Below are 54,244 nucleotides of genomic sequence, written 5' to 3'. Positions count from 1 at the left end.
CCTTCCGGTTGCCCGGCTTGAGGCGGTCTTCCCAGAACTTTCCGATCGCTTGCTGCCCGTTGACCGGCTGGGCCCCCGGCGGCAGCACAACCGCGTCATTCGTGTACATCGCGGGAAACGCAGCGGGGGTGTTGGTATTGTACGCGGCAAGCCAGCGGGCATTGTCCGCCTCCATGACGGCACGCAGATCCTCGGCCCTCGCGCTTCCGACCGCGGCGAGCGCAACCAGCAGCACTGCACAGAGCGCATACTTCGCTTTCATGGCTAGACCCTCCCCAAGAAAACGGAGTCCGATATAACGAGCCTCCGACAAATCCCAGGTTAGACGAACGAGCGAGACGCGAAATCCCGCGAATACGGAAACGTATCCCCCAAACATGGGATGCGCTCTCTTGTGACGGTTTAGGAAACCGGTAGCAGGAGGTTGAGGGTCGTGCCGGCGGCGGATGGCTGGATGTCGAGCCGGCCGCCAATGACTTTCGCGCGGTGCCTCATGCTGGCGATGCCCCGGCCGGTGCGCTCGCCACAGAAACCTGTGCCGTTGTCACGCACGCAGATATAGACGTGCTCGCCCGCGGCGTCCAATCCGGTTTCCACGCGTATGCTGGTCGCGTGAGCGTGCTTCACGATATTGGTGAAGGCCTCCTGCAGGATACGTAGAATGTGCAGCACGTTCTGTGGCGTCAGGCAAGGGAGCCCGGGCACCTCACTCACCTGCCAATCGAGTTCGATGCCTTGTTTGCGCAGCCGTCCGTCGAGCCGGTAGCGTAGATTCCCCATCACCGGCAGGAGATCGTTTTCGGTCGGCTCCAGCGAATCGATGGTGAGTCTCAGGTCGTCCAGGCATTCGCGCAATGCGGCGGCGACCTCCATTGCGGACAACTCGCCATGCTCGACCAGGCTCAAGGCAGAGATCAACTGCGCGCCGATGCCGTCGTGCATGTCGCGCATGATGCGGCTGCGTTCTTCGACAATCGCCTGCTGGCGTTCCATCATCTGCATGCGCTGGTAGTTGCGTGCCAGCTCGGCGTGCTTTTCGGCGACGCGCTGTTCCAGTTCCGCGTTAAGTTTTTCGGTGTCGTTGAGCGATCTTACGAAGCGGTCGATAAGGATCCACCCTATCATGATGAACATCGGCACGTAGGCAAACGGTTGGTATCGCGGCAGGTCTATCGGATAGGACAAGAGGCGCTCGTTGGCGGAGATCACAAGCTTGATTGACCCCGCAATGGCAAGGCCAAGCGTCTCCAGTGTCCTTCGTTGCCAGGCAAGCGTCCAAAAGACCGCGACATAGACGATGGTCAGTACGAAGGTCATAAGCCACCATTGTTGGGTGACCCATCCCCCGAAGCCGACAAAGGACGCGTAGTCGAGAAACGGCGAGGCGACCAGATAAGCCCACAACCAACGTTCCAGGCGCGGCCAGCGCCACCCGCCGTAGCGCAGTGCAAAAAGGCACATGAGGACGATGTAGGCTTCCAATCCAGCCCAGACCAGTACGCCCCAGTACGGGAATGGAATGGGTGGCTCGGCTATCACAAATCGACCGGCAACAAAGAGAGCGAACGCGAGAGCCGTTAGCGCAGCGTAGCCGTACATGGTCTCGTGGCGGCGACGCAGCCACATGAGCAGAATGAACAGTCCGAAACCGGCTGAAAAGACAACAATCATCTGCGGGCCGGTGACCGAGACCCAAACACGCCGCTCGTACACCGCGCGCACCAAGGGCTCTGGCCCGATCGTCATGCCGGACAAAGCTCCGCGCGTACCGCTCTTGACCCATAACCTCAGATGGACCGTGTTGGGGCCCGCATGCAGAAGGTCGTGACGGATGGAAAACAGCTGAGGGGGATGCCCAAGCAGAACCGGCGGAGCGCCGGGCACAAAGGGCGGAGGTGGTTGCTCAGTGCGTGAGGTTCGCTCAAAGGGCCCCGTCTGGCCCACGTGAACGCCGTTCACGTACAAGGCCCCAAAGGTCTGGAGCAAAGGCACGTAGGCTGCGTAGAGTTTATCCGGCTCGACGGGCAAGACGATGTGCAGTCGGTACCAGCCGTAGCCCCAGACACCGGGGCGCGAAACGAGCCAGTTGTCGGGCAAAATCTGCCGCCGCCAAGCCGCCGAATCCGATGGCGGCTCAGACGAGTCGCTGAAGATGAACTCGGCTTGACCGAGTCGCAGCAGTGGCTCGCCGGTAGCTCCGATGGACGGAATCGGCGCGAGCATCGGCGCGAGAACGAGCGCGAGTACACCGAGAAGCAGTAGCCCGAGCGAATTTTGTGGCGACCGCAGGACCGTTGCGGCGACATACCTAGATAAGCCCCATCTTTCCGGCTTCATAGACGGCCTCCCCGCGGGAATGCACGGCGAGCTTCTGATAGATTTTCTTCACATGCGAAACGACGGTATGATGCGACAGGCCGAGCAATCGGGATATCTCGCCGAAACTGAAGCCCTTGGCGATGAAAGCCAGCACCTCCGACTCCCGCACCGACAGCGCCGTCTCCGGTTTCGCCTCCGCCGCAACGGCCGCAGGCTTCAGCCGCCTCAGCAACTGCCGGGCGATCACCGGGCTGATGGGAGAGCCCCCGGCGCGCAGTTGTTTGATCAGATGGACGAACTCCTGGGGCAAGCTGTCCTTGAGGATGTACCCTGTCGCCCCTGCCTCTATGCTGGCGAGCACATGGTCTTCGTCGCCGAAAACCGTGATGACCATGATGTCCGTGTCGGGGTGGCGGTGCGCTGTTTCCCGGATCAGGTCGATGCCGCTGCCGTCGGGTAGTCCGAGATCCGTCAGCAAGACGTCAGGTGCCGCCTTGCTCATCGCCTGCCGGGCGGAGGCGACGTCAGCCACCGCGGCGAAGAGTTCGAGTTCCGCGTCAGAGGCCACAATCTTGCAGAATCGAGTCAGAAACGCCGGGTCGTCCTCGACTACCATTACGGTCGTCATGATGCCCTCCTCGGGCAGGGGCCGCTACTTACGAGGATAGGGGATAATTGCCATTTTGGGCATACCGCGAACACGGGATAACGGCCGTGCTGGCAAGTCGGCAAAGTTGGTCGACGACGGCGCGATAACCGCTAAGCGGCCCAGCGCGGACTTGGTCTCAGATTTGACAACCTACCGTGCCGCTGAAGTAGACCAAGAGACCGAGATTGACTCAACGGGATCGTCACGAACAGACACCACCTACCGCCCCCAATGAGCGAGCCCTGTCCTTGCATACGCGGTAACAACGCCAACGCTATCAACATGATAAATCGCCCGGTCCATTGTCCACAACCACCCCTCAAGCGATCCCTCGCCCTCGCAGGCCGACATCCAGATGACGAAAGCGATCATCGACATCGCAAAGCCGCTCGGCATCGCCGTGCACGACCACATCATCGTGGACCGAGGCGGCCATGCCAGCCTGCGTGGGCTGCGGTTGATCTAGGCTGTCGAATCACATGACAAGGACAGCATGAGCGACTGGCTGCACAATCTGCCGCTGCCCTGGATGGCGCTGGTGGTCTTCGGTTTCACCTATCTGGTGGCGATGGCCATCTTCGCGGCCGTCGCGCTTGTCGCAACGGGGGAGCGCGCCAAATCGCTGAAGGCGATCTCACCGGGCATGCTGCCGGTGCTCGGCATCATCTTCGGCCTGTTCGTCGCCTTTACCGCGGCGCAGGTCTGGGGCGACAGCGACCGCGCCGGCGCCGCGGTGAGCCGTGAGGCCAGCGCGCTGCGAAGCGCTGTGCTGCTCGCCGCCGGCCTGCCGGCAGAGCAGGAGACAAGGCTGCGCGGCCTGGTGCGCGACTATGTCGAGCAGGCCGTCACGGTGGAATGGCCGATGATGGCGCATCAGGAGGTGTCGCTGAAGGTGACGCCGCCCGCGCTCGCCGAAGCCTTGCAGCTCGTCGTCGCGATGGCGCCGCAGGGCCGGAATCAGGAGACCGTGCAGCACGAGATCATCAACGCGCTCCAGCAGGCGCTGGATGCGCGGCGGCAGCGGATCATCGTCAGCCTCGCCGCGGTGAATTCGGTCAAATGGTGGTGCCTGTATCTCCAGGCGGCCTGCGCGCTGCTGGTGATCGGCCTCGTCCATTGCGACAACCGGCTGGGATCGGCGATCGCGATGGGCCTGTTCGCGACCGGCGTCGCGACCTCGGTTCTCTTGATCGCCGCGCACGACCGGCCGTTCGCCGGCCAGGTCTCGATCCGGCCGGAGCCGCTGCTCCAGATCATGCCGGAGTCAGCGGCGAAAAGTTGAGGCGCGACAGCTCGTCTCGATCTCAGTAGCAGTATCGGGGATCGACCGGGACGTAGGAGCCGTCCCGGCGCTGCATGTAGCAACCGCGCTGATAGGCGTAGTAGCCGGAGCGGCGGCGTTCGCCCTCGGAGGCGATCGCAGCGCCCGTGCCGGCACCGACGACGGCGCCGATGGCGGCTCCACGGCCCCCGCCGAGCGCGCCACCCACGATCGCTCCACCGACGCCGCCGAGGATGGCACCGCCGATTGCGTCCTGCGCCGCCGCCTCGTGGACCGGCATCGCCATCGCGACCGTCAGACATGTCGCGATTGCGAAACTTCCAATACGAAGACCTCGAAGCATGCTCGCCCTCCCCTGTGGCCAGGCGAGTCATAGCGCCGGAAGCGGATTCGGGCCAGACAAATTGCCGACGCCGCGCCTCCTCACGTCATGCGGTGGCGCCGGAGGCGTAGCGCGACGGCGGCTTTAATGATGCCGCCTGCGATGCACGGGCTTGCCGATTCATCTCAAGCATCGACCCAGCGCTGCACGGCCTCGGCGGTGTCGGCGGGCGTGGTGTTGAAACAGATCGCGGCGTCAGGCGCCAGGCGGTGGACGAGGTTGAGCACCTTCTCGAACAGCAGCAGACGCTCCTTCGGCTCGCGCAGGCCCGCGCCGATCACGATGCAGTCGAAGCTCTCGTCGCGCAACGCTGCCGTGACGGCGGCTTCCGCCGCGGCATCGAGATCGATCAGGCAACTCGTGACCTCGTAACCGAGATCGCGCAGGCGCAGCAGCTGCGCATCGATGTAGTCGCGCACGAGTTCCGGTGTGAGCAGCGGGAATGCGCTGTAGTCCGCATTGCCGGGTTCGATGCCGATCGCGAGGACGCGCTTGGTCATGCAGGAATCCTTGCGGGACTGCCTCGCGTCGCTAACGGAGGAGGGTCCCTGCCGGTTCCCTCGGCGGCGACCGCCTCGATCCCGGTCCCGCCGCTCATTTTCCCGGCGAGGCTGTAACCCATTTCACACGCGCCGCGCCGGCGGCCTGCCAGATTTGGGAGATCACGCTGGCGTCACGCCTGATCACGGCACCTGGTTCACTTGGACTGACACGGAGTTGCGATAATTCATTCATTGCAGGAGCGGAAAATGGTCTCATTCGAGAGTTTGAAAAGCGAATACGAGCGGAATTGGGCCAATCTCGAGATCCGGCCTCCACGCCTCTCCGACGCGAACGGGGTCGCACGCAAGGCCATTAACGGCAAGGCGACCTATCAGCAGGTCGAGCGGCTGACCGGCGTCCCCTGGTATTTCGCTGCCCTCTGTCATTACCGCGAGTCCAATTTCGATTTCGACACCTATCTCGGCAACGGCGAAACGCTTCATCGCGCCACGACCGTCGTTCCGAAAGGGCGCGGTCCGTTTGCCACGTTCGTGGACGGCGCCGTGGATGCATTCAGAATCGAAAATTTCGTCGGCGCTCACGACTGGGGTATCGCGCGGATTCTGTTCCGGCTCGAGGCGTTCAACGGCTTCGGCTATCACGCCAAGGGCTGCAATTCGCCCTATCTTTATGGTGGTTCGACATTGTATGGCCCGCCCGAGGCAAGGGCCGGCAAGTTCGTCCGCGACCATGTGTTCGATTCGAACCACGTCGATTCCCAACTCGGCACCGCCGTGATCCTGCATGCGATGATGTCGCTCGATTCCTCGATCACGCTCGACGGCAACCCGCAATTCGCGAGCCGCGTGGAACCGGAGGACGACTCGGCATCGACGATCGTTCTCATGCAGCAGGCGCTCAACAAGCTCGGCGCCAATCCGCCGCTCGACGAGGACGGCATCAGTGGACCGAAGACGAAGACCGCGGTCTCGCAGTTTCAGCAGCGGAACGGGCTGAGGGATACCGGACTTCTCGACGGCGCCACGGTCGCCGCCCTCACGCGCACGGCGCAGTCGGGCCCCACCGTACCGACCGGCGATGTGTCCCAGATCATGAAGCGGCTTGAGGACCTCGCACAATTGCTGCGGCCACCGGCCGGCGGTGTGACGCCGGGAACGACGACATCGGGCAACACGCTGCCCGCCACCAACGATCCGATCAGCCTGTTCGAACGGCTCCTTTCCCTCGTCAACAAGACAGCTCCCATGCCAGGACCAGTCACCCCGACCAGCCCCGCCCCCGTCAATCAGTTGAAGCAGGTCGTCGACCTGCTCAGTACCTTGCTCAACAAGGACGGCAAGCCCGTCCTCGGCCAGGTCAACGGCGCGCTCGGCGACACCATCGGCAAGATGCTCGACGGCAAGAAGACTGCGCTCGGCATCGGCGGCTCGCTGATCACGGCGCTGCTCTCTTCGGTGACGGCGAGCCCCAACGCGGGCGGTATTGCCGGGCTGCTCGGGACGATCGTGTCCGCCGTGCCTGGCCTCGGCCAGTTCGCGATGCCGATCTCCCTGGCACTCACGGCCTGGGGCGTGCTCGGCAAGCTGGAGAAGTGGGCCCAAGGCACCGCGCCGCCGCCGAAGGCGACGACGTAACCTGCGGCCATCCTTCGAGACGCCCGCCTATGGCGGGCCCTCAGGATGAGGTCGCATTTCGCGTTGCCTACTGACGCAGCATGAGCAGGGGATCGGCGGTATCGGGAACGCGCCGCCATTGCGCGTTGTCGTCGGCCTCGAACTGCCAGGCGTCGCCGGCCTTCGACATCAAAATGATCTGACCGCGCTCGAGCCGCCATTGCGTGGGGTTGAACTGCGCGATGGCCGCGTCGCATTTCGGCTTGAGGAAGACCTGGAAATTGTCGGGCCCGGCTTCCGTGTTGGTCAGCGTCAGCGCGCAGACCGGCTGGCCGTTGCTCCGCACCATCGACCAGTCGCCGATCATCTGGTCCATCGACTTCGCCATCGAGCGGGCGGCGGCGAGGTCTTGCAGGATGTAAACGCCCTCGCCTTGCCGCAGGCCCTCGAAGATACCGGCCTCGACCTCGGTGAAGTCGATCACGGCTTCACCGCTCGCATCCTGCATACGGACGATGTCGAGACCCCTGACGCTCCAGGCGACGATGCCCTTGGTGAAGGGCAGCGCGGCCTTGCAGGCCGGCTCCAGCTCGAGCTTGAAACCCTGCCCGGCTGCGTCGCCCTTCATCGTGATCACGCAGGTCTTGCTGCGCTCGGTGGTCGAGAGCTCCCACTGCCCGACCATTTCCTTCTTCAGGGTCGTCGTATCCTGCGCCTGCGCGAGGGTCGAGGCGGCGACAAGCGCCGCCACGACCCACGTATTGAGGCGGAGCGCGTTCATTAGCGCCCCTTGAACGGCGTTTCCGCAACCGGCGTCAACGGCGCGTTGCCGGCGAACCAGGATTTGAGGTTGTCGACCACGAGCTGGTCCATCGCGTTGCGCGTCACCACAGAGGCCGAGCCGATATGCGGCAACAGCACGACGTTCTGCATGGTCTTGAGCTCGTCCGGCACGGTGGGTTCGGCCGCGAACACGTCGAGACCGGCCGCCAGAATGGTGCCGGACTTGAGCGCCTGGACCAGCGCCGGTTCGTCGATCACGGAGCCGCGCGCGACGTTGACCAGCACACCGCGCGGGCCGAGCGCCTTCAATACCTCGGCGTTGATCATCTTGTTGGTGCTGGCGCCACCGGGCACGATCACCATCAGCGTGTCCACCGCCTTCGCCATCTCGATCAGGTCAGGGTAGTGCTTGTAGGAGACCTCCTTGGACGGATTGCGGGTGTGATAGACCACCGGCACCAGCGAGGCATCGAGCCGGCGCGCGATCGCCTGTCCGATCCGGCCCATGCCGACGATGCCGACCTTGCGGTCGCGCAGCGAGCCGACGCTGAGCGGATAGTTCTGGGTCTGCCAGAGGCCGGAGCGCACATAACGGTCGGCCTTGATGAACTCACGCACGGTGGAGATCAGAAGGCCCATGGCGACGTCGGCGACCTCCTCGGTCAGCACGTCGGGCGTGTTGGTGACGATGATGTTGTGCTCGGCGGCGTATTTGGAGTCGATGTGGTCGTAGCCGACGCCGAAGCTCGCCACCATCTCGATCTTGGGCAATTGCGACAGCGAATCCTTGTCGGCGCGCACGGTGTGATAGGTCACCGCCACGCCGCGGATCTTTTCGCGGATCGCCGGCGTCAGCCGCTCGAGATCGCCCCGCGTCTCCGCCTTGTGCACGACGAAATGATCGGAAAACCCGTTCTCGAGGATCGGCCGGACCGGCCCATAAATCAGAAGGTCGATCTTTTCGGACGAAATCGAACCGGTGGTCATCAGTTGTCCTTTCCAAGCGCGCTCTCATGCCAGCGCCGTAAAACGAGGTGCGAAACTAGCGCCAGCACCCCATAGATGACAATCCCGGCCAGCGACAGCAACAGCAGCGCTGCGAACATGCGGGGTATGTTCAACCGGTAGCCGGATTCGGCGATCCTGTAGGCGAGCCCGGAGCCGGCGCCGGCCGTTCCCGCCGCGATCTCGGCCACGACCGCGCCGATCAGCGACAGGCCGCCGGCAATGCGCAGGCCGCCGAGAATATAGGGCAGCGCCGCCGGCAGCTTGAGAAAGCGCAGGGTCTGCTGTGGCGAGGCGCCATAGAGCTGGAACAGGCCTGCGAGGTTGCGATCGACCGAATTGAGCCCGAGCGTGGTGTTCGACAGCACCGGGAAAAAGGCGACGATGAAGGCGCAGACCACGACCGCGGTCTGCTGCTCCAGATAGATCAACAGCAGTGGCGCAATCGCGATGACAGGTGTGACCTGAAGCACCACGGCATAGGGAAATAACGAGGCTTCCACCCATTTCGACTGGTTGAACAGCAGCGCCATCGCGATGCCGCCGATGCTGGCCGCCACAAAACCTTCAAGCGTGGTCAGCAACGTCGCGGCTAGCGATTGTGACAGCACCGCCCAGTCCTTGATCAGCGTCAAAAAAATGACCGAGGGCGCCGGCAGCACGTAAGGCGGGATGTCCTTGATGCGGACCACGAGTTCCCAGGCGAGGAGTCCCGCCGCGAATACGATGACGGGCAGCACGAAACGCAACGCGCGTTTTGCGCCGGACGGCTTTGCCGCGACGGTCGCTTGCGCATTCATAGCGTCGACTGCCCTGAATAGGATGGCGCCAGCGCGGCCGACACGGTCCGGCAATAATCGGAATAGGCAGCCGAGGTGCGAAACCCCTCGCCGCGCGGCTCGACCGTCTCGATGCGGATGTCGGCCTGGATGCGGCCCGGCCGCGCCGACATGACCACCACGCGCTGCGACAGATAGACGGATTCGAACACTGAATGGGTCACGAAGATGACGGTCTTGCCAAGCCTGCGCCACAGCGCAAGCAAATCGTTGTTGAGGCGGAAGCGCGTGATTTCGTCGAGCGCCGCGAACGGCTCATCCATCAGGAGGATATCAGGGTCGGTGACGAGCGCACGCGCCAGCGACACCCGCATCTTCATGCCGCCGGAGAGTTCGCGCGGAAAGGCTTCGGCGAAATCAACAAGCCCGACGCTCGCCAGCGCCTCGTCGGCGCGCGCGCGCGCGTCCGCCTTCGGCACGCCTGCGAGCCTCAGCGGCAGCCGCACGTTCTCGCGCACGCTGGTCCAGGGCATCAGGGTCGGCTCCTGAAACACGAAGCCGATGCCGTGACCTGGCTGAAAATGACCTGGCTGAACATGGCCCGGCTGCGCCTTGCCCTCCTGACGCGCCAACCGCACGACCCCGGACGACGGCGCGCTGAGCTCCGCGATCAGCCGCAGCGCGGTGGATTTGCCGCAACCGGACGGTCCCAGCAGCGAGATGAACTCGCCCTTGCGTACCGCAAGATCGAGCGGGCCGAGCGCCATCACGCCGTTGTCATAGGCCTTCGTCACGCCGCGCAGGCTGACGGCGAGGGCCGTCAGGCCGGTCTCGACCCCCGCCGTAGTTTTGACTGACGACATCGACCTTGCGCTACGGCTTGCTGGGGCGCAGCTCGACGCCGACGCCCTTGTTGACGAAGCGCAGCGTATAGGATTTGCGGAAGTCGAGGTCCGGCTTCACGACACCTGCCTTCACCATCTTGTTGAAGAAGGAGGTGTAGCGATCGTCGCTCATCGCGCCGATGCCGTTCTTCAGCGACTCGCCGGAATCGACGATGCCGTATTCCTTCATCTTGGCGACTGAATAGGCGAGCAATTCGTCGGTCATCTCCGGATTGAGCTTCTTGATCATGGCGTTGCCCGCGGAATTGTCGCGGTAGATGTAATTGTACCAGCCGACCATGGAGGCGTCGACGAAGCGCTGCACCAGGTCGGGCTTCTTCTCGACCACGTCGCGGCGGGTCTCGATCAGGGTCGAATAGGTGTTGAAGCCGTAATCGGCGAGCAGCAGCACGTTGGGCTTGAAGCCGGCCGCTTTCTCGACCGCGAAGGGCTCGGAGGTGACGTAACCCTGCATCGCGCTCTTGGGATTGGCGATGAAGGGCTGCGGATTGAAATTATAGGGACGAACGTTCTTCTCGCTGAAACCGTATTCGGACTTCAGCCACTGGAAATAGCTGGTCATGCCTTCCTTGGAGACGAACAGCGTCAGCGGCTTGAGGTCCTCGATCTTGGCGACCTTGGCGTCGGGCTGCGTCAGCATCACCTGCGGATCCTTCTGGAACACCGCGGCGATGGTGACGACCGGGACGTTGTTGGCGACCGCGTCGAACGACATCAGCGTGTTCGCGGCCATGAAGAAATCAATCTTGCCGGCGATCAGCAGCATCCGGTTGTTCTCGTTGGGCCCGCCGGGGACGATGGTGACGTCGAGGCCGTATTTCTCGTAGGTGCCGTCGGCGACGGCCTGGAAAAAGCCGCCATGCTCGGCCTCGGCAACCCAATTGGTGCCGAAGGTGACCTTGTCCAGCGTTTCGGCACGCACGGGCAGGGCCGCGAGAGATGCGGCCACCAAGGCCCCCGTTAACGCTCGCCAGAGATGGATGAGACGCATGATTGGACTCCGTCGATCGTTCCGGCCCATGATAACAGGGCAATCGGGGACGCGAGCCGGCCGAGTCCGCGTCCCCTCCATAACCCCAAACTACGTGACAAATTTGGGCAAAGAAACCTCCAAAGAAACCTTGATGACGCCCTCCCGCGACTGGACCGATATCCGCTGGTCCGAAGCTGGCCTTACCGACGTATCGCGCTGGATCGCAGTGCTGCCGCTGGCGGCGACCGAGCAGCACGGCCCGCACCTGCCGCTCACAACCGACGTGCTGATTGCGGACGCCTATCTCGCGCGCATGCGCGAGCTGTTGCCCGCGAACGTTCCGGCGATTTTCCTACCTGTTGAGCCGGTCGGGATTTCCACCGAGCATATCGACTATCCGGGCACGCAGACGCTGCCGACCGAAATCGCGCTGAAGAGATGGACAGGAATCGGCGAGGACGTCGCGCGGCGCGGATTGAAGAAGCTCGTCATCATCACCAGCCACGGCGGCAACAGCGCTGCAATGATGCTGATTGCTCAGGATCTTCGCGCGCATCACAAGCTGCTGGTGGTGACGACGTCGTGGTCGCGGCTGTCAGGCGCGGACAAGCTGTTCCCGGCCGACGAAGTGCGCCACGGCATTCATGGCGGCGCGGTGGAGACCTCGATCATGCTGGCGCGCTATCCCGATCAGGTGCGCGCCGATGCAATCGCGGATTTCCCCGCGAGCAGCATCGCATTGGAGAAGCAATATCGCTGGCTGTCGACGCAGCGGCCCGCGCCCTTCGCCTGGCAGGCGCAGGATCTCCACCCGAGCGGCGCCGTCGGTAATGCGACGCTGGCCGTGGCCGCGAAGGGCGAGCAGCTGATCGACCAGGGCGCCCGCGCCTTTTGCGAACTGCTTGCCGAGGTCGATAACTTCGACGTGACCAGGCTCGCCAAAGGCCCCCTCGGATAGCTGCCATCTTCTTGAAATTATTCAATAAAATGCCGAACTCCACGCCGGCTTCTGGCGGATTCGAACCGGATTCGAGCAGCCTCCGTCCAACTGGGCACGCGGGCCACAACGGACCGCCTCAACCCGGATGGAGCTTCAAATGTCGATCAAGACCAAGATTTTCGCAGTTGCCTTCGCCGCACTCACCCTGACCGGCAGCGTCGTGGCCACCACCTCGCAGGCGCAAGCCAAGCCGCTCGGCTGGGGCGTCGGTGTCGGCCTGGGCATCGCTACCGCCGCCGTCGTCGGCACCGCGATCGCCGCCAGCAACGATCCCTATTACGGCTATCACCGCTGCGGCTGGGTCGCCCAGTACAACGCCTTCGGCCAGTACGTTGGCCGCGTTCGTAGCTGCTACTGATTTGAGTACCTGAGGCCGATCTCACGTGGATCCTGCGTCCGACACGGGCGCCTCATCCACCCCGTGTCGTGCCCCCGACCCCGCCCGGATGTCCCCCCGGGCGGGGTCATCCGTTTTCAGGCCTCGGGAATTTGTTGCAGTCCCGTCACACCGAGGTGCGAACCATCCTCTGCGGCAATCCGCACCAGTTGCTATTGCGAATTAATTGCAATAAGGTTCGCAACGAGCTCAGGGGCTTGGGAAGAAACTGCGCCGGATCGAGATCATCTCGCCCGATCGCGGGAGCACCCAAGACCTGATGACAGGGTCGCCGCGAATCGGCAGGGATATCGCGGCGGGTGGGACACATTCGCGTTTGGGGGCGTGCGTTTTGACGTTGAGGGGTCACCGACAGCTGTACTTGCGGACGGCCGCGGCGATTGCCTCGGGCGTATTGGCTTTTCCCGCCACCGGCAACGCGGCCGACCTGCCGCTGAAGGTGCCGGCGCTGAAGGCGGTCTACGACTGGACGGGCCTGTATATCGGTGCACACGCCGGCTATAGCCTGGGCTCGTCGCGCTTTGCGCTGAACGACGGCACAGGGATCAACGACAGCGGCGTCTTCAGCGGCATGATCGGCGGCGTGCAGGCCGGCTACAATTATGGGCTCAACTCCGGCTGGCTGGTGGGCGCCGAAGGCGATTTTTCGTTTCCCAATTACATCACGTCCAACTCGATCGTCTCCTTCCTGGCGACACCCGCCAACACCGTCACGCAGCATTGGGACTACACCGCGAGCCTGCGCGGCCGCCTCGGCTACACCAGTGGTCCGTGGCTGGTCTATGCCACCGGCGGCTTTGCTTGGATGGGAGAGCGCTATTTCGACACGCCGGCCGCAGGTGACGTCCCGAAAATCCTGAACACGCGGCCCGGCTGGATCGCGGGTGGCGGCATCGAATACGGCTTCGCGCCGCATTGGAGCGCGCGGATCGAATATCTCTACAGCCGCTTCGACGGCGCCAATGTCGCCTTCTCCACGGGCGCGCAATACACCTCCTCGTCGCTCGATTTCCAGTCGATCCGGCTCGGCCTCAACCGCAAGGTCGATTGGCCGGGCATGCCGAGCTACAATCCCAAAAGTTCGCTGTTCGACACTGAATCGGATCGCTGGGAGATCCACGGCCAGAGCACCTATCTGCCGCAGGGCTATCCGTCGTTCCCCGCCCTCTACACCGGGCCGAACTCGCTCTCGCCGTCGGCGCAGGCCAAGGCGACCTGGAGCAACAGCCTGTTCCTGAACGCGCGGCTGTGGGACGGCGGCGAGGTCTATTACAATCCCGAACTGCTGCAGGGATTTGGACTGAACGACACCGTTGGCGCCGCGGGCTTCCCGAATGGCGAAGCGCAGAAGTCGAACTTCCCCTATCCGCATTACAACACCTCGCGCCTGTTCGTGCGCCAGACGTTCGGCTTTGGCGGCGAGCAGGAAGAGCTCGCGAGCGGCCAGCTGCAGCTTGGGCAGAAGGTCGACGTTTCCAGGCTCACGGTGCAGGCCGGCAAATTCGCGGTGGTCGACGTGTTCGACGGCAATGCCTACGCCAAGGACACCCGCAAGGACTTCATGAACTGGTCGCTGTGGGCGCCGGGCGCCTTCGACTATTCCGCCGACAAGGTCGGCCTCACCTACGGCGTCACCGCCGAGCTCAACCAGAAGCAATGGGCGCTGCGCGGCGGCTATTTCCTGATGGTGGTGGAGCCCAATTCAAATCATTTCGACACCAAGGTCGGGGAGCGCGGCCAGTACGTGGTCGAGCTCGAGACGCGCTTCTCACTGTTCGGCCAATCGGGCAAGCTCAGGACCATGGGCTGGCTCGACAGCGCCAATATGGGCAGCTTCCGCGAAACGCTGGACAATCCCGCGCTCAATCTCGACATCGCCCAGACCCGGCGCGGCCGCATCAAGGTCGGCTATGTCGTCAATCTCGAACAGGCGATCACGGACGATGTCGGGCTGTTCGGCCGCTGGAGCTGGAATGACGGCAAGAGCGAAACGCTCGCCTTCACCGATATCAACCGCAGCCTGTCCGGTGGTCTTTCGATCAAGGGCACGAAATGGGGCCGGCCCGATGACGTGATCGGCGTCGGCGGCGCCGTCAATGCCATCTCGCAGGATTATCGCGACTTCCTGGCCGCCGGCGGCCTCGGTGTTCTCATCGGCGACGGCGCGCTCAACTACCGCAAGGAACGAATCCTCGAAACCTACTACGCCTACGCGCTGAACAAGAATCTCACCCTCACTGCCGACTATCAGCTCATCGTCAACCCCGCCTACAACGCCGATCGCGGGCCGGTGTCAGTGTTCTCGGGCCGGCTGCACGGCGAATTCTGATCGCTTCCCGCGATACGTGCCTTACGCGGCCCGGATCTCGTCCAGAAATTTCCCGACCTCGACCTTGAGGCGGCTGCTCTCGCCGGACAGTGACCTCGCGGACGCGAGCACGTTGGAGGAGGCCGATCCAGTCTGGCTCGCGCCGCGCTGCACGTCGACGATGCTGGCGGAGACCTGCTGGGTGCCGCGTGCCGCCTCGATGGTCGCGTTGAGTCCCAGTAGATTGGTCTGGCCCGCGATCTGGCTGACGATCTCGACCACGTCGCCGATCCGGCCGGCAGCCTTGGCGAGCTCGCCGACATGGTCGTTGGTCGTAGTTGCGCGGGGTGCCAGCGTCGCTAGCGTTCAGTGACGCGAGAGGTTCCCTCGGCCCGGATGCGACAGAATCGTCGGCATTTCTTCCCCGAATACCTATATCAATGCTTGCGCCGCCGTCTGGCCACACTCCATTACCTCGGAACGTCAATGCTCTCCGTCGAACTCGCCATCGTCGTCGTCCTGATCGTCATCAACGGTTTGCTCTCCATGTCCGAGCTGGCGGTGGTCTCCTCGCGCCCGGCACGGCTGTCCATACTTGCCGCCAAGGGCGTACGCGGCGCCGAGCGGGCGCTGACGCTCGCGGCCGATCCCGGCAAATTCCTCTCGACGGTGCAGATCGGCATCACGCTGGTCGGCGTGCTCTCCGGCGCGTTCTCGGGCGCGACGCTCGGGCAGCGGCTGACGCAATGGCTGCTCGAACTCGGCTTGTCCGCAGGGATTGCCGACATCGTCGGCGTCGGCATCGTGGTCACGCTCATCACCTACGCTACCCTGATCGTCGGCGAGCTGGTGCCGAAGCAGGTGGCGCTGCGCGACCCCGAGAGCATCGCGGTCAAGGTCGCCCCCGCGATGCACGTTCTGGCGCGGGTCTCGCTGCCGCTGGTTTTCCTGCTCGATCTCTCCGGCAAGCTGATCCTCTCGCTACTCGGCCGCGGCGGCAAGGCCGAGGAGAAGGTCTCGGAGGACGAGATCCATCATCTGGTCAGCGAGGCCGAAAGCGCGGGCGTGCTGGAATCGGGCGAAAAGGAAATGATCGCAGGCGTGATGCGGCTTGGCGACCGGCCGGTCGGCGCAATCATGACGCCGCGCACAGAGGTCAACGAGATCGACCTGCGCGATGCACCGGAGAACATTCAAGCGACCATCGCGAAGAGTCCGCATTCGCGCTTCCCCGTGTCCGACGGTGACCGCGACAAGCCGATTGGCGTGCTCCAGGCCAAGGACCTGCTGGTCGCCTACATGAACGAGCGCACGCCGGATTTGCGCGCGCTGGTTCGCGAGGCGCCGGGCATTCCCGCGTCGGCGGATGCCCGCGACGTGCTGGCGATCCTGAAGGCTGCGCCGGTGCATGTTGGCCTCGTCTACGACGAATACGGCGCCTTCGAAGGCATCGTGACGACGGCTGACATTCTGGAATCGATCGTCGGCGCCTTCCATTCCGAGGAAGGCCCGCCGGAACCGGCCTACGTCAAGCGCGCGGACGATTCACTGCTGATCTCAGGCTGGATGCCGGTCGACGAGTTCGGCGAGCTGCTCGGCATCGAACTGCCGCCGCACCGCTACAACACGGTCGCCGGCTTCGTGCTGCAGCAGTTCAACCTGCTGCCTGATGTCGGCGACGCCTTCGACCTCGGCGGCTGGCACATCGAGGTGATCGATCTCGACGGGCGGCGGATCGACAAGATTTTGGCGAGCCGGATCGGCGAAGTCGAGACAGGATAAGATGCTGCCTGTCTCCGCGAAACTCGATTACAAGAGAAGCGCTCGCGGAGAGAACCCCTCACCCGAACCTCACGCCGATCCGCTTTTCCTTGCGCCAGACCACGGTGCAGGCGAGATGCGTGCCGTCGACCTGGACGAACAGGGTGAAATGGTCGGGGATGCCGACGGGGCTGGAGGCGTCGAGCGCGGCGCCGGTACCGGACAGGTTGCGGACGGTGCAGTCGATCGCGCCGCCGCCGAACTCGATCGTCCCGGCCTTCAGCACGCGATGCCTTGCCTTGTCGCGTCGTTCGTCCATGGAGCCAGTTTACACCCGAAGCTGACACGGACGTTAAGCTGCAACCTCGCTCCCGGGAAATTTACGCGCGGTCAGACGTGGGGCGGTATCATGCGGTGGACCGGCGCCTACTGCGCCGGCTGGAACGTCTCCGTCCGCGCCATCTGCCAGGCGTCCCGGAAGCGCGGGTCTTCGGTGCCTTCGAGCAACTCACCCGGGCGCAGCGACGGGTAGAGCTGTGCGAAGGATTTCACCTGGGTCGTCGAGGTCCGCTGGCTGAAGTGGATCGGGCGCAATTGCTGCGGATGTTCAAGGCCGGCCGCGGCAATCAGCTCGCTCAGCGAGTGCAGCGTCGCATGGTGGTAGTTGTGCACGCGGTCGATCTTGAGCGGCACATAGAGCGCGCGGGCACGCGTCGGATCCTGGGTTGCGACACCAGTCGGGCAGCGGTCGGTGTGGCAGCTCAGCGACTGGATGCAGCCGAGCGAGAACATGAATCCGCGCGCCGAATTGCACCAGTCGGCACCGATCGCCATGGCGCGCGCCATGTCGAACGCAGTGGCGATCTTGCCGGAGGCGCCGAGCTTGATGCGGTCGCGCGCATTGATGCCGATCAGCGCATTGTGGACGAAATTGATCCCTTCGCGCATCGGCATGCCCAGATGATCCATGAACTCCAGCGGCGCCGCGCCGGTGCCGCCCTCGTTGCCGTCGACGACGATGAAATCAGGATAGATGCCGGTCTCGATCATGGCCTTGCAGATCGCCAGAAATTCCCAGGGATGGCCGATGCAGAGCTTGAATCCGGTCGGCTTACCGCCGGAGAGGCGGCGCATCTCGGCGATGAACTGCATCATGCCTATTGGCGTCGAGAAGGCGCGGTGCGAAGCCGGCGAGATGCAATCCTCGCCCATCGCGACGCCGCGGATCTTGGAAATCTCCTCCGAAACCTTCGCCGCCGGCAGCACGCCGCCATGGCCCGGCTTGGCGCCCTGGCTGATCTTGAGCTCGACCATCTTGATCTGGTCCTGGGTCGCGACGCGCGCGAACGCCTCGGGATCGAAGCTGCCGTCGAGATGGCGACAGCCGAAATAACCCGAGCCGATCTCCCAGATGATGTCGCCGCCCATCTCGCGATGATAGGGACTGACGCCGCCCTCGCCGGTGTCATGCGCGAAGGCGCCCTTCCTGGCGCCGGCATTCAGCGCGCGCACGGCGTTCGGGCTGAGCGCGCCAAAACTCATCGCCGAGATGTTGAACACCGAAGCGGAATAGGGCTTCGCGCAATCCGGCCCGCCGATGGTGACGCGGAATTTCTCATCGGCATGCGTCTTCGGCGAGACCGAGTGATGCATCCACTCGTAGCCCTCGCGGTAGACGTCCTCCTGGGTGCCGAACGGACGCTTGTCGAGCTGCATCTTGGCGCGCTGATAGACCACCGCACGGATGTCGCGCGAGAACGGCATGCCGTCCTTCTCGCTCTCGAAGAAATACTGCCGCATCTCCGGACGAATCTCTTCGAGCAGGAAGCGGATATGCGCCGAGATCGGGTAATTACGCAGAACCGCATGGCCCTTCTGCATCAGGTCGCGGACGCCAAGCGCCGTCAACGCGCCGAAGATCAGGATCGGGATCAGCAGGATGTCGAAGATCTTGCGGTCGGCGATGCCGATGCCGATCAGCAACGCGGTGACCACCGCGCAGATCGTCAGGATGATGAAGCGTGGGGAGAATGGCAGCAGCAGGGTTTCCATGATCCCCTCTTCCGCCAGCGCCAGACGTTTGGGCGATAAGTGCTTGGACGATTCCTGCGTTGTGTTGTCGTCGGCCACGATTCCCATCCTCTCGCCAGCATGAGGCGATACGATACGCCCGCGCCCGTCATACGGATATGACGCGGCCCTTGTTTCAGGCTAGCGAATTCGGGGGAGACAAATCAATCAGCCCGATGGGCGGACTTTTGCAGTGCAGCAGAAGTGCTGGGGAGGACGGACCATTAACCGGTCAAGGCGCTTTACCCATAGCCTTCGTCCTGACGAAAGCCAGGACGACACCGAAAGGGCCTACCGCTCGACGAACGCCTTTTCGATCACGAAATGGCCGGGCTTGTTGCCGGAGCCCTCGACGAAGTCGCGGCCCTCGAACATCACTTTCAGCTCTTCGAGCATCCCCGGGCTGCCGCACATCATCACGCGGTCGGTCGCGATGTCGAGCGGGCCCTGGCCGATGTCGTTGAAGATCTGCTCGGAGCTGATGAGATCGGTGATGCGGCCGCGGTTCTTGAAGGGCTCGCGGGTCACGGTCGGGTAGTAGATGAGCTTGTCCGCGAGCAACTCCCCGAACAGTTCGTCCTCGCGAAGGCTGGCGACGAGCTTCTCGCCATAGGCGAGCTCGGAGACCTGACGGCAGCCATGCACCAGCACGATGCTGTCGAACTGGTCGTAGACCTCGGGGTCCTTGATCAGGCTGGCGAAGGGCGCCAGGCCCGTGCCGGTCGAGAGCAGCATCAGCCGCTTGCCGGGGATGAGGTTGTCGGTGATCAGCGTGCCGGTCGCCTTGCGGCCGACTAGGATGGTGTCGCCTTCCCTGATCTTCTGGAGACGCGACGTCAGCGGGCCGTCCTGGACCTTGATCGAGAAGAACTCGAGCTCCTCCTCGTGATTGGCGCTCGCCATGCTGTAGGCGCGCAGCAGCGGGCGGCCCTCAATTTCGAGGCCGATCATCGCGAACTGGCCGTTCTGGAAGCGGAAGCCGGAATCGCGGGTGGCGCGAAAGCTGAACAGGGTGTCGGTCCAATGCTGGACGGAAAGAACTTTCTCTCGGTAAAACGCGCTCATGATTTTCGATATTCCGAATAATTGCGGTTTTAGGGCAAAAGCATTGCCCGGCCCCTGAAAGCGGAGCGGACACCATTGCCATGGCGGAGGATTTGTCGTGTGTGATCTACGCCATTGAGACCAATAATCAACCTCGTTCCGGATGCAATTGATGCCGGTCAAACCGGCATTTGCAGCGGAAATGGTCGCATCATTAATGAATCTGCTGCCGGACACGCGCGAAGGGCAATTTCTTTTCCTTCCAAGGCCTGATTGCAGCACTTAATTTCCGTCGCGCTCGCGATAATTTCATTGAGAATAGCTCTGACTTTCACCCTGGTTTGGCGCCGTTTCCCGCATTTTGCGGCTTTTGGCGACAGGAACGACGGAAGTGGCGACCGACACATGGCGGCGAGCGGAGAGCGGATCTTCGTCCAGGCGATTAGGCGCTATTGCGCGAACCATGGCATCGCGCTCGATGTCCGCGCCGGTGGCTGGCTGCTCGCGATGCGCCGGGGCGCGCAGCACCACTTCGCCTTCGGCTACGACGCTGGCCTCAACAGCGCGATTGCGCATCGCATCGCCAACGACAAATCGGCGACCGCCGAGGCGCTGACGCTTGTGGGCGTGCCCTGCATTCCGCATCACCTCTTCCTCAATCCGAAGCTGGGCATGAATGTTGTTGGCGCCGGCTGGCAGGAGGCAATGCTTGGGCTGCTTCGCGACAATTCGCAGGGCATCGTAGTGAAGCCGAACGAGGGGACGTCGGGACGATCGGTCTTCAGGGTAGCGACGGAGGCGGAGCTCGACCACGCGGTTGCCGAGATTTTTTCGATGAGCGCCGGGCTCGTGATCTCACCCTATGTCGCGATCGAGGAGGAGGTCCGTGTGGTGCTGCTGGATGATGTGCCCCGTGTGATCTACAGCAAGCAGCGTGGCTCGGATTGGCGGCACAATCTCGATGCCGGCGCAAAGCCCGTGCTGGTGCAGGATGGCGAGGTCAGCGCGGCCTGCGGAAAACTTGCCATCGACGCAGCCAACGCGATCGGCATCCGCTTCGCGTCGATCGACGTGGTCCGTGTCGATGGCGCGTGGGTCGTGCTCGAGATCAATTCCGGCGTGATGATGGAGGCGCTGGCGAAGCTGCATCCGGAGTTGGTGCAGGCGACGTATGATGCGGCGCTGGATCGGGTGTTTGGGGAAGCTCATTCCGAACGCTGATCGATCCCCCGTCACCCCGAGATGGCCGCTTCTTCAGCGGCCCTCGAAGGGCGACGGCCCGCAGCAGCGCGGCCATTCATCCTTCGGGGCTCGACCCGCGATGCATTCGCATCGCAGGCCTCGCACCTCAGGATGACGGAATTTACACCGCCAACCCTTCGACGAAGAGCGACTAATTATTCGCGCTCGCGGAATCGTCCATCGCCTTGAAGGCTTCCTCCAGTTGCAGCGAGATCGGCACGTTCAGCCGTTCGCCGGTCGGAAGCCTGGCGGTGAACCATTTGTTGTAGAGCGGGACGAGGTCGTGGTTGGACCCCAGCTTGCGGAAGGTGCGATCGACCACGGCCGTCAGTTGCGGTTCGCCCTTGCGGAACATGATGCCGTAGGGGTCGTAGGACAAATAATCGCCGGTGACGCGGAACTTGTCCTGCGCCTTGTGGCGCACGATCAGGCCGGACAGCAGGATATCGTCGGTCGCGAAGGCATCGGCCTTGCCGTCGACGAGCATCTGGTACGACTGTTCGTGATCGGCGCCGACAACGATGGTCAGTCCCAACGCGGACTTCTTGTCGGCCGCCTGGATCGCCTGCTCGTTGGTGGTGCCCTTCGTCACCACGATGGTCTTGCCCTTCAGATCGGTCAACGACTGGACGCTTGATGCCTTCGGCACCATCAGCTTGGTACCGGCGACGAACATCAGCGGCGAGAAGGCGACGCGCTTGCCGCGCTCCGCATTGGCCGTGGTCGAGCCGCATTCCAGGTCGATCTTGTTCTGGAGCACGGCGTCGATGCGGTCGTCCGAGGTGACCTTGACGTAGCCGATCTTCAGATTGGGATCGTCGACCTCGACGCCGATCTCCTCGACGATAGCTTCGCAGAGTTCGAGGCTGTAGCCGATCGGCCGGTTGGCCTGGTCGAGGAAGGAGAACGGCGGCGAGCTTTCGCGATAGCCGAGCCGCACGGTGTGACTGCTCTTGATGGCTGACAGCGTCGGGCTAAGCCCTTCGCTGCCGCCGGTCTGGGCGGAGGCACCCGTTGCCAGCAGGCACGCTGCCAGCAACAGGCCGCCCGAAATCACCGTTGAAGGGCGCATGATGCACCTCCCGTCAATGGCCGGCCATAGCAGGCACTTCGCCGGGGATCATGTCCCCCGGCACGGCGTCGCCCGCTCCAAGCTCGTGCTCGGGGCCGAGCTCGCCTTCCCACTTCGCCACGACCGAGGTCGCGAGCGTGTTGCCGATCACATTGGTGGCGCTGCGGCCCATGTCGAGGAAGGTGTCGATGCCCATGATCATCAGCAGACCCGCCTCGGGAATGCCGAACTGCGACAGCGTCGAGGCGATCACCACGAGAGAGGCGCGCGGCACACCGGCGACGCCTTTGGAGGTGATCATCAGCGTCGCCAGCATCGCAAGCTGCGTCGAGAGCGACATCTCGATATGATAGGTCTGCGCGATGAAGATACTGGCGAAGGTGCAGTACATCATCGTGCCGTCAAGATTGAAGGAATAGCCGAGCGGCAGCACGAAGCTCGATATTCGCGAGGAGGCGCCGAACTTGTTCAGCCCCTCCAGCGTCTTCGGGTACGCCGCTTCCGAGCTCGCGGTGGAGAACGCGATCATCAGCGGCTCGCGGATCAGCTTCAGCAGATGGCTGTAGCGCGGCCCGATCACGATGAAGCCGACCACCACGAGGATGCCCCACAGGATCATGAGCGAGAGATAGAAGCCGCCCATGAAGACGATGAGCTTCCAGAGCACCAGCAGGCCGTTCTTGGCCACGGTCGCGGTGATGGCGGCCCACACCGCGATCGGCGCGAACAGCATCACATAGCTCGTCACCTTGAGCATGATGTGGCCGATATCGTCGATCAGCGCCAGGATCGGCTTGGAGCGCTCGGGCATCGAGCCCATCGCCACCGAGAAGAATACGGCGAAGATCACGATCTGGAGGATCTCGTTCTGCGCCATCGCGTCCGCGATCGAAGTCGGGATCAGATGGGTCAGGAATTTCTCGATCGAGAACGCCGAGATCGGCAAGCCCGTAGACTGTCCCTTGTCCGGCAGCGTGCCGGGGAAATTGGCGCCGGGCTGAAGCAGATTGACCATCACGAGGCCGAGCATCAGCGAGATGAAGGACGCGCTGACGAACCAGCCCATCGTCTTGGCGAAGATGCGGCCGAGCTTGGAGCCGGAGCCCATATGGGCGATGCCGCCGACCAGGGTCGCGAACACCAGCGGCGCGATGATCATCTTGATCAGGCGCAGGAAGATCACTGCGATCAGATTGATGGAGGAGGCCCAGTCCCCGCGCGTATCCGGCATGAAATTGTAGATCGCCGAGCCCATGATGATGCCCAGAGCCATCGCCGCCAGAATGTATTGCGTGAACCTGTTCGACATTGGTTACCCCCACGACACCGGCCGCTTCATGATGTCGCAGATATGACAACGAAGCAACACGCTTTGCGTGTGCTCGCAATGACGGGATCTTCCCGTTGCGGAACAGGCGCCGGCGATCTAGCTTTCATGCAGCGCACAACGAATGCGGCCTGCACGTTTTCTTTGCGGCGGCTGCATCAATAATCGTCAAACAAACGAAGAGGAAACACCATGAGCGGCAGCGTCAATCGCCAGATTCTTCTGGTGGAAAAGCCCAGCGGCAAGCTCGGTCCCGAACATTTCAAGATGGTCGAGGGTGCAATGCCGGAGCGGAAGGACGGCGAGGCTTTGCTGCGCGTGCGTTATATCTCGCTCGATGCCGCCAACCGCGCCTGGATGCACGGCGCGACCTATCGATCCGCCGTCGAGGCCAACAGCGTGATGGCCGGCGGCGGCATCGCCGAGGTCGTCAGCTCGAAGGCGCCCGGGCTCGCGCCGGGCGACATCGTGTTCGGCGACACCGGCTGGCAGGAGTTTGCGGCCGTGCCGGCGAAGCACCTCACCAAGATGCCGAAGCTCGAACCTATGACGCATCTGCTCAGCGTGTTCGGCATCGCCGGGCTCACCGCCTATTTCGGCCTGCTGGAGATCGGCAAGCCGAGGCAAGGCGAGACGGTCGTCGTGTCCGCGGCGGCAGGCTCGGTGGGCTCGATCGTCGGACAGATCGCGAAGATCAGGGGATGCCGCGTGGTCGGCATCGCCGGCGGCGCCGACAAGTGCAGCTGGCTGACCTCCGAACTCGGCTTCGATGCCGCCGTGGATTACAAGGACGGCGCGGTGTTCAAGGCGTTGCGCGCGGCGGCGCCCAAGGGGATCGACGTCTATTTCGACAATGTCGGCGGCGACATTCTCGAAGCCTGCCTGCCGCAGATGAACAATTACGGCCGCATCGCCTGTTGCGGCGCGATCTCGCAATATGACGGCGCGCCCTCGGCACACGGCCCGCGCGGTGTGCCCGGCTTGATCGTGGTGAAGCGGCTCGTCATGCAGGGCTTCATCGTGATGGACTACATGAAGGAGAGCCAGCGTGCGCTCGCCGAACTGCAGGTCTGGGTCGCATCCGGCAAGCTAAAGGTGCAGGAAGACATCATCGACGGATTGGAGAACACGCCGAAGGCGCTGATCGGATTGCTTGCGGGCGAGAACCGCGGCAAGCGCATGGTCAGGCTCTGACGACGTAGTCAGGTCGCAATTGCGCAGGTAATATCTACTTGCGGTAGTGGCCAAAGCGGCCAAAGATACTGTCGCGAGGCATCACTCGCGGCGATTGCGTTTGCATCACATTTTAGAATCGTGGGCGTTACCGACAGGGCAAGAATTCACCCAAATGTTCAACATTTTGAAACATGTCTCAACGCGTAGCGCGATGTTGGCGGCAGCGCTCTTCGCAACTGCAACAGGCGCATTCGCGCAGGCGCCGACCGACGCCCAGAAGAGCGCCATCCGGTCCGCGTGCCGCTCGGACTTCATGGCGCACTGCGCGAGCGTCACGCCCGGCGGTGTGGAGGCGTATCAATGCCTCCAGAAGAACATGTCCGGCCTGTCATCGGGATGCCAGACTGCGGTGCGCGCGGTCGAGCCCGCTGCGGCGCCCAAGGCGGAAGCGGCGCCCAAGGCGGAAACTGCGCCTTCCGCGGCGAAGGCTGAATCCGCCCCTGCTGAAAAGCCTGCCGCCGCTGCCGCGCCGAAGGCTGCTGCGGCCAAGCAGCCGAGCAGCGCTCAGGTTGCGGCGGTCAAGAGCGCATGCCGCGCCGATTACCCCAAGGTGTGCGCCAGCGTGCCGCCGGGCGGCGCGCCCGCGCTCGAATGCCTGGAGAAGAACAAGGCAAAGGTTTCGCCGGCCTGCGAGAAGGCCGTGACCGCTGCGGCCGGTGGCGGCGCAGCGGCAACGGCGGCGCCTGCCGGCGCAGCTCCTGCGGCGGCAGCAGCACCGGCAGCCGCGCCAGCCGTGATCGTGCTGCGCCCGCTGCGGCCGCGCGAAGAGCTGTTCATCGTTCGCTCCGCCTGCGGCGCCGACATCCGCACGCTCTGCGCCGGCGTCGCGCCCGGCGGCGGTCGCATCGTACAGTGCATCGCCAGCAACGCCGCGTCGCTGTCGCCCGGATGCAAGGATGTGCTGGCGCCGTTCGCTGCACGCTAGAAGCGTGCCATCAACATCTGACGGCGTGCACCGTTCTCGCACGCCTGCAACGACAATCGCCGACCTTTGCCGATATCCGATTTCAATGACGACAACACCGGGAGGAAGACATGCGTTCATTCCTGCTCACCGCCTCGGCACTCCTCGCCATCGCTGCGACCATGACCTTTGAAGCCACCGATGCCAATGCAGTGGTGTGCGCTCGCGGCGTCTATCGCGCCGGCTGCGCCGGGCCGAATGCGGCCGTCGTGGTCCGCAAGCCGGTTCCGGTGGTCCGCTGCACCAGGGTGCTGGTCAACGGGGTCTACGTAAAGCGCTGCATCTGACGGTGCGGATGGCCAAGCCGGCGCGGTTTGGCTATGCTTCGCAACGTACTGCTTCGGACGCGCGCCAAGCGCGTGTCCGGGCATAGGCTTCGGCACGCCACGCCTTTTGCCGATAATTCCGCTGGCGCAGGACGTCGGAGCACATTAGTGTTCCCCTAGATAGTAAGTATACTGTCAATCAAGGAGGCAGACGTTGCGGATCGCCGTGATTGGCGGGGGGCCCGGTGGGCTCTACTTCGCCTATCTCTGGAAGAAGCGTCACCCCGAGGATCAGGTCGACCTGTTCGAACAGAACCCGGCCGACGCGACCTGGGGCTTTGGCGTCGTGTTCTCGGACCAGGCGCTGGAATTTTTGCGTGCCGACGACCCCGAGACGGTCGACGCGATCGCGCCGCACATGGAGAGCTGGGAGAACATCACGCTCAATTTGCATGGCGACAGCGTCGCCATCGACGGTGTCGGCTTCTCCTCGATCGGTCGGCTCGAACTCCTGCAGTTCCTCCAGCAGCGCGCGATCGATGCCGGCGTCACGCCGCGCTTCGACACACCAATTCTTGCGATCGACCAGCTCAACGGCCACGATCTGATCGTCGCCGCCGACGGGCTGAACTCGCTGGTTCGGCGTGCCTTCGAAGGCGATTTCGGCACCTCGCTGTCCTACTCCTCCAACAAGTTCGTCTGGTACGGCACCTCGAAGCGCTTCGACACGCTGTCGCAGACTTTCGTCAAGACCGACCGCGGCGTCTTCAACGCCCACCACTACCGCTACTCGCCGACCATGAGCACCTTCCTGGTCGAATGCGACCACGCGACCTGGCAGGCCTACGGCTTCGCCTACAGGGACGTCGAGCAGTCCAAGGGCGTCTGCGAGGAGGTGTTTGCAGACACGCTGGGCGGCCGCTCGCTGGTCTCCAACAAATCGGTCTGGCGCAATTTCCCCTGGGTCTGGAACGAACACTGGTCGTTCAAGAACATGGTGCTGCTCGGCGACGCGCTGCACTCGGCGCATTTCTCGATCGGCTCGGGCACGCGGCTCGCGATCGAGGACGCCATTGCGCTGGTCAAGGCGCTGGAATCGGATGCCCATCTTTCGACCGCTTTGCATCGCTACCAGGCCGCGCGAAAGCCGGTGGTGCAGAAGCTCGTCAACGCCGCGCGGACGAGCTCGTTCTGGTATGAGCACTTTGCCCAGCACATGCAGCAGGGCTTGATGGACTTTGCCTACAGCTACATCACCCGTTCGGGCCGCATCGACGACTCCCGCCTGCGCGCGATGTCGCCGGGCTTCATGGCGCGCTACGAAGCCGCCAGGAACGGTGGGGATGAGGCATGAGTAACGAGATTCGCGACCAGGTGCCCGCGGACGGCGCGGGCGCCCGCGAGATCGGCTTCGCCATTCCGCAAGTCTACAATGCCAGCCGCGTGCTGTTCGACAATCTCGCGAGAGGATGCGGCGACAAGGTCGCACTCATCGGTCCCGCGGGTACGCGCACTTATGCCGAGCTCTGCACGGAGGCTTGCCGCTGGGGCAACGGCTTTGCCTCGCTGGGCCTCAAGCGCGGCGATCGCGTGCTGCTGTTCCTCGATGACACTCCGGCCTATCCCGCCGCATTCTTCGGAGCAGTGCGCGCCGGTTTCGTTCCGCTGCTGATCAACACGCTGACGCCGCCGGATCTGCTGCAATTCTATCTCGCCGATTCCGGCGCGGCTGTCGCGGTGGCGGATGCCGAGTTCGGTGCACGTTTCAACGCCGAGGCCTGCAAGGACACGGCCCTGCACACCCTGGTCGTCGTCAATGGCGCGGTAGGCGATCACGCCGCGCCGAACGCCGTTTCTGCCGCCGGCTGGCTCGCGCAATTTCCGGCCGAACTCGCGGAAGCCGACACGCATCGCAACGAGATGGCGTTGTGGATGTACTCATCCGGATCCACCGGCCGGCCCAAGGGCATCGTGCATCTCCAGCACGACATGGCCTATAGCGAGGCCGCCTTTGCGCAGAACGTCTTGAAGCTGATGCCGGATGACATCTGCTTCTCGGTGCCAAAAATCTTCTTCGCCTATGGCTTTGGCAACTCGATCACCTTCCCGTTCACGGCAGGCCCGACGACGCTGCTGCTACCGGGCCAGCCGAAGCCTGCGGCGATCTTTTCGGCGATCGAGCAGTACAGGCCGACGGTCTTCTTCGGCCTGCCGACGCTCTATACCTCACTGACCAAGGCCGACGGTGCCGACAAGACCGACTTCTCGTCGCTGCGCATGGCGCTCTCAGCCGCCGAGGTGCTCTCGGCCGAAGTCTTCAACGGCTGGAAGACGCTCACCGGTCTCGATATCCTCGAAGGCCTCGGCTCGACCGAGGTGCTGCACATCTATCTCTCCAACCGCCCCGAGCGGAAGAAACTCGGCGCCGCCGGCCTGCGCGTGCCCGGCTACGAGGTCGCGCTGCGCGACAAGGACGGCCGCGACGTCGCCGACGACGAGGAAGGCATTTTGTGGGTGCGCGGCGATTCCAACACGCCGCTGTACTGGAACCGGCCGGACAAATCCGCCGAAACCATTCGCGAGGGCGGCTGGATCTACACCGGCGACCGCTTCGTCCGCGATGCCGACGGCTTTCACTTCTTCCGCGGGCGCGCCGACGATCTCATCAAGATCTCCGGCCAGTGGGTCTATCCGCTCGAGGTCGAGCTTTGCCTCGCCGATCACCCCGATATCCGGGAGTGCACTGTGTTCGCCGCCGAGCTGCCGGACCGGCGCATGACGCTGAAGGCGGTCGTGGTGATGAACAGCCGCGCCGCCGATCAGCGCGAGACGACACGGCGGCTCCAGGATTATGTGAAGAGTAAGCTGCTGCCTTACAAATATCCGCGCGAGGTGATCTTCATCGACGAGCTGCCGAAGACGGGCACGGGGAAGATCGATCGGCAGGCGTTGTTGCGGATGTGAGGGGACGGCCCCGCCACATACTCAGTGTCGTCCCGGCCGAGCCCCGCTCACCCCGCCTTCCCCAGATGCTCCAGCGCATCCTCCGCCCGTAGCGGCACCCGCGACGCCTCGTTGTTGAGATCGACGAGCTGCACCAGGAGCCCCATCAGCGCCTTGCGGTCGGCCGGCTTGAGCGGCTCGAGCATGCGCGCCTGCGCACGCTCCACGGCGGGGAAGATCTCGCGCAGGATCGCCGCGCCTGATTTGGTCAAATAGAGCAGCTTGATCCGCTTGTCTTCCAGCGCCGGCCTGCGCTCGACAAAATCCTTGGCCTGAAGCCGCTCGATCACGCTGCCGAGCGTCGAGCGGTCGAAGGCGATCACCGCAGACAGCCGCGTCGCGTCGATACCGGGGTGGGTGTGGATCGCGATCAGCGCCGCATATTGCACCGGCGTGAGATCGAACGCCTTGCACTCCTCCATGAAGATCGAGACCGCGATCTGCTGCATGCGCCGGAACAGATAGCCCGGCGCGGCATAGACTGCGTCTATCGTGATCGGAGGCGGCTTACTCGGCATCGGGCTGCTTCTCAGGCGCGGCGTTCGCGAACGCCGGCAGCGCCTTTGCGGCGGCTTCCGCCTCGAGCAAACGCGGATAGGCGGTGACATCGACACCGAAGCGGCGGGCGTTGGCGAGCTGCGGCACGAGGCAGAGATCGGCGAGCGTCGGCACATCGCCGAAGCAGAACGGCTCCGGCTCGGCCCTGATCAGCGTTTCGCAGGCCGAAAGCCCCTCGCGGTTGACCCACGCCGCCCAGTCCTGAACCTTCTTCTCCGGCAGCCCAAGCTCGCGCAGCCGCGCCAGCACCTTCAAATTCTGCACCGGATGCGTGTCGCAGGCGATGGCCAGCGCGAATGCCCTCACCTTGGCGCGCTGCAAAATATCCTTCGGCAGCAGCGGCGGATGAGGATGGGTTTCGTCGAGCCATTCGATGATGGCGACCGATTGGGTCAGCACTGCACCCGCATCATTCTCCAACGCGGGCACCAGGCCCTGCGGATTGATCGCGAGATAGGCCGGCGCACATTGCTCGCCCTTGCGAAGGTGATGCGGCAGGTGCTCGGCACCGAGGCCCTTGAGGTTCAGCGCGATCCGCACCCGGTAGGCGGCGCTGGAGCGGAAATAACCGTGCAGCTTCATCGAGACCTCCCTGTCGTTCCTTTTCGTCAAGTTGACGCTACCTAGACCGTAAGTATACTGTCAACCAACAAAACGAACGGGAGCCGCACCATGGAAGCCGTGACCAAGACGCCGGAACGCGAGGCGTTCTACAAAAAGATCGACGGCGAGAATCTCACCGCGTTGTGGACGGTGATGAGCGATTTGATCACGCCGGAGCCGAAGAGCCCCTGCCGGCCGCATCTGTGGAAGTTCGACATCATCCGCGACTACATGACCGAAGCCGGCAAGCTGATCACCGCAAAAGAAGCCGAGCGGCGTGTGTTGGTGCTGGAGAACCCCGGCCTGCGCGGGCAATCGAAAATCACGACGTCGCTCTATGCCGGCGTGCAGATGGTGGTGCCCGGCGACGTCGCGCCCGCGCATCGGCACAGCCAGTCGGCGCTGCGCTTCGTGCTCGAAGGCAAGGGCGCCCACACTGCGGTCGACGGCGAGCGCACTGCGATGGAGCCCGGCGACTTCATCATCACGCCGTCGATGACCTGGCACGATCATTCCAACGAGACGGACGAGCCGATGTTCTGGCTCGACGGCCTCGATATTCCCCTGGTGCAGTTCTTCGATTGCTCTTTCGCGGAGGGCTCCAAGGAGGATCAGCAGAAGATCACGCGGCCCGCCGGCGACAGCTTTGCGCGCTACGGCCACAATCTGCTACCGGTCGACGTGAAACGGAGCTCGAAGACCTCGCCGATCTTCAGCTACCCCTACGCCTACACGCGGGAGGCACTGGAAAAGGCTCGCACGAGCCAGGAGTGGGACGCATGTCACGGGCTGAAGCTGAAGTTCAGCAATCCCGAAACCGGCGATTTCGCGATGCCGACCATCGGTACGTTCATCCAGCTGCTGCCGAAGGGTTTCAAGTCCGCGCGCTATCGCGCGACCGACGCGACGGTGTTCTGTCCGATCGAAGGCCATGGCCGCACGCGCATCGGCGATGCGACCTTCGAATGGGGCCCGCGCGATTTGTTCGTGGTGCCGAGCTGGCAGTGGGTCACGCACGAGGCTGACATGGATGCGGTGCTGTTCAGCTTCTCGGATCGACCCGTGCAGCAGAAGCTGGACTTGTTTCGCGAGGACCGCGGGAACGCGTGAGGTCCTCGTAGGGCTGCGGCCATTGCAGCTACCGCCAGTGCAACAGCCGCGTCTCCAGCCAGTTGATCACCCTGCCCACCATCAACCCAAACACCGACAAGATCACCACACCCGCCAAGAGCTGATCCGTCTGCATCAGGTTGCCGGCCTGAAGCACGAACGCGCCGATGCCGTACTGTGCGCCGATCATCTCGGCGCTGACGACGAGCAGCAGCGCCACCGACGACGTGATGCGGAAGCCGGCGAGGATCGCGGGCAGTGCGCCGGGCCACACCACCTTGCGCACGATGGTCGCGAACGGCACGTTGAAGCTCTGCGCCATGCGGATGAGATTGCGCGGCACTGCATCGACGCCGCTATAGACCGAGATTGCAGTCGAGAAGAACACACCGAGCGCAATGGTCGCGATCTTCGGCTCTTCGCCGATGCCGAGCCAGAGAATCAACAGCGGCAACAGCGCGATCTTCGGGATCGGAAACAGCGCCGAGATGAAAGTAATGCCGACGCTGCGCGCCAGCCGCGACAGACCGATGGCAAAGCCGACGGCGACACCGGCCGCCGTGCCGAGCAGCCAGCCGACACCGATGCGCAGCAGCGAGGCGGACAGATGCTGCCACAGCGCGCCCGAGATCGCGAGCTGGTAGATCGCCCGCGCGATCGCCGACGGCGCCGGCAGGAACAGCGGATTGACGAGACCGGTGCTGCCGGCAGCCTGCCAGATCGCAATGACCAGCGCGAGCGCGATCCAGCCGCCGAAACGGCTGCTCGCCGGCACGAAGCCGGCGCCGCGAAAGCGGACGCGTCGGACCAGTTCATCCTTCGCAGATGTTCCCGCCGGAGCGCGATCAAGCATGCTGGACCTCGCGCTCGGCATCGATCGCCTCGTTGCGGATCAGCGACCAGATCTGGTTCTGAAGCGCGAGCAGCTTTTCACGGGCTGCAATTTCGCCGCGTTCGGCGCGCGTCATCGGCACGCTCACGACCTCGCGAATGCGGCCGGGACGCCGCGACAGCACCACGATGCGGTCGGCAAGCCGCGCCGCCTCTTCGAGATTATGGGTGACATAGACCGCGCCCATGCCGCCATCGGCGAGGAGCCGGACGAAATCCTCCATCAGCAGTTCGCGGGTCTGCGAATCCAGCGCCGAGAGCGGCTCGTCCATCAGGAGAATGGCAGGCCTGACCGCAAGCGCACGCGAGATGCCGACGCGCTGGCGCATGCCGCCTGAAAGCTGTTTTGGATAGGCCTTGCGAAAATCGGTCAGGCCGGTGCGGCGCAAGGCATCGTCGACCAGCGCGCGGCGCTGTGCGGCCGAGACCTGGGTGTGCAGCAGCGGAAATTCGACGTTCTCCTCCACATTGGCCCAGGGGAGCAGCGCGAAATCCTGGAATACGAAGGTGAGCGGATTGAGACTGTCCGCCGGCGGCGCGCCGCGCAGCTCGGGCGCGCCGGAGGTCGGCAGCAACAGCCCACCGAGGATCGACAGCAGCGTGCTCTTGCCGCAGCCCGAGGGCCCCACGATCGCCACCACCTCTCCGGCGCTGACGGTGAACGAGACGTCGTCGAGCACGGCGAGATCGGCGAAGCGATGGGTGATGTGGTTGGCGATCAGGTCCATGGGAAACTCCCCGTCCTCGTTCCGTCACCCCGAGGTGCCGGAGCGAAGCGTAGGCCTCGAAGGGCGACGGCCCGGCTGCATCCGGGCCGTGCATCCTTCGAGGCTCGCTTCGCGAGCACCTCAGGATGACGGGTTTGGAACAGCGCGCGCATCAATCAATCCGCCTTCACAAAGTCCTTGGCGATGATCGAATTCGCATCAAAGCCCTTGTCGGCAAAGCCCTGCTCCTGGAGCCATTTGATCTGGTTGTCGACGTTCTTGACGTCGAGCTTGCCGTCGGGATCGATATAGGCGCAATTGCCGACCACCTGCTCGACCGGCAAATTGGTGTACTTTGCGATGATCTCCAGCAGCGGCTTTGTCTGCTCGTTGATGGGCGCGACGCCGTCCTTCATCACGGCAAGAATGACGTCGTGATATTCGCGATCGGCCTTTGCCAAAGCGCCGAGCAGCTTCGTCACCAGCACCTTGTTGGTCAGCGTCTTCGGCGAAGCGAACACCGCGCCCAATTGCCAGGGTGTCTCGTCGCCAACCCAGCCGAGAAACTTCGCGCCGCCTTCGTCCATCAGCTTTCGCGCGGTGGAGATCGGCAGCAGTGCTGCATCCACAGTCTCGCCCTTCAGCGCGGCCGCCGCATTCGAGAGCGATTGCAGCGGCACGATCTTCACCTCGGCGAGCTTGAAACCATATTTGTCAGCGAGCAGGCCAAGCGAATAGTGAAAGCTCGAGCCGACCTGCGTCATCGCCACACGCTTGCCCGCGAGATCCTTCGGCGTCTTCAGCCCGGCGGCATAGGCGTTGTTGCTGGCGAAATAGCCGATCAGGGGATAGCCGGCCTTCTCGCGGCTCATGCCGCCGATCACCTTCACCACGCCCTTGCCGGCGAGATTGTAGAGACCAGCCGTGAAGGCGGTGACGCCGAAATCGATGTCGCCGGAGGTGGTGGCCACCGCGATCGGCTGGGCCGCATCGAAGAATTTGAGCTCGACGTCGAGGCCGGCCTCGCGGAAATAGCCTTTGTCCTGCGCAATGAAGACGGGGGCGGAGGAGGATAGCCTGAGCACGCCGATCCTGGCCTTAAGCGCGTCCTCGGCCCGGGCCGCGCCCATCGCTGTGATCGCCACGAGGCTAGCTAGCGCGAGCCGCACAATCCCGATCATCCCGTTTCCTCCAGTGGTTCTTTTGGTGGTTCTCTTGGTCGTTTTTGCAGCCCGTCAGAGCGCTTCGGGCACGGGCTGGTCCCGGCCGATGAATGCGCCCTGTTGTTTCAACGTTTCCTGCAGCTTTTCAACCGGGATGTCACGCGGGATCCGGTTTCCGGACAGCGCCAGCGCGGCGGCGGAACCGGCCGCCTCCCCCATCACGAAACAGGCACCGGAGACCCGGGCCGCCGACTGGCCCTCATGGGTCATCGAGGCGCAGCGGCCGGCGACCAGCAGATTGTCGACACCTTCGGGCACCAGCATGCGGTAAGGCAACTCGTTATAGCCGCGCGATTCCGGGATTGGCGGGAACGTGAAGACGACGTCGCCGGGAACATGGGCCTCGATCGGCCAGCCGTTGACGCCGATGGAATCCTCGAACGAGGCGCAGCCGAGCACGTCCTCGCCGCTCAGCTGGTAGCCGCCCGTGATGCGGCGGGTCTCGCGGATGCCGAGCTGCGGCGGCAAATCGACGATATAGGATTTTTCAAAGCCCGCCACGGTGCGCAGGAATTCGAAGGCGGCGAGCGCCTGCTTGCGGCCTTCGATCTCGCCGCGGGTAAGGTCATCAGGCTCGATGCCGTTGATGGCGTGGCCGTCCTCCCGCGCCACTTGCGTAAAGTTCACCCGCCATTCGATGCCGGACTTCTGCGGGCGCACGATCGCGCTTTTGCGCGGGAATGTGTGCGTGCCGGCGGCGGTGGCCTTCTCCATCAATTGCGGGATGGTCCGCCATGCCTCGCCCGCCTTCTCTGGATCGATGCCGTTGAGACGGAGCATCATCGAGGGGTACATCGGATGGCCGTGTTCGTCGCCGAATTCGAACGGCGCGCCGGCCCAGACCGCGAGATCGCCGTCCCCCGAGCAATCAATGAAAATCTCTGATCGCACCGCCTGCCGGCCCGCCTTGGTCTCGACCATCAGCGCGTCGATGCGGCTGTTATCGCCCATCACCACGCCGGCGCCGAGCGCGTGGAAGAGGATGTGCACCTTGTGGCTGGCGAGCAGTTGGTCGGCCGCGATCTTGTAGGCGGCGGTGTCATAGGCCTGGGCGAAGACCTTACCGAGAATGAGATGCGGCGCGTTGAGGCCGTTCAAATGATCGATCCGCGCCAGCAGCTCGGACGCCATGCCCTGCACCAGCCTGTGGGCCTGGCCGTAGACATTGCCGTGCAAACCACAAAAATTGGTGACGCCTGCGGCGGTGCCCATGCCGCCAAGGAAGCCGTAGCGCTCGATCAAGAGCGTCTTCCGTCCCGCGCGCGCCGCTGATGCCGCCGCCACGATGCCGGCCGGACCGCCGCCGAGCACGACGACTTCATATTCGCCGTAGAGCGGCACCTGGCGTGCCGGTTCTTCGATCGTCATGACCTGCATGGCGCATCCCGCTCCCAAAATCTCTTGCTTGGGCCGGACTATGAATTAACGCGGGCCGGGCTACAATCTACCAAAATAAGCGATCACCCTTCTCGAATCGCGAAAGGCCGGAGATGGACATCCTGGTAAACCTTCAGGCGTTCCTCGCCACCGCGGACGCGGCCGGATTTTCCGCCGCGGCAAGAAAGCTCAATGTCGCGACTTCGGTGGTCGCGAAGCGGGTCACCCAATTGGAGACGCGGATCGGCACGCCGCTGTTTCATCGCTCGACGCGTCAATTGCGCCTGACCGCGGCTGGCCAAGAATATGTCCACCGGGCGCGCAGCGTGGTCGCCGATGTCGGCGATCTCCTGTCGCGCATGGGCGAGAAGGGCCATGATCTTATCGATCATTTGCGTATCAAGGCACCGACATCGCTGACCATCGCCCGGCTTGCCGATGTGTTCAGCGCGTTCCAGACCCAAAACCCGAAGCTGAAACTCGAAATCGTCCTGATCGACCGTCCCGTCGATCCGGTGACGGAAGGCTTCGACATCGCCATCGGCGCCTTCCCGCACTCCTTCGGCGGCGTAGTGGACGAGCCCTTGTGTGCACTGAAGCGGCTGCTCTGTGCTTCACCTGCCTATCTGAAGAAACACGGAACGCCAAAGCATCCGCGCGATCTCGTCGAGCATCGCTGCCTCAGCTTTTTGCCGACGGGGCCGGAGTGGATTTTTGACGGCCCGCGCGGTCGCATCAGCATCCAGGTCAGCCCGCTGCTCTCCTCCAACGAGGGCCATGTGCTGGCGCGCAGCGCGATCGCGGGCAACGGCATCGCGTTGATGTCGCATTATCTCGTCGCGGACGCGTTACGCGACGGCACGCTCAAACCGGTGCTGCGCGACTTTCCGATCCCGGAATTGTGGGTGAAGGCCGCTATCCCCGAGCGACGGCGCAATGCGGCCGCGGTGCAGGCGCTGCTCACGCTGCTAAAAACGTCCCTCGCGACGTCATTATGAGAAGTTGCGCCAAGTGCGCGAGGGCCGTAGCGCGTATGAGCGAAGCGATATGCGGGGTCCCTTTTGGCATTCCCGGATGTCGCTTCACTCATCAGGGCTATATTCCACATCCACAGCATCTGCCGTGGCTGCTGAGCTCACCTCGTTCCGCCGCCCCAATTCCCCGCCCGCTTCTCCGCGAACGACGCCAGCCCCTCCGCGGCTTCCGCGCTCTGTCGCTTCAGCGAATGCAGATGCACGAGCCGCGTGTAGGCCGCGTCGTCCACCGCCATGCCGCCGAACGAGCTCTCCAGCGCCAGCCGCTTGGTCTCGGCCATCGCTTCAGGTCCATTGGCAAGCAACTGCTCGACCACCTTGGCACCGGCGGCGTCGAGATCGGCGAGCGGCACCACCTCGTGGACGAGGCCGATGCGGCGGGCATCCTCAGCGCCGAAGCGTTCGCCTGTCAGCGCGTAGCGGCGGACCTGCCGGACACCGATGGCATCGCAGAGCTGCGGGATGATGATGGCCGCGGTCAGGCCCCAGCGCACTTCGGTGATCGAGAACAAGGCGTTGTCCGCCGCGATCACGACGTCGCAGGCTGCGATCACGCCAGTACCGCCGCCAAAGCAGCCGCCCTGCACCAGCGCGACGGTCGGGATCGGCAGCGTGTTGAGCCGCTGCACAGCCTCGAAAGTCGCACGCGACGCGGCCTCGTTAGCCTCGGTCGATTGCGGCCGCACGCCGTTGATCCATTTGAGATCGGCGCCGGCCTGGAAATGCTTGCCATTGCCCCGGAGCACGACGGCGCGAAGGTTGGGCTTGCTGCCGAGATCGTCCATGGCCGCAAGCACGCCTGCGATCAATGCGCCATCATAGGCATTGTTCACCTCGGGCCGGTTCAACGTGACGGTCGCAACCCCACGCGCATCGAGGGTCCACAGGACAGGGCTGTCAGTCATCGGCGTTCCTCCGGTCGTTTGTTTGCCCTGCACTATGACCGAGGCCGCTCGTTCCGATCCATATCTTTCCGGCGTAGGGCAGCCGCGTCCATCGCATGGCGGCTTGTGTCATGCTGCCGCCGGGCGGCATTCAAGGGACCAGGGACGGGACATCACACCATGCGCATCTGCATTTTCGGCGCGGGCGCCGTCGGCAGCCATATCGCGGTCAGGCTGGCCCGCGCCGGCCACGAGGTCTCGTGCGTGATGCGCGGCGCCCATCTGGAGGCGGTCCGCGCCAATGGCCTCAAGCTGCGCGTCGGCGATTCCGAGGTCTCCGCCAAGGTGAACGCCTCCGGCGATCCGGCCCAGCTCGGCCCCCAGGACGTCGTGATCTCGACGCTCAAGGCAACCGCGCTCCAGGGGCTGGTCGCCAGCATCAAGCCGCTGCTTCAGGACGACACCGCGATCGTTTTTGCGCAGAACGGCATTCCCTGGTGGTACGGGATCGGCCTGCCGCCGCGGCATCCGACACCGCCCGACATTTCCTTCCTCGACCCCGGCGGGCGCTTGCGCGCATGCATTCCGAAAGAGCGGATCGTCGGCGGCGTCGTCTTCTCCTCCAACGAGGTGACCGCGCCCGGCGTGGTGCACAACCTCACCCCGGACCGCAACCGCCTGCTGATCGGCGAATGCGACGACCGCAATTGCGAGCGCATCACGACGCTCCGCGGAGTCTTCAACGACGCACGGCTGGAATCGCCGGCGGTCGCCGATATTCGCGAGGCGATCTGGTCAAAGCTGCTGACCAATATGTCGCTGTCGGTGCTGTGCCTGCTCACCGGTCAGACAGCGCGCGGCGTGCGCGACGATCCTGCGTTCGCCGAGGTCATCCCGCGGATGCTGAACGAGGCCAACGATATCGCGCAACACTTCATCCCCGAGGTCAAGCGCGTGAGCCGCAGCGGCCCCGCACCCAATCACAAGCCATCGCTGCTGCAGGATTACGAGCTCGGCCGCGCCATGGAGATCGACGTCCTGGTGAAAGCGCCCGCCGCCTTCGCACGCACCGCCGGCCTGTCAACGCCGACGCTGGATTTGATCGCCGCGCTCGCGATCCAGAAGGCGCGCGACAAGGGGCTTTATTCGGCGTGAATTTCAGGCGAGCTGGTCAATCCAGGCCGTCAGCGTATCGAGCACCTCTGTGAGCGTCTCTTCATTCGTCCGGCCGGATTTCTTCAGCACCGCGAAGGAGTGATCACCGCCTACGACCTCATGGAGCGTGGCTTTCGTTCCGAGCGCTGCGACGACCGGCCTGAGGAGGCCGAGATCGGCAAGCCCATCGCGCGTGCCTTGCAGGAACAGCATGGGAATCTCGACATCGGCGAGGTGCTCGGCGCGCTCCGTCGACGGCTTTTTGTCGGCGTGCAGGGGAAAGCCGAGGAACGCGAGCCCCTTGACGTCAGGCAGTGGCGCCTTGGATTGCGCCTGCGACGTCATGCGCCCGCCAAACGACTTCCCGCCGGCAACGAGCTTCAACCCGGGGCACAGCCGTGCGGCTTCCTTGACCGCCGCGCGGATGGCGGCGTGGGCGACTGCCGGTTGGTCGGGACGGCCCTGCTTCTTCTCCATATAGGGAAAATTGAAGCGGAGCGTCGCGATGCCGCGATCGGCAAGGCCCTCCGCAATCTTGTCCATGGATGCATGCTTCATGCCCGCGCCCGCACCATGGGCCAGCACGTAACAGGCGCGCGCATTGTCCGGCTGCGTCAAAATCGCCGAGACCGTGCCGATGCGCTCGATGTCGAGCTTGAGCTCTTGAGTTTTGACAGCCACAATCAGACATCCCGACAGACGCTAATCCGGCCGCCTTGGTAGCGTCACCGGCGCAGCCTGAAAACACAATAATTGCCACGGCCGCCCGGCCTACCAAGCCGGAAAGCCGCATTGACCGAGGTGACCATGTCCTACCGCTCCTCCTGGATGACCGAAGAGCTCGAAATCTTCCGCGACCAGTTCCGGAAATATCTTGCCAAGGACCTGGCCCCGCATGCCGAAAAATGGCGCGAGCAGAAGATGGTCGACCGCTTTGCCTGGCGCGGGCTCGGCGAGATGGGCGCGCTACTGGCAAGCGTGCCGGAAGAATATGGCGGCCTTGGTGCCACCTTCGCCTATGATGCCGCCGTTCTGGACGACCTCGAAAGCACGGTGCCGGAGCTGACGACCGGCGTCTCCGTACATAGCGCCATCGTCGCGCACTACATCCTCAATTACGGATCCGAGGAGCAGAAGAAGCGCTGGCTGCCGAAGATGGCTTCCGGCGAGATGATCGGCGCCATCGCCATGACCGAGCCCGGCACCGGCTCGGATTTGCAAGCCGTGAAGACCACGGCCAGGAAGCAGGGCAATTCCTACGTCATCAACGGCCAGAAGACTTTTATTACCAACGGCCAGGCCGCCGATCTCGTCGTCGTGGTCGCGCGCACCGGCGATGTCGGCGCCAAGGGCATCTCGCTGATCGTGGTCGAGACCGCGGGCGCGGATGGTTACAAGCGCGGGCGCAACCTCGACAAGATCGGCCTGCATGCCTCCGACACGTCCGAGCTGTTCTTCGACAACGTCACTGTGCCGCCGGAAAACCTGCTCGGCGGCGAGGAAGGCCAAGGCTTTGTCCAGTTGATGCAGCAATTGCCGCAGGAACGCCTCGCACTCGCGGTCGGCGCAGTCGCCGCGATGGAGCGCGCGATAAAACTCACCGTCGATTACACCAAGGAACGGAAAGCGTTCGGCAAGCCGCTGATGGAGTTCCAGAACACCGCCTTCAAGCTCGCCGAGCGCAAGACCGAAGCGATGATCGCGCGCGTCTTCGTCGACTGGTGCATCGAGCGCCTGGTCGCAAAGGATCTCGACACGGTCACGGCGTCGATGGCGAAATACTGGTGCTCGGACAAGCAGGTCCAGACCGCCGACGAATGCCTGCAGCTGTTCGGCGGCTACGGCTACATGCAGGAATACCCGATCTCGCGCATCTTCATCGATTCCCGCATCCAGAAGATCTATGGCGGCACCAACGAGATCATGAAGCTGCTGATCGCAAGGTCGCTGTGATCAGGTCGCTGTAACCGTTACCTCATCCGCTTGTCGGCGGCGATGAAGTCGATGAAGGTCCTCACCTTCGCGGAGAGGTATTTGCGGCTCGGATAGACCGCGAACAGATTTCCCTCGAAGATGACCTGCCCGGGCATGAGGTGTTCGAGACGTCCGCCAGCGATGTCCTCGGCGACCAGCCATTTCGGCAGGAAGGCCAGGCCCATGCCTTCCAGCGCGGCCATGTGCAGCAGCGTTTCGTTGGCGCTGCGCAGCACCGGATCGAGCTTGACGGTCTCGGTGCCGTGCGCGCCCTGGAAGGAGAAGCTCTCGCTGGGATAAAGCGCGTAGTGCAGCAAAGCCTGACCGGAGAGATCGGCGAAGGTCGCCGGGCGGCCCGCACGTTTGAGGTAGGCAGGAGCGGCAACGAGGTAGAATGGGACGTTGGTGATTGGCCGGGCGATCAGCGCCTCGTCGGGCGCGCCGGTCGCGCGCAGAGCGAGATCGAAGCCCTCCTCGACCAGATTGACCATCCGTCCGCTGAGATCGACATCGAGGCGCACCTCCGGATAGCGCGCCTGGTAATCCGCCAGCACGCCTGCGAAGATCGTGTTCGCCATCCACACCGGCGCGGTCAGCCGCAGCGTGCCGCGCGGAACGACCGTCGCGTTGCTGACGGCGGCTTCGACCTCGTCGAGCGAATCCAGCATCTGCCTGGCCTGCTCGAAATAGAGCGTGCCGCTTTCGCTCAGGCTGACGCGCCGACTGGTCCGGTTGAGAAGCCGGGTCCCCAGCCGCTTCTCGAGCTGCATCACGTGCTTGCTCGCCATGGCGGCGGAGATGCGCAGGCGCTGGGCTGCGGCCGCGAAGCTCTTCAGCTCGGCGACCAGGCAAAACACCCTCATACTGACCAGAGTATCCATCAAATCATCAACATTGGGGAAATGAACCCATCCCAAAACCTATATTGATCAAATAAATGGAAATTATCAAATGGTGGCAGCCCTCACATCCTTTGGAGAACCACCATGTCCGCCACGACCTTTGAGACCGCCCCTCTCGGCCGCGCCCTTCGCATCGGCCTCTGGGCCGCACAGGTCCTTCTCGCCTTCGTCTTCGTCTCGGCCGGGCTGGTGAAACTGCTCACGCCCATTCCCCAACTCGCCGCGATGATGCCATTTGCGGGCGAGTATTCCGAAACGTTCGTTCGCTCCGTCGCCTTGGTCGATCTCGCCGGTGGTATCGGCATTCTGCTGCCGGCTCTGACGCGGATCCTGCCGCGACTGACGGTGCTGGCCGCGCTCGGCTGTAGCGTGCTGCAGGTCTTTGCATTCTTCTTCCATATCTCGCGTGGCGAAGCCGCGACGACACCGCTCAATGTCGTCCTGCTCGCGCTTAGCCTGTTCGTGCTGTGGGGCCGCGGCCGCAAGGCGCCGATTACTGCCCGGCGATTTTAAGCAGCAGGACAGCGCCGCCATGATCCCAGCCAGCGGATGGTCCCGCAGGGGCCTGCTCGCCGGCACCGCGATCCTCACGGCCGGCGGCATCGCCGCGGCCAAGGAGGATCGCCTTGCCGAGGGCGTCGTGATCCTGATCGACAGCAACGAGCCCTATGTCATGGGTCATGCGATCAGCTACTCCGCCAACCTCTCCAGGCATTCTGCCGACAGGGGTGCGAGATTGCTGATCGAGGTCGTCGCCAACGGCAAGGGCGTCGACGTCTTCCGGGCGGACAAGACTCCGATCGTCGAACCGCTCGCGACGCTGCGGCAGTCGCTGCCCAATCTCGCCTACAGCATGTGCGCGTCGTCAAAAGCGATCGCGGAAGCGAAGGAGCAGGCCTTGATGCCGTTGATCGCGGGCGCGAGCCTCGTCCCGTTCGGGATCGGACGCGTGGTCGATCTGCAACTCAAGGGCTGGGCCTATATCCATGCGTGAGAGGCCTCGCGCGCCCGGCACGGAGCTGTCCAGGCGATCGCTCCTGATGGCCGCGCCCGCGCTCATTGCCTCGCTGCACGCAAGCCGTGCGCAGGGCGGCGACCCGTCCTGGCCGCCGGTATTCGAGGCCGGCCGCAATCAGTTCACGGTCGTGCGGCCTCGTGCGCCGATGGCTCCGCTCCGGCTTCAGGATCTCAATGGCAGGGACATCGTTGCGACGGCAAAGCCGGGACGCATCACGCTCGTCAATTTCTGGGCGACGTGGTGCGCGGCCTGCCGGCTCGATCTACCCGCGCTCGCAAGCCTCGCGGGATCGCGGCCCGATCGGCTCGACGTTCTCGCGATCTGCACCGATACGAAGGACTTGCGAAAGATCCGCGCATTCCTCGGCGGCCTGGCCGTGCAAAATCTCGCCTGCAACGTCGACGCATATGGCGCAATCGCGGAATCATCGGCCGGGAATTTCAGGCTTGTCGGCATGCCCGTCACCTATGTGGTGGGAACGGGTCATTACATCGACGGCTATATCACTGGCGCACCCGACTGACTCTCGCCCGCCGGCGCGCGGCTGCTGCAATTCTATCGCGAGCAGGCCTAGGACGATGCGGTCTGCCGTTACGCCGCTGGGTCCGACGGCTTTTGCTCGATCGCAGCGAGTTCAGATTGCCCAGACAACCCGTCATTGCAAGATGCGGCACCAGACCATACGCTGCGTGCGACGGGGCAATCACCATCTGGTTTCGTCTGCGTCACGTCAGGAGACAAGCGAATGGTTCACCTCTCGCGCCGGAAACTCCTCCAGCTTGCTGCTGTTTCGCCGTCTGCCCTTTCCGCCGCCTGGACGTCACCGGCATCAGCCGCTGCCGGCCCCAAGACCCTCATCGCCGTGATGCAATCGGACCTTCGCGTCACCGATCCCGGATTTACGACAGCCATCATCACCCGCGACCATGGCTATATGGTCTACGACACCCTGCTCGGCATCGATGCCACCTTCAAGGTGCGGCCGCAGATGGCCGACTGGACGGTGTCCGCGGACAAGCTGACCTACACCTTTACCTTGCGCGAGGGCCTGAAATGGCATGACGGAGCGCCGGTGACGGCGGAGGATTGCGTCGCCTCGCTGAAGCGCTGGGGCACGAGCGTCGACGGCATGGCGCGCAAGCTGATGGACTTCACGGCAGGCATCCAAGCCGCAGACGCCAAAACGATCGTCTTCAAGCTGAAGGAGCCTTATGGCCTCGTGCTCGAGACGATCGCCAAGCCATCGGCGATCTGCGCCTTCATGATGCCCAAGCGGCTTGCCGAAACCCCGATCAGCAAGCAGATTCCGGAGCAGATCGGCTCCGGTCCGTTCAGGTTCGTGGCTGCCGAATTCCAGCCCGGCGTGAAAGCTGTTTACGAAAAGAACACCGACTATGTGCCGCGCAAGGAGCCCGCCGAATGGACATCGGGCGGCAAGGTGGTCAAGGTCGACCGTGTCGAGTGGCTGACGACGCCGGACTCGCAGACCGCGCTCAACGCGCTGCAATCCGGTGACGTCGATTTCCTTGAAACGCCGCCATTCGACATGCTGCCCACGCTGGAGTCGAATCCGGACATCAACGTGGCGATCCTGAACAAGTTCGGCTTCCAATCGTTCGGCCGGATGAACTTCCTGCATCCGCCGTTCAATAATGTGAAGATCCGCCGCGCCGCGATGCTCGCGATCAACCAGAAGGACGTGCTCGACGCCCAGATCGGCAATCCCAAATACTACAAGCTCTGCGGCGCATTCTTTATCTGCGATACGCCGCTGGCCAGCGACGAAGGCGGCGAGACCCTGGTCAAGGGAAACGGCATGGCGGATGCCAGGAAGGCCTTGGCCGAATCCGGTTATGACGGCACGCCTGTGGTGATCCTGGCCCCAACCGACCAGATCCTGCTGAAAGCGCAGCCGGTCATGGTCGCACAGCTCCTGCGCGAGGCGGGCTTCAAGGTCGACGTTCAGGCGATGGACTGGCAGACCGTGGTCACCCGCCGCGCCAACCAGAAATCCCCGAAGGAAGGCGGCTGGAACATGTTCTTCACCTACCAGGGCGCCGCCGACTCGATGAACCCGCTCGTCAACATCGCGATCGTCGGCAAGGGCACGGAGGGCGGCTGGTTCGGCTGGTCCGAGGACCCCAAGCTCGAGCAGCTGCGCGATGCCTTTGCCCGCGCCACCTCACCGGAAGAGCAGAAGAAGATCGCCCTCGACGTGCAGAAGGAAGCCTACGATCAGGTGATCTACGTCCCACTCGGCCAGTTCCAGGCGCCGAGCGCATGGCGCAAATCACTGACCGGCGTGATCGACGGCCCGGCAACGCCGATGTTCTGGAATGTCGACAAGAACGAGTAGGCTAACGGCCTCACGAACCACTAGTTCGGATGCCACCAGCGGCCGCCGATGACAACGCCTTCGGACACGATCTTGCGATCGCCGATCAGGTGCTCGCCGACGACGTCCTCATAGTCGAACTGGCCTTCTTTGACCGAGATCAGCGTGGCGTCGCCGACGCTGCCCGGCTTGAGGCTGCCGAGCTCGGGGCGCCGCAGCGCCATCGCAGCGTTGACCGTGGAGGTTGCGATGACGTCGGACAGTGGCATGCCCATGCACAAAAATTTCGACAGGGTCGTCACCTGGTCGAAGGCCGGCCCGTCGATGCAGAGCTGATGGATGTCGGAGGAGATGGTGTCCGGATAGAAGCCGTTGGCGAGCATGGCGCGCGCGGTCTTGAACGCGAACGAACCCTTGCCATGGCCGATGTCGAACAGCACGCCGCGCTCGCGAGCGTCGAGCACCGCCCGCTTCACCGTGCCCTGCGCGGTCGCGGGCGTGTTCGGGAACGGCCGGAACGCATGGGTGAGCACGTCGCCGGGGCGCAGGCGCGCCAGTACCTCCTCGTAGGTCGGCGGCGGATGGTCGATATGCGCCATCAGGGGCATGCCGACCTCGTTCGCGACCTCGAGCGCGATATCGAGCGGCACGACGCCCGACGTGCCCGAGGAGTGCAAGCCCACGCGCACCTTGATGCCGACGATGAGATCGCGGTTGGCATCGGCCACCTTGGCCGCCTCGATCGGATTCATCAGCCGCAGCTCCTCGCTCTCGCCGACCATGATCCGGTGCGAGAAGCCAAAAATGCCGGCATGCGAAACGTGCAGATAAGCGAGAATGCGAACCTGGCTCGGCTCGATCACGTGCTTGCGGAAGCCCGCGAAATTGCCGGGCCCCGCGCTGCCGGTATCGACGGCGGTGGTGACGCCGGAGAGGCGGCAGAATTCCTCGGCGTCGATGCCAAGCGAAGTGCCGCCCCAATAGACATGAGTGTGGAGATCGATCAGGCCAGGGGTGACGATGTAGCGAGACACGTCGCGCACATCCGTGCCCGGATCCGCCTTGAGGGCGCTGCCGACCGCCGCCACCTTGCCGCCCGCAAAGGCCACGTCCATCACGGCGTCGAGCTTTTGCGAGGGGTCAACGACGCGTCCGCCGCGCAGGATCAAATCGAAAGGCATCATTGTCTCCGGATATGGCAGCGAGGCGGGGCCGGCAATCAGCCCGGGCAAGGAAGGAAGCTTCGCGCTTCTAGCAATTTTTGCGCCGACGAGCGTGGCAAACGCAGCGATTGCTCATTGAGAAACTGGCGATCCCGGGAAGACTCGAACTTCCGACCTACGGTTTAGGAAACCGTCGCTCTATCCGGCTGAGCTACGGGACCGCGGAACCCGCGGGACGGGTTCGGCCCCCTCATAGCAGAGCAGGATGCGGTTCGCCAGCCGCAAGGCGGGCCAGATCAGCGTCAACCTGAACGGGACGGCTGTACAATCGCCTCCAGATCCCACTCGGCGGAGTAGCCCACATGATCGAAAGCATCAGCGCCATCACGCTCAGCACGCATGACATGGGGTGCGCCGTGCAGTTCTATCGTTCGCTGGGGTTCGAACTGCTATATGGCGGCGAGGCCGCTGCATTCACAAGCTTTCGCGCCGGCACCAGCTATCTCAACTTGACTGCGCAGCCGGAAGACAAGCACTGGTCCTGGTGGGGCCGCGTCATCTTCTACGTCGCCGATGTCGACGGGGCCTACGCGCGCGCACGCGCCGCCGGGTGGCAGCCGTCGACCGCACCGCGCGATGCAGAATGGGGTGAGCGCTACTTCCATCTCACCGACCCCGACGGCCATGAGCTCAGTTTCGCGCGACCGTTGTCCGGACCGCATAAGTCACATCCGCTGACGTTCCCAACGCGCGAGTAGCGCCGTCTCAGCCGCCGTGGCAAACTCGGCGCGGTTTCCTCAAGCGAGAATTGTATCTGGGTTCTAACCAGGGAGGACGACCATGGTAACCTATGTCGTGCTGGGGAACTTCACTGATCAGGGAGTCCGCAACGTCAAGGACTCGCCGAAGCGGGTCGACGCTTTCAAGGAAATGGCCAAAACGTTCGGCGTGACCGTGAAAGAGATCGTCTGGACGCAGGGACGATATGACGTTGTGACCGTTCTCGAGGCTCCAGATGAGGCTGCCGCAATGTCGCTCAGCCTTAGTCTCAGCGCGCTTGGCAATGTCCGCACCGAAACGCTGCGCGCGTTTTCGGCAGCAGATATGACAAAGATCGTTGGCAAGATGCTCTGACGTTCAAGCCCGCGCCAGCGCACCGGACCTGGGATGGCAATCCCGGGAAGGGGCCTCTTACGCTTTGATATTGTTGTCCTTCACCACCTTGCCCCAGGTGGCGACCTGCTTGTCGAAGAAGGTCTTGAAGGCGGGGCCGTCCTCGAGCAGCAGCGTCATCTGCTGGGTCTCCTTGAGCTGCGCCGCGGTCGCGGGCTCGCTCAGGATCTCCTTGGACGCCGTCGCGAGGCCTGCGACGATGTCAGGCGGCGTACCCGTGGGCGCGAAGATGCCCCACCATGCCAGCGTCTCGAAATCCGGAAAGCCCGCCTCGATCGCGGTCGGCGTATCCGGCAGGCCCGGCAGCCGCTCGCGGCCGAGTTGCAGGATCGGACGCAGCATGTTGGTGCCGAGTTGGGCTGCGACCAGCGCCGCCGATCCCGCGATCAGATCGACATGGCCGCCGAGCACGTCGTTCATCGCGGGACCGCCGCCGCGATAGGGCACGTGCATGATCTCGACGCCGGCCTTGTTGCCGAGCACGGTCATGGCGAGATGGCCGAGCGTGCCGATGCCGACGGAGGCATATTTCACCGCGCCGGGTGTCGCCTTGCAGGCCGCCACCACGTCGGCAAAGCTCTTGTAGGGACGGCCCGCACCGGCCGCGATCACGTAGGGCGCGGTGCCGACCAGCAACACCGGCATCAGCTCGCGCTCGACATCAACGGGCGGCTTGTCGAGGATGGACGGGATCACCGCGTGAGAATCGAAGGTGACCAGGAACGTGGAGCCGTCAGGCGGGCTCTTGGCAACCTGCGCCGCGCCGAGCGCGCCGGCGGCGCCCGACTTGTTCTCGACAATGACGATGCGGTTGAGCTTGGTTTGTAGATGGCTCTGGAGCAGCCGCGCCATCGCATCGGTCGATCCGCCCGGCGGAAACGGCACCACCAGCGTGATTTTTGAGGCCTGTGCGCTTGCCGGTGCCATCGCGAGGATGGCGGGCGCGGCCAGCAGCGCCCGTCGTGTGATCGTCATATTGTCCTTCCTGTTTTGCCTTCGCTCTTTGCTTTTTTGCTTGTGAGCGCTTTAAGTCGTCCCGAAACCGGACCCCGCTTTTCTGTATTCCGGTCGCGGTGGACTAAAGATGTCCAGCACGCGGGCGCCGTCGGGGCCGGCGCGCATGGTATGCGGCACATTACCGGGCGTGCGCCAGAAATCGCCCTTCTTCACGGGAATCTCTTCGTCGCCCTGGACGCGGGTCGCGGAGCCGTCGAGCAGCACGCCCCATTGCTCCTCGGGATGATGGTGCAGCGTGCCCTGCGCATGCGGCGCCAGCGTCACCACCGACAGCATCGCCTGCTCGCCGGAGAAGATGCGCGTGGTCACCCCCGCCGCGAGCTCGCGAAACAGGCCGTCGCCGGTATCGTCGAGATTGTGGAATTCCTCTTTCTGGCTCACGCCATCCTCCCTTCTTTTTTCTCTGATCAGGATTTTCCATACGAGCCCTGATAGCGGCCCTCGCGGATCGCCTTCAGCGTCTCCTCCTCGCGCGCGACCTGGGCCCGCACGGCTTCCAGCAGCGCCGCGGCACCGGCGGCGGGAAACGACACCACGCCGTCCTCGTCGCCGACCACGATGTCGCCGGGCGAGATCACGCTGCCGCCGATCGAAACAGGCAAATTGATCTCGCCGGGGCCGTTCTTGTAGGGGCCGCGGTGGATCACCGCGCGGGCGTAGCAGGGAAAGTCGTCGGCCGCGAACGCCGCAACGTCGCGGATCGCGCCGTCGATCACATAACCTTCGGCTTTGCGCCACTGCGCGATATTCTTCATGATCTCGCCGACCAGCGCCCGCGTCTCGTCGCCGCCGCCATCGACCACGATGACGTCGCCCGGGCCGACCAGTTCGAGCGCGCGGTGGATGGCGAGATTGTCGCCGGGACGGGTGCGGACCGTGAACGCCGTGCCCACCAGCTTGCCGCCGCGATGATAGGGCTTTAGCCCGACGGCACCCGGCAGCCGGGCGAGATTGTCCGAAATGACCGAGGTCGGCGCACCGCGAAAACCCTCGATGATCTCGGCCGGCGGCTTCGGCACAGAGTTCGCAGCGATGGTGATGGTCATGATCGTCAGTCCTTCCCGTGAATTGTCTTACTCGGCGTGCGCCCGCGCCTTCGCCGGCAGGATCCGGAAGGCGCGCCCCTCCTTCATCCACGCCGCGCGCTCATCGCGCAACAGCGTGCGGCGAACTTTACCGGAATCATCGCGCGGCGGGGCGCTAACGATCTCAAAGCTCTCCGGATGCTTGTAGCGGCTGAGTCTGTCCTTCAGGAAATCCGCCATGCCGTCGGCAATGGCCTGGCCGTCCGCGTCGCCCTCCGGCTCGATGATGGCGTGTACGCGCTGGCCCAGTTCGGGATCGGGCAATCCCACCACCACGCAGGAGCGCACGCCGGGGCACTCAGAGACCGCGGCCTCGATCTCGGCCGGATAGATGTTGGCACCGCCGCGCAACACCATGTCGGCAAGGCGGTCACCGAGATAGAGGTAGCCTTCCGCGTCCAGCCGGCCGATATCGCCGAGCGATTCCCAGCCTTCCGCGCGGCGCTTCGGCTCGGCGCCGAGATAGTGATAGGTGGCGTCCTTGCCGTCATTGTTGAGGAAATAAATCTCGCCGCTCTCGCCCGGCGCCACGTCGTTGCCGTCCTCGCCGACGATGCGCAGGCGCGCCATCTCGCCGATCTTGCCGACCGAGCCCTTGTGCGTCAGCCATTCCGTGCCGGAGATGATGCATGAGCCTTGCCGCTCGGTGCCGCCATAGAGCTCCCAGATCCGCTCAGGCCCGAGCCAGGCGATCCAGTTTTCCTTCAGCCAGGGCGGCATCGGAGCTGCCATGTGGAAGACGGTCTGCAGGCTCGACACGTCGTAGGCATTGCGCACGTGCTCCGGCAGCGCCCAGATCCGGTGCATCATGGTCGGCACGAAATTGACCCATTGCACGCGCTCGCGCGCGATCTGTCGCAGCGCCTCCTCCGCGTCGAACTTGACGAGGCCGGTGAGCTGGCCGCCGGTAAACAGCGCGTAGTGCGACACGATGAACGGAGCATTGTGGTAGAGCGGGCCGGGATTGAGCAGCGAAACCCCGAAGGGGATATTGAGCGGCGGCGCGGCGACCGTGTCGGTCACCGCCGGCTGGTGATCGAGGATCACCTTCGGCCGGCCGGTCGAGCCGCCGCTGGTCATGGCTTTCCAATAGCGCGCCACCGGTGGGGTAAGCGGCTCGTCGGAAAACCCTTCCGGCATGAAATCCGCAGGCAGCCGGTTCGGCGCATTCCAGTCGGTTTCGCCGCCGACCACGAGCGCCGGCTTCAGGATGTCGAGCACCGCGGCGGCTTCGCCGCGCGGCAGGCGCCATGACAGCGAGGTCGGCGTCGCGCCGCATTTCCACACCGCAAAAGAAGTCTCGAAGAATGAATTGCCGTTGGGCAATCCGATCGCGACGAAATCACCGGGCTTGACGCCCTTGGCCGCAAACGCCCGTGCGCGCCGGTTGGCGCCGCGCTCGAGCGCGTCCCATGTCAGCGTGTCCTGCCCGTGACGGACGGCGATCGTGCCTTGCGGTTTGCGCTCGGCGTACCAGCGCGGCACATCGGACAGGGGCAGCAGCATCAGGCGTTTCCACTTCGTCTTCTTGGCGTCGCCAACAAGGCGACCGCAGGATGAAGTGACGCTGTGACTCCTGCGCCACGTCAAGCAAAAAATGTCAGCATCCCAGCCATGAATTTCCCGGGTTCCATGGGTGACAAGCCGGCCATAAAGGGGCAAAAATCCGACCCGACTCAGTTCGGGTTGAGTTTTGCAAGGGATGCTCTCGTAGAATGTCGGACGTAGTTGCATCGTGTCGTGCGGCGCTTGTCTTGGCGGCAGCAGGATTTTTCCTGCTGGCGCCGTCGCATGCCCATGCACAATGGTGGAAACGCGCGCCTGTTGACTTCGAGGCATGCGCCGACGCCGCCGAGAAAGCCGCGACCAAGACCGAGAAAACCTCCGCGCTCGCCGACTGCAACGCGAAATTCGCCGGCCGGCGCAAAGCCGGCGGCGGCTACTCCTATTACGATTTCCTCCAGGACCGCAGCTTTGACATCGCCGGCCCCAATCCGACGCCGGACGAGCAGAAGAAGATCGACCAGTCCTACACCGCCTATCTCGCCACTCAACGCCGCAGCAATGAAGCCGCCCAGGCTACCGCGCGCCAGCAGCGCGAGCAGCAGGAACAACAGGCGCAACAGCTCCAGCAGGTCGCGCTGCGAACCGAGGTCGAGCGCGTGCCTGTGCCGGTCGAGCGGCCAAAAGTGCAGCAGGCCGCCATCGGCGACGCACGGCCGCGGCCGAAGGGCGCGCCCTGCACCAAGGGCTCGTTCTCCTGCGAATGGCCGCGGCTGTCGGATGGATTGAATGATCTGAAGAAGCTGTTCAGCCCGACACCGAGCAAGCCCGCGAAGAAGGGCTGAGCTAGCCACAGCCGTCATTGGATGGAGATCCGTCTCCCAGCCTCAGTTCGTCCGCTTCGTCTTGCTGCGCTTCGGCTTGACCACCGGTGCGGTTGCTGCGGGTGAACTACCCAACTGTGAACGGCTCTCCTTCAGGCGCGCGTCATAGCCGGGCGAATTCGTGACGGTCGGTGGCCTTGCCTGGGCAAACGTGGAAGCTGCGCAGAGGGCGGCCAGTGCGACCCCGATCGTCAAATAGCGTTTCATCGCAATTCTCCCGTCGGCCGGCGTGAGCTCATGCAACGCCGTGGATCTGCTGCGGCGTCAGCCGCGGCGGGCCCTTGCCCGCGGCCTCAGCCTCGTTGATCAGCGCAACAATGCGGCGCGACAGCGGCACGTCGATGCTGTTCTGTTCGGCGAGCGCGATGATCGCGCCCTGGAGATAGTCGATCTCGGTCTTGCGGCCCTGCTTCAGATCCTGCCACATCGAGGAACGCGCCTCGGGATCGATCTTCATCGTCCTTCCCAGAATCAGGTTGAAGATCGGATCAGGCAGTCTCAGCAAGGTCGGCATCCAGGACGACGGGATCGGCGTCGCCGAGACCGGAGTGATGCCGGCGGCTTTCATCGCGGTCAGCCCCTCCGCCATCTGATCGGCGAACAGCCTTCGCCAGTCGCGGTTCGCCAGTTGCGCCGCGAGCGGCATATCGGACAAGGCGCTGAGCGCATTGTTCAAATTGATGATCAGCTTGCCCCATTGCACGCCTGTGATGTCGCGGCTCGCGTGCATGACGAGCCCCGGCGCCGACAGCGCTGCGGCCGTGTTCGCCTCGTCTTCGCCAACATGAATATCGCCGGAGGTCGAGCGGTGGAAGCGGCCCTCGCCCATGCCGATCACGTTGAAAGGCACCATGCCGGCGATCACGCGGCGGCCGCCGAGGCGCTCGCGCAGCACCGCGACATTGCCGACGCCGTTTTGCAGCGATACGATGACGGCATCCTGCGGCGCATGCTGCGCGATCTGCTCCGCGACACCGGCCGTGTCGGCGCTCTTCACCGTGACCAGCACGATACCGGCGCTGTGGAAGATCGCGGGATCTTCCGACAGCGCGAGTTGGCCCGGGTCGAGCTTCTTCGTCGACCCGTCGAAATCGGTCAGAAGCAGGCCGAACCGTTCGATCTCGGCCTTCACCCGCGGCCGCACCAGCAGCGCGACGCGGCGGCCGCCAGCCGTCAGCATGCCGCCGACGAAACATCCGATGGCGCCCGCGCCGGCCACCACGATCGGTCGATCCGTAACCACTCGCCTTGCTCCCTGACATGTCCGGCCTTCGATAGCAGAGGCGAGGCCGGCTGCCCATCGCGCCGCATCCGCCTTGTAACCGTCATGAGAGCCTCATATGTTTTTGCGCGGGGGCCTATCAGCGGCGAGAGCTCGCCGACGAGAACGCCAAAGGAGAGCATCATGGGTCTACTCGACGTCCTCAACGGCATGCAGAACGGCCCGCGCGGCCCCAGCACGCCAAGCTCTGAGAAGTCCTCGGGCGGCATGTCGCCGATGACCATGGCGCTCCTTGGCCTGCTCGCCTGGAAGGCGTTCAAGCACGTGACCGCGGGCCAGCCCGGCGCGGCACCGCAGCAGTCCCCGACGCCGACGCACCTGCCCCCGCCGGTGAATGCGGGTGCTGGCGGCGGACTTGGAGGTAGTCTTGGAGGCGCACTTGGCGGAGGCGGCGGCCTCGGTGACCTGCTCAAGGGCGGCCTTGGCGGCCTGCTCGCGGGTGGCGCAGCCGGCAGCGTGCTCAGCGGCGGTCTCGGCGATCTCCTCAACCAGCTTCAGCAGGGCGGCCACGGCGAGGCCGCCAATACCTGGGTCGGCAAGGGCGAGAACAAGGCGATCGCGCCCGGCGATCTCGCCAACGCGCTCGGCGCCGACCAGATCGAGAGCCTGTCCGCCCAGAGCGGCCTGTCGCGCGACGAGCTGCTCTCCGGCCTCAGCCAGTATCTTCCGAAGGTGATCGACCATCTGACGCCGGACGGACGGCTGCCGACCGAGAACGAGATCTCGGGCAGAATCTGATTTGAGTCAAAACGAGGGGAGCACGGACATGAGCATGGGTGGCTTGTTGTGGATCATCGTCGTCGGCTTCATCGCCGGCCTCATCGCGCGCTGGCTGGCGCCGGGACCGAACAACCCGAGCGGCTTCATCCTCACTACCATCCTCGGCATCGTCGGCGCATTTCTCGCGACCTTCGTCGGCCAGGCGATCGGACACTACAGTCCCGACCAGGGCGCCGGATTCATCATGGCCACCATCGGCGCGGTGGTGGTGCTGTTCATCTGGCACCGACTGGTCGCGAGTGGCGTGATCAAGGGATAGCCCGCCGTCGCTTTGCAGCGTGGCCTGCCAAGAAATTCGGTGTCGTCCCGGCGAAGGCCGGGACCCATAGCCACCGAATTTGGTTTGGCGAAGATCGGTAGTTGCCGATTTCGAACGACAACCACGGCCTGTGGTTATGGGTCCCGGCCTGCGCCCTAGGGCATGCACATATCTCTGAGGCTCCATCCTGCTGCGACGGCATGGAAGTATTGGAGACCGTTGCTGAAGGTGATTGGACCTGGCGGCCTGGAAGATGGATAGCCGTCCCAACCGCCGAGGCGGCCGATGATCCAGGCGGCCCAGGCTAGGCTGTCAGGCGGATGCGGGTTCTTCAGCCGCTTACTTTTAGCTTCGTACTGCTGGTTCAGGGCAGTCAGCGTAGCCATCTCGCTGGTGTTGAAGGCGATGTGGATGGACTGCTGTCTGCCGTCACGCGCTTGCAG

At 64.0% G+C, this 54,244-nt stretch carries 56 protein-coding genes, 1 tRNA gene and 3 pseudogenes (1 of these 60 cut by a window edge); 26 read left to right on the top strand and 34 right to left on the bottom strand.

Annotation, left to right across the window (positions count from 1 at the left end):
* The 3 genes in view from ABIB00_RS10360 to ABIB00_RS10350 are tightly spaced (at most 23 nt apart) and all read right to left on the bottom strand, a layout consistent with a single transcriptional unit that may run on beyond the window.
* Positions 1-379, bottom strand: partial view of a YybH family protein gene (locus ABIB00_RS10360; protein ID WP_354104244.1) — the 5' portion only. It extends 191 nt beyond the left edge of the window; 379 of the gene's 570 nt are visible here — the first part of the coding sequence; it begins with the start codon at positions 377-379; its stop codon lies off the left edge, out of view.
* Between the two features lie 23 nt (positions 380-402).
* Positions 403-2,337 carry a sensor histidine kinase gene (locus ABIB00_RS10355; RefSeq protein ID WP_354104243.1) on the bottom strand — a complete coding sequence of 645 codons (1,935 nt, stop codon included), beginning with the start codon at positions 2,335-2,337 and terminating at the stop codon, positions 403-405.
* A complete protein-coding gene (locus ABIB00_RS10350; protein ID WP_354104242.1) occupies positions 2,309-2,947 on the bottom strand; it encodes a response regulator in 639 nt (212 codons plus the stop codon). The genes ABIB00_RS10355 and ABIB00_RS10350 overlap by 29 nt, the downstream gene beginning before the upstream one ends.
* 322 nt (positions 2,948-3,269) lie before the next feature.
* On the opposite strand from ABIB00_RS10350, the pseudogene ABIB00_RS10345 reads away from it, so the two are divergent.
* Positions 3,270-3,434 (top strand): annotated as a pseudogene (locus ABIB00_RS10345) (JAB domain-containing protein); the annotation flags it as partial.
* A 27-nt stretch (positions 3,435-3,461) separates the two neighbouring features.
* Positions 3,462-4,250: a bestrophin-like domain gene (locus ABIB00_RS10340; protein WP_247445395.1), complete on the top strand. Its 789-nt coding sequence runs from the start codon at positions 3,462-3,464 to the stop codon at positions 4,248-4,250.
* Between the two features lie 22 nt (positions 4,251-4,272).
* On the opposite strand, the gene ABIB00_RS10335 is transcribed toward ABIB00_RS10340, so the two are convergent.
* A complete protein-coding gene (locus ABIB00_RS10335) occupies positions 4,273-4,593 on the bottom strand; it encodes a YMGG-like glycine zipper-containing protein (protein ID WP_354104241.1) in 321 nt (106 codons plus the stop codon).
* A gap of 164 nt (positions 4,594-4,757) precedes the next feature.
* On the bottom strand, positions 4,758-5,132 hold the full coding sequence (locus tag ABIB00_RS10330; RefSeq protein WP_247445397.1) for a hypothetical protein: 375 nt from the start codon (positions 5,130-5,132) through the stop codon (positions 4,758-4,760).
* Positions 5,133-5,381: 249 nt separating this feature from the next.
* Here ABIB00_RS10330 and ABIB00_RS10325 point away from each other — a divergent pair, with 249 nt between their 5' ends.
* Positions 5,382-6,770, top strand: a complete 1,389-nt coding sequence (locus ABIB00_RS10325; protein WP_354104240.1) for a peptidoglycan-binding protein — start codon at positions 5,382-5,384, stop codon at positions 6,768-6,770.
* A gap of 67 nt (positions 6,771-6,837) precedes the next feature.
* Here ABIB00_RS10325 and ABIB00_RS10320 read toward each other — a convergent pair whose 3' ends face one another.
* The 5 genes from ABIB00_RS10320 to ABIB00_RS10300 are packed head-to-tail and all read right to left on the bottom strand — an operon-like array spanning position 6,838 to position 11,212.
* A complete protein-coding gene (locus tag ABIB00_RS10320) occupies positions 6,838-7,530 on the bottom strand; it encodes an AprI/Inh family metalloprotease inhibitor (RefSeq protein ID WP_354104239.1) in 693 nt (230 codons plus the stop codon).
* Positions 7,530-8,519: a 2-hydroxyacid dehydrogenase gene (locus ABIB00_RS10315; RefSeq protein WP_354104238.1), complete on the bottom strand. Its 990-nt coding sequence runs from the start codon at positions 8,517-8,519 to the stop codon at positions 7,530-7,532. The genes ABIB00_RS10320 and ABIB00_RS10315 overlap by 1 nt, the downstream gene beginning before the upstream one ends.
* The gene (locus tag ABIB00_RS10310; protein WP_247348645.1) at positions 8,519-9,337 is read right to left on the bottom strand and encodes an ABC transporter permease; all 819 of its coding nucleotides are present in this window, start codon (positions 9,335-9,337) and stop codon (positions 8,519-8,521) included. The genes ABIB00_RS10315 and ABIB00_RS10310 overlap by 1 nt, the downstream gene beginning before the upstream one ends.
* A complete protein-coding gene (locus tag ABIB00_RS10305) occupies positions 9,334-10,179 on the bottom strand; it encodes an ABC transporter ATP-binding protein (protein WP_247445402.1) in 846 nt (281 codons plus the stop codon). Before ABIB00_RS10305 ends, ABIB00_RS10310 begins: the two co-directional genes overlap by 4 nt.
* Positions 10,180-10,189: 10 nt before the next feature.
* A complete protein-coding gene (locus ABIB00_RS10300) occupies positions 10,190-11,212 on the bottom strand; it encodes an ABC transporter substrate-binding protein (protein WP_247348640.1) in 1,023 nt (340 codons plus the stop codon).
* A 133-nt stretch (positions 11,213-11,345) separates the two neighbouring features.
* On the opposite strand from ABIB00_RS10300, the gene ABIB00_RS10295 reads away from it, so the two are divergent.
* The 3 genes from ABIB00_RS10295 (at position 11,346) to ABIB00_RS10285 (ending at position 14,920) form a co-directional block, all read left to right on the top strand.
* Positions 11,346-12,152 (top strand): creatininase family protein, encoded by an 807-nt coding sequence (locus ABIB00_RS10295; RefSeq protein WP_354104237.1) that lies wholly within the window; start codon positions 11,346-11,348, stop codon positions 12,150-12,152.
* A gap of 139 nt (positions 12,153-12,291) precedes the next feature.
* Positions 12,292-12,552 (top strand): hypothetical protein, encoded by a 261-nt coding sequence (locus ABIB00_RS10290; protein ID WP_354050249.1) that lies wholly within the window; start codon positions 12,292-12,294, stop codon positions 12,550-12,552.
* A 400-nt stretch (positions 12,553-12,952) separates the two neighbouring features.
* Positions 12,953-14,920 (top strand): carbohydrate porin, encoded by a 1,968-nt coding sequence (locus tag ABIB00_RS10285; RefSeq protein ID WP_354104236.1) that lies wholly within the window; start codon positions 12,953-12,955, stop codon positions 14,918-14,920.
* Positions 14,921-14,941: 21 nt separating this feature from the next.
* Here ABIB00_RS10285 and ABIB00_RS10280 read toward each other — a convergent pair.
* A pseudogene (locus ABIB00_RS10280) lies at positions 14,942-15,244 on the bottom strand (methyl-accepting chemotaxis protein); the annotation flags it as partial.
* Positions 15,245-15,385: 141 nt separating this feature from the next.
* Here ABIB00_RS10280 and ABIB00_RS10275 point away from each other — a divergent pair.
* On the top strand, positions 15,386-16,681 hold the full coding sequence (locus tag ABIB00_RS10275) for a hemolysin family protein (RefSeq protein WP_247348633.1): 1,296 nt from the start codon (positions 15,386-15,388) through the stop codon (positions 16,679-16,681).
* A gap of 58 nt (positions 16,682-16,739) precedes the next feature.
* Here the strand turns inward: ABIB00_RS10275 and ABIB00_RS10270 are convergent, their stop codons facing one another.
* The 3 genes from ABIB00_RS10270 to ABIB00_RS10260 all read right to left on the bottom strand — a co-directional run bounded on the left by ABIB00_RS10270 (position 16,740) and on the right by ABIB00_RS10260 (position 19,795).
* On the bottom strand, positions 16,740-16,979 hold the full coding sequence (locus tag ABIB00_RS10270; RefSeq protein WP_354104235.1) for a PilZ domain-containing protein: 240 nt from the start codon (positions 16,977-16,979) through the stop codon (positions 16,740-16,742).
* 107 nt (positions 16,980-17,086) lie between these two features.
* On the bottom strand, positions 17,087-18,799 hold the full coding sequence (locus ABIB00_RS10265) for an FMN-binding glutamate synthase family protein (RefSeq protein ID WP_247445407.1): 1,713 nt from the start codon (positions 18,797-18,799) through the stop codon (positions 17,087-17,089).
* A gap of 222 nt (positions 18,800-19,021) precedes the next feature.
* A complete protein-coding gene (locus ABIB00_RS10260; protein ID WP_247445408.1) occupies positions 19,022-19,795 on the bottom strand; it encodes a ferredoxin--NADP reductase in 774 nt (257 codons plus the stop codon).
* Positions 19,796-20,179: 384 nt separating this feature from the next.
* Here ABIB00_RS10260 and ABIB00_RS10255 point away from each other — a divergent pair, with 384 nt between their 5' ends.
* A complete protein-coding gene (locus tag ABIB00_RS10255; RefSeq protein ID WP_354104234.1) occupies positions 20,180-20,995 on the top strand; it encodes an ATP-grasp domain-containing protein in 816 nt (271 codons plus the stop codon).
* A 172-nt stretch (positions 20,996-21,167) separates the two neighbouring features.
* Here ABIB00_RS10255 and ABIB00_RS10250 read toward each other — a convergent pair whose 3' ends face one another.
* Both ABIB00_RS10250 and ABIB00_RS10245 read right to left on the bottom strand, forming a co-directional pair.
* Complete coding sequence (locus ABIB00_RS10250) at positions 21,168-22,088, bottom strand: amino acid ABC transporter substrate-binding protein (protein ID WP_354104233.1); 921 nt, start codon at positions 22,086-22,088, stop codon at positions 21,168-21,170.
* A gap of 13 nt (positions 22,089-22,101) precedes the next feature.
* The gene (locus ABIB00_RS10245) at positions 22,102-23,397 is read right to left on the bottom strand and encodes a dicarboxylate/amino acid:cation symporter (RefSeq protein WP_354104232.1); all 1,296 of its coding nucleotides are present in this window, start codon (positions 23,395-23,397) and stop codon (positions 22,102-22,104) included.
* Positions 23,398-23,607: 210 nt separating this feature from the next.
* Between ABIB00_RS10245 and ABIB00_RS10240 the strand changes: the two genes are divergently transcribed.
* The 5 genes from ABIB00_RS10240 to ABIB00_RS10220 all read left to right on the top strand — a co-directional run bounded on the left by ABIB00_RS10240 (position 23,608) and on the right by ABIB00_RS10220 (position 28,845).
* Positions 23,608-24,609 carry an NADP-dependent oxidoreductase gene (locus ABIB00_RS10240; RefSeq protein ID WP_354104231.1) on the top strand — a complete coding sequence of 334 codons (1,002 nt, stop codon included), beginning with the start codon at positions 23,608-23,610 and terminating at the stop codon, positions 24,607-24,609.
* Between the two features lie 154 nt (positions 24,610-24,763).
* On the top strand, positions 24,764-25,576 hold the full coding sequence (locus ABIB00_RS10235) for a cysteine rich repeat-containing protein (protein ID WP_354104230.1): 813 nt from the start codon (positions 24,764-24,766) through the stop codon (positions 25,574-25,576).
* A 110-nt stretch (positions 25,577-25,686) separates the two neighbouring features.
* A complete protein-coding gene (locus tag ABIB00_RS10230) occupies positions 25,687-25,902 on the top strand; it encodes a hypothetical protein (protein WP_354104229.1) in 216 nt (71 codons plus the stop codon).
* A 193-nt stretch (positions 25,903-26,095) separates the two neighbouring features.
* Positions 26,096-27,235 (top strand): FAD-dependent monooxygenase, encoded by a 1,140-nt coding sequence (locus ABIB00_RS10225; RefSeq protein WP_354104228.1) that lies wholly within the window; start codon positions 26,096-26,098, stop codon positions 27,233-27,235.
* A complete protein-coding gene (locus ABIB00_RS10220; RefSeq protein WP_354104227.1) occupies positions 27,232-28,845 on the top strand; it encodes a benzoate-CoA ligase family protein in 1,614 nt (537 codons plus the stop codon). Before ABIB00_RS10225 ends, ABIB00_RS10220 begins: the two co-directional genes overlap by 4 nt.
* Positions 28,846-28,892: 47 nt before the next feature.
* Here ABIB00_RS10220 and ABIB00_RS10215 read toward each other — a convergent pair whose 3' ends face one another.
* Both ABIB00_RS10215 and maiA read right to left on the bottom strand, forming a co-directional pair.
* Complete coding sequence (locus ABIB00_RS10215; RefSeq protein ID WP_247348603.1) at positions 28,893-29,402, bottom strand: MarR family winged helix-turn-helix transcriptional regulator; 510 nt, start codon at positions 29,400-29,402, stop codon at positions 28,893-28,895.
* Entirely contained in the window at positions 29,392-30,024 is a 633-nt protein-coding gene (gene maiA, locus ABIB00_RS10210; RefSeq protein WP_354104226.1) for a maleylacetoacetate isomerase, read from the bottom strand. The genes ABIB00_RS10215 and maiA overlap by 11 nt, the downstream gene beginning before the upstream one ends.
* A gap of 90 nt (positions 30,025-30,114) precedes the next feature.
* Here maiA and gtdA point away from each other — a divergent pair, with 90 nt between their 5' ends.
* Complete coding sequence (gtdA, locus tag ABIB00_RS10205; protein WP_354104225.1) at positions 30,115-31,155, top strand: gentisate 1,2-dioxygenase; 1,041 nt, start codon at positions 30,115-30,117, stop codon at positions 31,153-31,155.
* Positions 31,156-31,183: 28 nt separating this feature from the next.
* Here the strand turns inward: gtdA and ABIB00_RS10200 are convergent, their stop codons facing one another.
* The 4 genes from ABIB00_RS10200 to ABIB00_RS10185 all read right to left on the bottom strand — a co-directional run bounded on the left by ABIB00_RS10200 (position 31,184) and on the right by ABIB00_RS10185 (position 35,353).
* Positions 31,184-32,008: an ABC transporter permease gene (locus tag ABIB00_RS10200; RefSeq protein WP_247348599.1), complete on the bottom strand. Its 825-nt coding sequence runs from the start codon at positions 32,006-32,008 to the stop codon at positions 31,184-31,186.
* Positions 32,001-32,774, bottom strand: a complete 774-nt coding sequence (locus tag ABIB00_RS10195; RefSeq protein ID WP_247348598.1) for an ABC transporter ATP-binding protein — start codon at positions 32,772-32,774, stop codon at positions 32,001-32,003. Before ABIB00_RS10195 ends, ABIB00_RS10200 begins: the two co-directional genes overlap by 8 nt.
* Positions 32,775-32,929: 155 nt before the next feature.
* Positions 32,930-33,934 carry an ABC transporter substrate-binding protein gene (locus ABIB00_RS10190; protein ID WP_354104224.1) on the bottom strand — a complete coding sequence of 335 codons (1,005 nt, stop codon included), beginning with the start codon at positions 33,932-33,934 and terminating at the stop codon, positions 32,930-32,932.
* Between the two features lie 54 nt (positions 33,935-33,988).
* Complete coding sequence (locus ABIB00_RS10185) at positions 33,989-35,353, bottom strand: FAD-dependent oxidoreductase (protein ID WP_354104223.1); 1,365 nt, start codon at positions 35,351-35,353, stop codon at positions 33,989-33,991.
* 113 nt (positions 35,354-35,466) lie between these two features.
* Between ABIB00_RS10185 and ABIB00_RS10180 the strand changes: the two genes are divergently transcribed.
* Positions 35,467-36,351 carry a LysR family transcriptional regulator gene (locus tag ABIB00_RS10180; RefSeq protein WP_247348595.1) on the top strand — a complete coding sequence of 295 codons (885 nt, stop codon included), beginning with the start codon at positions 35,467-35,469 and terminating at the stop codon, positions 36,349-36,351.
* A 137-nt stretch (positions 36,352-36,488) separates the two neighbouring features.
* On the opposite strand, the gene ABIB00_RS10175 is transcribed toward ABIB00_RS10180, so the two are convergent.
* Positions 36,489-37,292 (bottom strand): enoyl-CoA hydratase-related protein, encoded by an 804-nt coding sequence (locus ABIB00_RS10175; protein ID WP_354104222.1) that lies wholly within the window; start codon positions 37,290-37,292, stop codon positions 36,489-36,491.
* 159 nt (positions 37,293-37,451) lie between these two features.
* Between ABIB00_RS10175 and ABIB00_RS10170 the strand changes: the two genes are divergently transcribed.
* A complete protein-coding gene (locus ABIB00_RS10170) occupies positions 37,452-38,426 on the top strand; it encodes a ketopantoate reductase family protein (RefSeq protein ID WP_354104221.1) in 975 nt (324 codons plus the stop codon).
* Positions 38,427-38,429: 3 nt separating this feature from the next.
* On the opposite strand, the gene ABIB00_RS10165 is transcribed toward ABIB00_RS10170, so the two are convergent.
* Complete coding sequence (locus ABIB00_RS10165; protein WP_354104220.1) at positions 38,430-39,107, bottom strand: alpha/beta hydrolase family protein; 678 nt, start codon at positions 39,105-39,107, stop codon at positions 38,430-38,432.
* Between the two features lie 126 nt (positions 39,108-39,233).
* Here ABIB00_RS10165 and ABIB00_RS10160 point away from each other — a divergent pair, with 126 nt between their 5' ends.
* On the top strand, positions 39,234-40,379 hold the full coding sequence (locus ABIB00_RS10160) for an acyl-CoA dehydrogenase family protein (RefSeq protein ID WP_354104539.1): 1,146 nt from the start codon (positions 39,234-39,236) through the stop codon (positions 40,377-40,379).
* 17 nt (positions 40,380-40,396) lie between these two features.
* Here the strand turns inward: ABIB00_RS10160 and ABIB00_RS10155 are convergent, their stop codons facing one another.
* Positions 40,397-41,281: a LysR family transcriptional regulator gene (locus tag ABIB00_RS10155; protein ID WP_354104219.1), complete on the bottom strand. Its 885-nt coding sequence runs from the start codon at positions 41,279-41,281 to the stop codon at positions 40,397-40,399.
* A gap of 105 nt (positions 41,282-41,386) precedes the next feature.
* On the opposite strand from ABIB00_RS10155, the gene ABIB00_RS10150 reads away from it, so the two are divergent.
* From ABIB00_RS10150 to ABIB00_RS10135, 4 genes are all read left to right on the top strand, one after another.
* On the top strand, positions 41,387-41,815 hold the full coding sequence (locus ABIB00_RS10150) for a DoxX family protein (RefSeq protein WP_354104218.1): 429 nt from the start codon (positions 41,387-41,389) through the stop codon (positions 41,813-41,815).
* Between the two features lie 19 nt (positions 41,816-41,834).
* Positions 41,835-42,296 carry a DsrE family protein gene (locus ABIB00_RS10145; RefSeq protein ID WP_354104217.1) on the top strand — a complete coding sequence of 154 codons (462 nt, stop codon included), beginning with the start codon at positions 41,835-41,837 and terminating at the stop codon, positions 42,294-42,296.
* Positions 42,289-42,843 (top strand): TlpA disulfide reductase family protein, encoded by a 555-nt coding sequence (locus ABIB00_RS10140; protein WP_354104216.1) that lies wholly within the window; start codon positions 42,289-42,291, stop codon positions 42,841-42,843. Before ABIB00_RS10145 ends, ABIB00_RS10140 begins: the two co-directional genes overlap by 8 nt.
* Before the next feature lie 222 nt (positions 42,844-43,065).
* Positions 43,066-44,676, top strand: coding sequence for an ABC transporter substrate-binding protein (locus ABIB00_RS10135; protein ID WP_354104215.1), 1,611 nt, complete (start codon positions 43,066-43,068; stop codon positions 44,674-44,676).
* 20 nt (positions 44,677-44,696) lie between these two features.
* On the opposite strand, the gene ABIB00_RS10130 is transcribed toward ABIB00_RS10135, so the two are convergent.
* Positions 44,697-45,836 (bottom strand): amidohydrolase/deacetylase family metallohydrolase, encoded by a 1,140-nt coding sequence (locus ABIB00_RS10130; protein WP_354104214.1) that lies wholly within the window; start codon positions 45,834-45,836, stop codon positions 44,697-44,699.
* A gap of 126 nt (positions 45,837-45,962) precedes the next feature.
* Positions 45,963-46,039 (bottom strand) — tRNA-Arg (locus ABIB00_RS10125).
* Between the two features lie 141 nt (positions 46,040-46,180).
* Between ABIB00_RS10125 and ABIB00_RS10120 the strand changes: the two genes are divergently transcribed.
* Positions 46,181-46,576, top strand: a complete 396-nt coding sequence (locus tag ABIB00_RS10120; protein ID WP_354104213.1) for a VOC family protein — start codon at positions 46,181-46,183, stop codon at positions 46,574-46,576.
* A gap of 82 nt (positions 46,577-46,658) precedes the next feature.
* Positions 46,659-46,952: a GYD domain-containing protein gene (locus tag ABIB00_RS10115; RefSeq protein ID WP_247348584.1), complete on the top strand. Its 294-nt coding sequence runs from the start codon at positions 46,659-46,661 to the stop codon at positions 46,950-46,952.
* 57 nt (positions 46,953-47,009) lie between these two features.
* Here ABIB00_RS10115 and ABIB00_RS10110 read toward each other — a convergent pair whose 3' ends face one another.
* From ABIB00_RS10110 to ABIB00_RS10095, 4 genes are read right to left on the bottom strand one after another with little or no spacing between them, the layout of a single operon-like run.
* Positions 47,010-47,966 (bottom strand): tripartite tricarboxylate transporter substrate-binding protein, encoded by a 957-nt coding sequence (locus ABIB00_RS10110; protein ID WP_354104212.1) that lies wholly within the window; start codon positions 47,964-47,966, stop codon positions 47,010-47,012.
* A gap of 51 nt (positions 47,967-48,017) precedes the next feature.
* Complete coding sequence (locus ABIB00_RS10105; RefSeq protein WP_354104211.1) at positions 48,018-48,389, bottom strand: cupin domain-containing protein; 372 nt, start codon at positions 48,387-48,389, stop codon at positions 48,018-48,020.
* Positions 48,390-48,415: 26 nt separating this feature from the next.
* Positions 48,416-49,054: an RraA family protein gene (locus ABIB00_RS10100; RefSeq protein WP_354104210.1), complete on the bottom strand. Its 639-nt coding sequence runs from the start codon at positions 49,052-49,054 to the stop codon at positions 48,416-48,418.
* A 27-nt stretch (positions 49,055-49,081) separates the two neighbouring features.
* Positions 49,082-50,599: an AMP-binding protein gene (locus ABIB00_RS10095; RefSeq protein ID WP_354104209.1), complete on the bottom strand. Its 1,518-nt coding sequence runs from the start codon at positions 50,597-50,599 to the stop codon at positions 49,082-49,084.
* 209 nt (positions 50,600-50,808) lie between these two features.
* Here ABIB00_RS10095 and ABIB00_RS10090 point away from each other — a divergent pair, with 209 nt between their 5' ends.
* Entirely contained in the window at positions 50,809-51,441 is a 633-nt protein-coding gene (locus tag ABIB00_RS10090; protein ID WP_354104208.1) for a hypothetical protein, read from the top strand.
* 42 nt (positions 51,442-51,483) lie between these two features.
* On the opposite strand, the gene ABIB00_RS10085 is transcribed toward ABIB00_RS10090, so the two are convergent.
* Positions 51,484-51,687, bottom strand: coding sequence for a hypothetical protein (locus tag ABIB00_RS10085; RefSeq protein WP_354104207.1), 204 nt, complete (start codon positions 51,685-51,687; stop codon positions 51,484-51,486).
* Between the two features lie 28 nt (positions 51,688-51,715).
* Positions 51,716-52,723, bottom strand: coding sequence for a 2-dehydropantoate 2-reductase (locus ABIB00_RS10080; protein WP_354104206.1), 1,008 nt, complete (start codon positions 52,721-52,723; stop codon positions 51,716-51,718).
* A gap of 162 nt (positions 52,724-52,885) precedes the next feature.
* Here ABIB00_RS10080 and ABIB00_RS10075 point away from each other — a divergent pair, with 162 nt between their 5' ends.
* Both ABIB00_RS10075 and ABIB00_RS10070 read left to right on the top strand, forming a co-directional pair.
* On the top strand, positions 52,886-53,500 hold the full coding sequence (locus tag ABIB00_RS10075; RefSeq protein ID WP_354104205.1) for a YidB family protein: 615 nt from the start codon (positions 52,886-52,888) through the stop codon (positions 53,498-53,500).
* Between the two features lie 28 nt (positions 53,501-53,528).
* Positions 53,529-53,801, top strand: a complete 273-nt coding sequence (locus tag ABIB00_RS10070; RefSeq protein ID WP_247348566.1) for a GlsB/YeaQ/YmgE family stress response membrane protein — start codon at positions 53,529-53,531, stop codon at positions 53,799-53,801.
* Positions 53,802-53,956: 155 nt separating this feature from the next.
* Here ABIB00_RS10070 and ABIB00_RS10065 read toward each other — a convergent pair.
* Positions 53,957-54,244 (bottom strand): annotated as a pseudogene (locus ABIB00_RS10065) (IS4 family transposase); the annotation flags it as partial.

Source organism: Bradyrhizobium sp. LB14.3, assembly GCF_040547985.1.
GTDB lineage: Bacteria > Pseudomonadota > Alphaproteobacteria > Rhizobiales > Xanthobacteraceae > Bradyrhizobium.
The sequence above is the reverse complement of the archived record's forward strand: the minus strand, read 5'-3'. Positions and strand labels throughout refer to the sequence as shown.

Coding starts and splice junctions, on each gene's coding strand:
- ABIB00_RS10150 (WP_354104218.1), top strand. CDS start 41,387: ATGTCCGCCACGACCTTTGAGACCGCCCCTCTCGGCCGCGCCCTTCGC.
- ABIB00_RS10235 (WP_354104230.1), top strand. CDS start 24,764: ATGTTCAACATTTTGAAACATGTCTCAACGCGTAGCGCGATGTTGGCG.
- ABIB00_RS10145 (WP_354104217.1), top strand. CDS start 41,835: ATGATCCCAGCCAGCGGATGGTCCCGCAGGGGCCTGCTCGCCGGCACC.
- ABIB00_RS10175 (WP_354104222.1), bottom strand. CDS start 37,292: ATGACTGACAGCCCTGTCCTGTGGACCCTCGATGCGCGTGGGGTTGCG.
- ABIB00_RS10295 (WP_354104237.1), top strand. CDS start 11,346: ATGACGCCCTCCCGCGACTGGACCGATATCCGCTGGTCCGAAGCTGGC.
- ABIB00_RS10215 (WP_247348603.1), bottom strand. CDS start 29,402: ATGCCGAGTAAGCCGCCTCCGATCACGATAGACGCAGTCTATGCCGCG.
- ABIB00_RS10305 (WP_247445402.1), bottom strand. CDS start 10,179: ATGTCGTCAGTCAAAACTACGGCGGGGGTCGAGACCGGCCTGACGGCC.
- ABIB00_RS10340 (WP_247445395.1), top strand. CDS start 3,462: ATGAGCGACTGGCTGCACAATCTGCCGCTGCCCTGGATGGCGCTGGTG.
- ABIB00_RS10300 (WP_247348640.1), bottom strand. CDS start 11,212: ATGCGTCTCATCCATCTCTGGCGAGCGTTAACGGGGGCCTTGGTGGCC.
- ABIB00_RS10335 (WP_354104241.1), bottom strand. CDS start 4,593: ATGCTTCGAGGTCTTCGTATTGGAAGTTTCGCAATCGCGACATGTCTG.
- ABIB00_RS10115 (WP_247348584.1), top strand. CDS start 46,659: ATGGTAACCTATGTCGTGCTGGGGAACTTCACTGATCAGGGAGTCCGC.
- ABIB00_RS10190 (WP_354104224.1), bottom strand. CDS start 33,934: ATGATCGGGATTGTGCGGCTCGCGCTAGCTAGCCTCGTGGCGATCACA.
- ABIB00_RS10195 (WP_247348598.1), bottom strand. CDS start 32,774: ATGGACCTGATCGCCAACCACATCACCCATCGCTTCGCCGATCTCGCC.
- ABIB00_RS10200 (WP_247348599.1), bottom strand. CDS start 32,008: ATGCTTGATCGCGCTCCGGCGGGAACATCTGCGAAGGATGAACTGGTC.
- ABIB00_RS10230 (WP_354104229.1), top strand. CDS start 25,687: ATGCGTTCATTCCTGCTCACCGCCTCGGCACTCCTCGCCATCGCTGCG.
- ABIB00_RS10270 (WP_354104235.1), bottom strand. CDS start 16,979: ATGGACGAACGACGCGACAAGGCAAGGCATCGCGTGCTGAAGGCCGGG.
- ABIB00_RS10320 (WP_354104239.1), bottom strand. CDS start 7,530: ATGAACGCGCTCCGCCTCAATACGTGGGTCGTGGCGGCGCTTGTCGCC.
- ABIB00_RS10070 (WP_247348566.1), top strand. CDS start 53,529: ATGAGCATGGGTGGCTTGTTGTGGATCATCGTCGTCGGCTTCATCGCC.
- ABIB00_RS10250 (WP_354104233.1), bottom strand. CDS start 22,088: ATGCGCCCTTCAACGGTGATTTCGGGCGGCCTGTTGCTGGCAGCGTGC.
- ABIB00_RS10355 (WP_354104243.1), bottom strand. CDS start 2,337: ATGAAGCCGGAAAGATGGGGCTTATCTAGGTATGTCGCCGCAACGGTC.
- ABIB00_RS10140 (WP_354104216.1), top strand. CDS start 42,289: ATGCGTGAGAGGCCTCGCGCGCCCGGCACGGAGCTGTCCAGGCGATCG.
- ABIB00_RS10160 (WP_354104539.1), top strand. CDS start 39,234: ATGTCCTACCGCTCCTCCTGGATGACCGAAGAGCTCGAAATCTTCCGC.
- ABIB00_RS10240 (WP_354104231.1), top strand. CDS start 23,608: ATGAGCGGCAGCGTCAATCGCCAGATTCTTCTGGTGGAAAAGCCCAGC.
- ABIB00_RS10290 (WP_354050249.1), top strand. CDS start 12,292: ATGTCGATCAAGACCAAGATTTTCGCAGTTGCCTTCGCCGCACTCACC.
- ABIB00_RS10130 (WP_354104214.1), bottom strand. CDS start 45,836: ATGCCTTTCGATTTGATCCTGCGCGGCGGACGCGTCGTTGACCCCTCG.
- gtdA (WP_354104225.1), top strand. CDS start 30,115: ATGGAAGCCGTGACCAAGACGCCGGAACGCGAGGCGTTCTACAAAAAG.
- ABIB00_RS10220 (WP_354104227.1), top strand. CDS start 27,232: ATGAGTAACGAGATTCGCGACCAGGTGCCCGCGGACGGCGCGGGCGCC.
- ABIB00_RS10325 (WP_354104240.1), top strand. CDS start 5,382: ATGGTCTCATTCGAGAGTTTGAAAAGCGAATACGAGCGGAATTGGGCC.
- ABIB00_RS10170 (WP_354104221.1), top strand. CDS start 37,452: ATGCGCATCTGCATTTTCGGCGCGGGCGCCGTCGGCAGCCATATCGCG.
- ABIB00_RS10120 (WP_354104213.1), top strand. CDS start 46,181: ATGATCGAAAGCATCAGCGCCATCACGCTCAGCACGCATGACATGGGG.
- ABIB00_RS10315 (WP_354104238.1), bottom strand. CDS start 8,519: ATGACCACCGGTTCGATTTCGTCCGAAAAGATCGACCTTCTGATTTAT.
- ABIB00_RS10310 (WP_247348645.1), bottom strand. CDS start 9,337: ATGAATGCGCAAGCGACCGTCGCGGCAAAGCCGTCCGGCGCAAAACGC.
- ABIB00_RS10330 (WP_247445397.1), bottom strand. CDS start 5,132: ATGACCAAGCGCGTCCTCGCGATCGGCATCGAACCCGGCAATGCGGAC.
- ABIB00_RS10085 (WP_354104207.1), bottom strand. CDS start 51,687: ATGAAACGCTATTTGACGATCGGGGTCGCACTGGCCGCCCTCTGCGCA.
- ABIB00_RS10095 (WP_354104209.1), bottom strand. CDS start 50,599: ATGCTGCTGCCCCTGTCCGATGTGCCGCGCTGGTACGCCGAGCGCAAA.
- ABIB00_RS10155 (WP_354104219.1), bottom strand. CDS start 41,281: ATGGATACTCTGGTCAGTATGAGGGTGTTTTGCCTGGTCGCCGAGCTG.
- ABIB00_RS10100 (WP_354104210.1), bottom strand. CDS start 49,054: ATGACCATCACCATCGCTGCGAACTCTGTGCCGAAGCCGCCGGCCGAG.
- ABIB00_RS10245 (WP_354104232.1), bottom strand. CDS start 23,397: ATGTCGAACAGGTTCACGCAATACATTCTGGCGGCGATGGCTCTGGGC.
- maiA (WP_354104226.1), bottom strand. CDS start 30,024: ATGAAGCTGCACGGTTATTTCCGCTCCAGCGCCGCCTACCGGGTGCGG.
- ABIB00_RS10255 (WP_354104234.1), top strand. CDS start 20,180: ATGGCGGCGAGCGGAGAGCGGATCTTCGTCCAGGCGATTAGGCGCTAT.
- ABIB00_RS10260 (WP_247445408.1), bottom strand. CDS start 19,795: ATGAGCGCGTTTTACCGAGAGAAAGTTCTTTCCGTCCAGCATTGGACC.
- ABIB00_RS10185 (WP_354104223.1), bottom strand. CDS start 35,353: ATGCAGGTCATGACGATCGAAGAACCGGCACGCCAGGTGCCGCTCTAC.
- ABIB00_RS10110 (WP_354104212.1), bottom strand. CDS start 47,966: ATGACGATCACACGACGGGCGCTGCTGGCCGCGCCCGCCATCCTCGCG.
- ABIB00_RS10275 (WP_247348633.1), top strand. CDS start 15,386: ATGCTCTCCGTCGAACTCGCCATCGTCGTCGTCCTGATCGTCATCAAC.
- ABIB00_RS10090 (WP_354104208.1), top strand. CDS start 50,809: ATGTCGGACGTAGTTGCATCGTGTCGTGCGGCGCTTGTCTTGGCGGCA.
- ABIB00_RS10350 (WP_354104242.1), bottom strand. CDS start 2,947: ATGACGACCGTAATGGTAGTCGAGGACGACCCGGCGTTTCTGACTCGA.
- ABIB00_RS10075 (WP_354104205.1), top strand. CDS start 52,886: ATGGGTCTACTCGACGTCCTCAACGGCATGCAGAACGGCCCGCGCGGC.
- ABIB00_RS10180 (WP_247348595.1), top strand. CDS start 35,467: ATGGACATCCTGGTAAACCTTCAGGCGTTCCTCGCCACCGCGGACGCG.
- ABIB00_RS10265 (WP_247445407.1), bottom strand. CDS start 18,799: ATGGGAATCGTGGCCGACGACAACACAACGCAGGAATCGTCCAAGCAC.
- ABIB00_RS10135 (WP_354104215.1), top strand. CDS start 43,066: ATGGTTCACCTCTCGCGCCGGAAACTCCTCCAGCTTGCTGCTGTTTCG.